Below are 57,671 nucleotides of genomic sequence, written 5' to 3' on the forward strand. Positions count from 1 at the left end.
CTCATGAAAATTGGCATTGAGTATATAAGCCTCTTCTTAAATAAATGCATCAAAATAACCAAACCACGACGAGAACCGGTTTACCGCTTAGTGAAAGACCCAGCTTTGAAACAAGCGAGCGCACCTTGCTCGATTGGTTCAAAGTGGCGTCCATGGCGTTCCGCGGTCGCAATTCCCGGAACCCTCCCAGAACCGGCAATAAAACCACCACCAAAAAAATTTTTCTAAAACCCATAAAACCCAGTAAAATTACAGAAAAACCACGTAATTTTACATAAAATCCCCAAGCAAATAGTTGCCAAATTTCTCTAAAACAATTAAAATTTCTTTAATAGTCAAAATTAAGTTTGGTTGAACTTGACCAAACGAAGGGAGAATAGCTATATGTCGATGATCGAATTTCGTGACGTCCAAAAGTATTATGGAAAGTTTCACGCATTAAAAGACATTAACCTGGAGATCGATAAAGGGGAAACCGTTGTTTTGATCGGACCCTCAGGTTCAGGTAAGAGTACCTTAGCTCGAAGCGTAAATGGATTGGAACAGATCCAAGAAGGTCAATTGATCGTCAATGGCCATGACATTGCTGACAAGAAAACAGATATCAACCGTATCAGAACTGATGTAGGGATGGTTTTCCAGCATTTTAATTTATATGCTAACAAAGATGTTCTTGAAAATATCATGATTGCACCACGGATCGTTTTAAAGATGAATGAAGATGAAAATAAGAAGCGTGCTATGGCGCTACTTGATCAAGTTGGCTTGGCTGATAAAGCTCACAATATGCCTTCGCAGATCTCTGGTGGACAGGCTCAACGTGTAGCTATTGCCAGATCGCTTGCAATGAAACCACGTTGTATGCTTTTTGACGAACCTACTAGTGCTCTTGATCCGGAAATGATCGACGATGTTTTGGGAGTTATTAAATACGTTACTAGTCAAAGCGATATGACTTCATTGATCGTTACTCACGAAATGGGCTTCGCCCAAGAAGTTGCTAACCGGGTTATTTTTATGGCCGATGGTCAAATTTTAGAGGATGACAAAACTAGCGAGTTTTTCAAAAACCCTACGAATGAACGTGCTAGACAATTCTTGAGTAAAATCATTAAGCACTAATAAGGGGAGGGACTACCATGAAAAGACTCAAATACTTTTTAGTATTAGTAATGTCTGCACTCCTCGTTGTTGTGTCGGTAGGCTGTGGAGCAAAACCACTTTCTCAACAAGATGTTTTGCAAAACGCCAAAGAAGCTAACACGATCATGTGGGGAGTTAAAGCAGATACGAAATTAATGGGCTTGATCGACGTTAAAGACGGTCAAACAAAAGGATTCGAAGTTGATATTGCCAAAGCTTTGACAAAGAAGATCCTTGGTAAAAATGGTAAAGCTAAGTTTGTTACTGTAACTTCGCAATCACGTATCCCATTATTGAAAAACGGTAATATTGACGCCATCATTGCTACAATGACGATCAATGCCGAACGTGAAAAAGTTATTGATTTTTCTAATTCATATTTTGACGCGGGACAATCTTTACTAGTTAAAGACGGGTCCCCCGTTAAAAAAGTATCGGACCTCAACAATAGAACGGTTATCGGTGTTGTTGGTTCAAACTCAGTAGAAAATGTTAAGAAGTACGCTCCAAAGGCTAAGGTCTTGCAGCTGCAAGACTACGCTCAAGCTTTAGTTGCGTTGAAATCTGGTCAAGGTGATGCTTTGACTACTGATAACGTAATTTTAGCCGGTATGGCCGTAGAAAATCCTGGCTATAAAGTCCAAGGTGGCGCCTTTACGACTGAACCTTATGGTATTGGTATCAATAAGAACCAACCAGCCTTCAAAAAAGCTTTGAATAAAGCTATCAAAGAAATTGAAGATGATGGTACTTATAACAAGTTGATCAAGAAGTGGTTCGGCGACGTTCCTGGATTCGACTATAAGGAGGTGCTTCGCTAATGGGTAGTTTACTAGCAAATAACTGGCACAGCTTCCTTACTGGATTTGGGTGGACGATCCTTTCAAGTATCGTCGCACTAGTCTTCAGTTTGATCATTGGATCACTGTTCGCCATTATGGAAGTTATGCCGAACAAAGTTTTACGTATCATCGGTAACGTCTACGTAGAGGTTTTTCGAAATATCCCGTTACTAGTTATTACAATGTTTTTCTACTTAGTAATTCCTTTGTACTTCGTCAAGATCAATGGATTTACTGCTGGGACGATCGGACTAACGATCTATACTTCAGCCTTCATCGCTGAAACGGTTCGTTCAGGTATCAATTCCGTTGATATCGGTCAAATGGAAGCTGCCCGTGCCATGGGGATGACTTATGGACAGGCTATGCGTTACATCGTCTTACCACAAGCTTTTAAGCTGGTTATCCCACCGCTAGGTAATCAATTTATTAACCTAGTTAAGAATTCATCAGTGTTAGCTTTCGTAGCTGGATTTGATTTGATGTATCAAGGAAATGCGATTGCTTCGCAGACTTTTGATACGGTTAATACATATATAATTGTCGGGCTATTTTACTTAGTTATCACCTTACCGATCAGTTATTATATGAGACATTTAGAAAAGACTTTGGCTTAGGAGGAATTAATTATGCAAAATTGGATCGATGCTTATTCAGTTGTTAACCTAAAATTCCTTCTCCAAGGTCTTTGGGTAACAGTTGAAATTTCAATTTTATCAGTTATTTTTAGTATGATCTTTGGCTCGATTTTAGGGATCATCCGTTACAGTAAGATCCCATATGTATCCAAAATTGTTGGCTTTATCATTGATATCATCAGAAACTTGCCATTACTGTTGATCATCTTTTTCGTATACTTTGGATTGCCTTCAATTGGTTTCAAACCGGACACGATCCCAGCTGCGATCTTAGCAATGTCAGTCTTTGAATCGATGATGGTCGCTGAGATCATTAGATCTGGTATCCAAGCGGTTGATATCGGTCAAATGGAAGCTGCTCGTGCCATGGGAATGCGCTATACACAAGCGATGGTCCACATCGTTTTACCACAAGCTTATAAGAAGATGATCCCGGCTTTAGTTAGTCAATTGATCTCGTTGATCAAGGATACATCACTGACAACCATTATCGTGGTACCGGAATTAATGCAGCACGCACAAGTAATTTATGGACAAAATGCCAATTACATTGTGCCAATGTACTTAGCGCTAGCAGTTTTGTACTTCATCGTCTGCTACGCACTATCGTTAGCTTCCAAAGTTATCGATCGTCGTTTGGCTTAATAAAAATTTGATGTTGACGATAATTAAAATTGTTGTTATCATTCAAAATATTAATAAGTGTTTGAATGAAGTAATCCTACATCTGGGTGTAAGAAAGCCGGTGGTTGATGCGAACCGGTCAGGGCGATAGGACAGAAATACCAGACATGACTTGGTCATCCAAGCGGAAAGTGCCGTTATCACTAATGAGTGGAGGTCTATTTGTGACCCCAAGTTGGGTGGTACCACGGTTACGTCAATCGTCCCTGTTGCAGGAATGCAGCGGAGACGATTTTTTATTTGGAGAAAAATTATGAGGGAAAAAGTAAGTTTCAAAGAATCGATCATTATTTTATTAGCCATGCTGATCGTGTTAGGGACGAGTGTTATCGGCTTTGGCTTATCACCACAAACACCGGTATTAGTAGTAATTGCCCTGTTGATATTGTGGGCTAAGATCCGTCACAGTAGTTGGGATAAGATCAACGGAGGAATCATGGAAGGGGTCCAAAACGGGATCGTACCGATCTTTATTTTTATTTTGATCGGTGCATTGATCGGGACTTGGATCGCAGCAGGAGTGATCCCATCGATGATGGTCGCTGGTTTTCATATGATCTCGGCCCGTTGGTTCGTGCCATCAGTTTTCCTAGTATGCGCCGTGATCGGAACATCCATTGGTTCAGCTTTTACCATCGTTTCAACTATCGGTATTGCACTATTTGGAATGGGAACGACTATGGGAGTTGATCCTGCATTAGTCGCCGGTGCCATCATTTCTGGAGCTATTTTCGGTGATAAATCCTCACCACTTTCAGATTCAACTAACTTGGCAGCGGCCATTGCTGGTTCAGACTTATTTGCCCACATTAAAAATTTAATGTGGACGACTATCCCAGCTTTCTTTATCTCACTAGTGTTGTACTGGATTTTAGGTATTGGCGAATCAGGTGCGAAGTTAACTAACATCCAACCAACATTGACGACTTTAACGAGTCATTTTACAGTTTCCTGGTGGGCGATCTTACCAATCATCTTATTGTTTGTCTGTGCCATCGCTAAAATTCCGGCCATTGCGACATTATTGCTCAACATTACCGTAGCTATCGCAATGATCTTTATCCAAACTCCGGGAATGACCGTCCAAAAAGTGGCTGGTTACATCGAAAGTGGCTTCGTTTCCAAAACTGGCAATGCCAACGTTGATGCTTTATTGACGCGTGGAGGTATCAGCTCCATGATGGGCACAGTTTCTTTGATCTTTTTAACATTATCATTAGGTGGACTGTTGATGAAGTTTAATATCATCCAGACTGCAATCACACCACTTGCTAAAAAACTAAAATCATCCGGATCCATTATTACAGCAACTATTTTGTCAGGTATCGGCGTTAATATTTTCGTCGGTGAACAATACTTGTCGGTTATTTTACCGGGTAAAGCGTTCAAAGAAACTTACAATAAACGTGGCTTAGATAACCTAGCTTTAAGTCGGGTACTGGAAGATGGGGGTACTGTTATTAACTACTTGATCCCTTGGGGTGTTGCTGGGGCTTTTGCCGCTAATACGCTAGGAGTTTCAACTTTGGAATTTCTACCATTTTGTTTCTTTAGTTTGTTGTCACCAGTTTTATCTATTATTAGTGGATTTACTGGTATTGGATTGAAGAAAATGCGTGGGTAGAAGCGAGTTTCTTGGGATTCGTTAATAAATGTAATTGGTTATAAATTGACGCTGGGATTGGCGTCTTTTTTTTTTGGAAAAATTTTGGGATTGGGATGATACTTTTTTTGGTATTGTTGGTGTTGAGATAGGAAGTTTTGGCTTTTTTTGGTAAAACTTTTGGTATTTGGATAGTACTTTTTTTGGTTTGTTGGTAAAACTTGCGGAATTTAGATAGTTCTCTTTAGTTTTGTTAGATAAAATTGCTGCAAATTGGATAGAGCTGTTTATTTTTATCCTCAAGGATGTTGAAACGAGCTCCAGGCGACAGTGGCCTCCGGTTAACACATGTAGTCGCGGCACGGCTTTGCCGTACCTTGTGCGACTACACGCGTTAATCCTCAGCAGCTGACCGTCGCCTTGCGCTCTCTGTGTTTAAAATATTTTTTTGAAAAATAATTGTTTTTCTTTATCTAATTAGTTCAAAATATGGATGTAACTAGGATATGATATAGTTATATGCATTTGATTTATAATAAAATTTTTTAGAATGAAGGTGTGCAAGGTGCGTAGTCCTAGACAGCTTTCGTATGAGGATCAGCTTAATTTGTTTGCTGAACGCGGGATGACTTTGGATCCGGATATGCGTGATAAAAACCTCAACGCTATTGAAGCGATTGGATACTATACTTTGAAGCAATTTGCTTATCCATTTGCTTATCGGGATGGTTATAATACTCCCGATTATGATGGACTTTCTTTTGACTTTGTTGTTAAACGATACTATCAAGATAAGAATTTACGGATCAATTTGTTACATGCGATCGAAGATATTGAAGTTTCAATGAATAGTTTGATCTCGCATGTGTTAGGTGATAAATATGGTCCGTTTGGCTACTTAGAATTTTCCAAATGGGCAGATAAGAATATTTCTAAATATGCTCTAGAAGAAAAACAATTTTATTTCAAAAAGAATCTTTTACGGCAAGCATACAATTCCAATATTTTAGATTTGGATTACCGGGAAAATTTGAACGAAGATAAGTTCCCTACGGTTTGGTTAATGACTAATTTGCTGACTTTTGAAACTACTTCTACTTTGATCAGATTAATGTCAGATGATAACGTTGAATACTTTACTGATTATTTTAATTGCAATCGTGACGAGTTGGTTTCTTGGTTGGAATGCTTGAATTTTGTAAGGAATATTTGTTGCCATAATTCCAATTTACTAGATATAACATTATCTACTAGCGCATTACCTCCCCGTGATTTTAAAGATAATTTGTGGTTTAAAAATATTAACGGTCGGGTCAGCTATACGAATAAGATCGCTTTGATCATCGTGATCGTGGTTCATATGATGTATGCTATTAATCCAAAATATCGTTTTGATAATATTAAACGATCGTTTACTAGCATTACTCGTGATGTGGACGGTTCTATTGAGAAACTTGGTTTTAAAGATATGGATAGTTTCTACGAAATTTTCCGTCGTTAGTTTTTGAATTTAGTCGAGCTTGCTCGGCTATTTTTTTGTTTTATCGACAAAATTATTTCTGATTTATGCATTATATTTTGCATTTTGTTTACGCAATTTTTAGTTAATGACAAATTCTGTTTTACTAAAGCTATATTGAGAAAATCAAGTATAGAGCCGGTTGTCGGCTCTTTTTTTATGTTTTTAGTTCAGAAATAACGTAATTTATAGTTTATGAATGATTTATATTTTAATGAATACTCCCAAAATTTATATATTGTGATGTATAATTATTTTGATGTGTAAACGATGTCATTAATATATTGACCATTTATTGTGCTGACTCATCTTTTTGGGAGGAGAATGAGTTGGTATTTTTTGGTTGAGGCTTTTTGGGAGGAGCCGATGTTGGTTTTTTTGCATATCGTTTTATCAAAAGGGATCTTTTTTTTCTTACTATAAATTAAGGGGATTTTTAAGTTATGAAATTAAAGAAAATTTTGTTGTCTTCATCTTTAGCTTTAGGAGCTTTGTTGGCCGGAATTGGTTTGGCTGATGGCACAGCTCAAGCAGATGCTGTTGATGATAGCAATACTCATGCTCACATTGAAAATGTTTCTGCTGATACTAACGTTGAAGATTTGAATTCTGATACTACTGAGGTTTCTGGTGTTTCTGGGGATGCTTCTGCCTCTACTCAAAATCAGGCTGAGGTTGATGCAGTTTCTACTGCTGATACTAATGAGGCTGGAATTGTTGCAACTTCCACAAGCACTAATAATGAATCAAATAGTTCTACAAATACTACAATAAACAAACCTGTAGATACTTCTACAGAAGCTAATTCAGGTATTAAAGATAAAGTTGTTTCTTCTGTTAAATCTACTGCGAAAAACGCTGCTGCCGATTTTGTTGGTAACGATGTGGTCGCTCCACTGGCTGAAGGCGCTTTGGCTAAAGTTAAACCACTTTCAAACGTTTATGCCGGAGCTACTGGCTTTGTAAAACCTACTTCAAATGTTGTCGGTAAAGCTTCTCATGATTTGCAAGATGCTGCAATTGGTGTGGTCGGTGCTTTGCCAGGTGGCAAAATTCCATCTTTGTTGATGAAATTAGCTCAACCTTTAGACTTAGTTGATAATACTTTAGGCGGAGTTTATGGTCTGGCTACGGGTCAAAATGACTTGATCCCAAATGCTATCGGTAACAAGGTCTCTTCAGCTATCAAGGGCACAGAGACAACGACCAAGACTACGGCCAAAACAGATTTTTCAGATGGTTATAAAAATTCACGTATTAACGGAACAGTGACAGCTAACGTTCAAGCACCTTTGTTCAATGTGATGGAACAACCTGTTAGCCGTTCACTAGGTAAGGGTACTAGTTGGTTTACTGATATTTTAAAAGAAAACACTAAATCAGGTGCCCAATATTACCGTGTTTCGACAAACGAATACGTTCGTGCACAAGATGTTCAATTTAGTTAATCAAAAAATAATGAGGTGAGGAAATGAAACATTCTCAGGTGAAACTCATTTCAGTATTGACTAGTTTAATTGCAACATTCGTTTTTGGAACGATCGGTTATTCTAACGATACTGTAAAAGCTGCTGATACGGAACAAACTACTACTGAAGTTGTAACGCCATCAGTAAATGATGAGGTTTCCAAGACGACGGATCATAGTTTAGACGTTGTTTCTGATACAACACAAGCTGATACTTCTGTTGTTGATCAAACAGCGACTGACAATGATGCCGTCGCTAACACGCAAGCTGATACTGTTTCCGACGGGCAACCAAATGCTCAAGAAATCGCTAATTCACAATTATCGACTTCTGCTGCCGAAGACGGTATGGTTTTGCTACAAAATAAAGATAATTCATTGCCGATCTCGACTGATCGATCAATTGCCCTTTTTGGTGCTGGTGCTTACGGTACTGTTAAAGGGGGAACTGGTTCTGGTAACGTTAATCCACGCCAAACGATCAATATTTGGGATGGATTAAAAGACGCTGGTTATACGATCACGTCAAACGATTGGTTGAATAACATTGCTGCTGATTACAATCAAAAAGAAGCAGCTTTCAACAAGACAGCCGTTTTGTTGAGCACTTTCAATTATGAAGACCCAGCAATCTCGCAAGCAGAATTTGCTCAGGCTCCTGCTGATGTTGGTATCTACGTAGTTTCACGTAATGCCGGTGAAGGTTCAGACCGGAAAAATGCTCAAGGCGATTACTTGTTGTCAGATAATGAAATTGCTAATATCCAAAATATTTCTAACTTGTACGACAACAGTGTTTTGCTCTTAAATGTCGGTGCTCCGATCGATATGAATTTCTTAAATGAAATCCCTAATTTGAAGAGCATTTTATTAGTTTCTCAAGGTGGTCAAAATACAGGTCTTGCTGTTGCTGATCTGATCAGTGGGGCAGTCACACCATCAGGAAAACTGGCTGACACTTGGGCTCAAAATTATTCAGACTATCCTTCTTCAGCTACTTTTGCTGAAAATGATGGTAATTCAATGACAGAACCTTATTCAGAAGGTATTTACGTTGGTTATCGTTACTTTGATACGTACAATGTGACGCCTAAATATGAATTCGGTTTTGGCGAATCATACACTGACTTCCAAATTCAGCCACAACAAGTTTACCTTGATGGCAATAATTTAGTTAGTGAGGTTCAAGTTACTAATATTGGCGACACTTATTCTGGACGTGAGGTCGTTCAAGAATATTATTCTGCACCAGCTGGAACAGTTGATAAAGCTTTCCAAAACTTAGCAGCCTATGCTAAGACAGACAATTTAGCACCAGGCCAAAGCCAAATTTTGACCTTGTCATTCCCGCTATACAACATGGCTAGTTATGACACAAATAGTGCTAGTTATATTATGGATCCAGGTAATTACCTTATCCGGATCGGTAATAGCTCAAGAAATACTCATGTAGCCGCTGTTTTGAACTTGCCTAATAAAGTAACAACAGAGCAGCTAGCTAACGAAATGATGCCGGATGCTGATCCAACTCAATTGCATGGTAACGGAAATACCTTTACTCCCGCATGCCAAGCAGAAGAAGTGGCTAAAGCTCCAGTTATAATTCTTGATCCTAATAGTTTGAACGGGGTCTTAGGGGATAATGCTTCACCATACGATAAAAATACGGTCACAACGATCGTCAATGAAAACAGTAGCCAAATGTTACCATACAACGGCTATAAGCAAAATCTACAAACGGTAGCACCAGCTGCTGAAAATTCAACTTTATTCGATGTTTACGCAGGCAATATTACGATGGATCAATTCATCGCTAGCCTTTCAACTAAACAATTGAGTAAAATTGTTAACGGAAATCTCGACTTGAACGCCGAAGGATTCGAAGCTTTAAAAAATCAAGCCGGTTTAGGTGGTGGAGCTAACGATTCTGTAATCGTCGGTGGTGCTTCAACTATCGTTCCCGGAGCCGCTGGGCAAACTACATCAGCCTTGTTAGATCGTGGAGTTCCGGTTTCCGTTAACTCTGATGGTCCTGCTGGATTAAGATTGACGCCAGTTGGTTCAGTCAATGGCAAAACAGTTTATCAATATGCCACAGCTTGGCCAATCGGAACTTTGATGGCTCAAACTTGGGATCCAATGATGGTCTACAGTGTTGGTAATGCTGTTGGTAAAGAAATGCTAGAATTAGGGATCGATACTTGGTTAGCACCAGGAATGAACATCCATCGTAATCCATTAAATGGTCGTAACTTTGAATACTATTCCGAAGACCCATTATTGACCGGTACGATGGCTGCCGCCGAGACTAAAGGTGTTCAATCTAATCCTGGAGTTGGTACAACGATCAAACATTTCGCTGCCAACAACGAAGAAACCAATCGATTCGTCACAAATTCGGTCATCGGCGAACAAGCTCTGAGAGAAATCTATCTCAAAGGCTTTGAAATTGCCGTAAAAGACGCTCAACCACAATACGTAATGTCCTCATACAATCGTGTCAACGGCACATATGCCGCCGCTAACTACGATTTATTGACCAATATCCTACGTGGTGAATGGGGCTTCAAAGGCGGAGTCATGACTGATTGGTTCAGTCTCAAGAGTTTAACTGATACTGATGCCGTACTTCACGCTGGTAACGATTTGATCATGCCAGGTGGAACGCAGATCCCAATTCAAGTTGGAGCATCAACCTTACCGATCGGTGGGAACAAGCTCGAATTAGGAGACTTACAAAGATCAGCTAAACGTGTTTTGACTTCAATTATGAATTCAAACACATTTGCCAAAACATACAACGTACCAGTTGATTCATACACACCAAACGACGTAGCAACAAACATGTCGATCAATGGTCAAAATTGGTAAACGGAGGTTTTAGTGATGAGCAATATTGATTTAAAAAGCATATTTCACACAATTGGCGAGTATGTTTCAAATATGCCAGAAATTTTAAACGCATTATTCGCTGATAATTAATTATTCTTGGAGATCAGATATTATATCTGGTCTCTTTTTATTTTGCAGTTAGGAGATCATGGCCGATTATACTGCGGATCCAGGAAACTTCTTGTTTTTGAAAACAAAAAAGCCTATTCATCAAGAGTAGGCTTGTAGATTTACGATTTCGAAAAAATTGAGATAGAGATGCAAGAGACTACTATCTGGGTTCAATCACAACAGCCACACCAGCAATCTCACATCAACGTATCATAGCTAAATTAGATTGTATAATTTGCCGGTTAATAATCCTTAGTGCCTGGTAATTGAAGTTTTGGGGATGCTCGAACCAGTAAATATAAGAATTGATCAAGCCGCTAGATAAATACTGAAGCACCAGCTGATCATTTGCTGAGGTCTGGTTGACTAACAAAGAGCCTTCCAATTCAGCAAACAGTTTACGCTGCAGTTTATCTTCCAGATCATAGTGTTTTTTATAAAGACATAGTTGGCAAAACCCTTTGAAATTGTTAGCCATCGTGCGGTCAAAAGCATCTAAAATGTTTTCCAGATCACTGTTAGTCAACGCCAAAGCTTTAGATACTTCAGTGTATATTTCGTTCTTGTACTCGTTGAAAACGTCATCGAGGTCAGAATAATATACGTAAAAAGTATGGTATTCCAAATTGGCGGCTTCACAAAGTCCTTCAACCGAGATCGACTCTAATTCTTCATCTTCCAGCAGGTCAAACAATGTATCTGCTAAGCGTTTTTTATCAAATTTTGTTCTTGTTTGATCCATTAATCCACCTGCTTTCTAACAGTTTCGATTGTATACAGCATACATTTGACGTAACGATAAAATTTACGAATAAGTATATGATAGCATTTTAAGTAAGCGCTAACAATACCGCTGGAATGCATATAAAAAGAGGGTGAAAGGAGATGGACAGTTACTAAACCGGAGGCCGCTATCTCCTGCAACTCGTTTCCATATAAAAAAGAGATCCTGCTTTTTACCAGGGTCTCTTTAAGCGCATGAGATTCGTTAATTTTTAGAATTGAGGAGGATTGGAAAAATTAATTTACTTGGACATCGTTTGCGTTAACGTATTCGTTCGTTGATACACGGTAGTAAGTTTGACCAGTATTATTGTTGATTCTGACAATATCTGTGAACCAGTCTGTATTTGGAGCTAGTGAACGAGTTTGCAATTGTTGCACTTGATCGTAAAGAGGTGCCGTATCCAAAGTCGTTACTGTCTTATTGATTTGGTAGTTAGTGTAGTTTGCGTTGCTTACTACTGGTGTGATCGTTTCTTCATCCGAGTTGTCTGGATCAGGGATCAAGTCGCTCTTTCCAGTAACTAAACCGTAAACTCCACCAAGTGCATTATCAACAAGATCTAGTGGTTGAGCAATTTTCATAACGGTTGAAGCAATTCCACCGATTAGTGGGATTTGGCCAACGCCATCGATCACTTTATTTTGAAGTGAGTGTGCGGCATTACCTAAAGTATTAGTAGTTGGTTTGATCAAGCCAGTTGCTCCGGCGACAACATTTGAAACTACTGGAATATCTTCAGCATTCTTGATGGCAGTAGTGACTGCATCGTTATCATAAGTTGGATTTGATGTTCCAGCAGGGGCAGTAGTAGTGTCACCAGCATTAGTTGAAGCAGCTTGTGTTGCAGGATCTACTGTGGCGGTTGCTTGTGTGCTAGCAGTTTGTTCTTCAACTTCCGTCGAAGCAGCAGTACCAGTAGTACCGGCAGTACCTGCAGTTGCGGCAGTTCCAGCAGTTGCGGCAGTTCCAGCAGTAGCAGCAGTACCATTGTCGTCTTGAGCATCAGTCGTTTGTGCTGGTGTCAAAGTTTCAGCAGGGACTGTCTCTTCACTTGTGCTTGCAGTAGCAGCAGTTTCACCTACCGGAGCAACCTCAGCAGTTGTTCCTACTTCGGCTGTTTTACCTACTTCAGCAGTTGGTGCAGTAGTAGCAACAGTAGAAGCTGAGTCAGTATCAACAGTTGCAGCGTCGGCTGAACCTTGAACAGCAGCAACTCCTGTCAAAGCCATAGCAATGGCAAAAGTTGATGATAATAAAGCTTTTTTATATGTCATAAAAAATCCCCTTTTCCCTTTAAACTTGATGCGTTTCTCGGATAAAACTGAGAGCGCTGTCAATTTAAATTAATTATACAATAATTTAAGAAAAAATAAATGATATTTTTAAAATATAGAAATTAATAGGTTTACTAATTGAAAATCTAAAATGTGAAAAATAAGAAAAAACCGTAATTCGAGGTATGATATTGTGAAATATGATAAATTGCCTCAAATTTCGTGAAAAAATGTTACGAAACAATAAAAAAACAGTTTGTCGATTTTGATGCGATCGATAAACTGTCTTCTGTTTTTAAAATAATTGCTATTCTTCAGCTTGCTTGTTACCCAGTTGCAAGCAAGCTGAATTCGATTTTTTACAGCGCATCTAATTTGTTGAACAATATTGAACCGTCCCATCCGGTAGTGTTTACAAATAGAGTTTCAAAGATGCCCGTTTAGATTCCACAATGAGATGAACTACGGTTGATCCCATCGTGTGTAAAAATAACATTTATTTTATTACTAAAAATTTCTGTTATTATTAATTATTTTATTGAAATTTGATAATGATGGCTACAAATCGAGATGAGTCGATAAGATCTGTGCCAGTTGTTCGCTAGAAGCTTGGTTAGGATGAACGCCGTCGTTACCAGTCAAATATAAGTTGCTGAATGAAGTTACGTTTCCATAAAAAATATGACTTCCTGCTAAAGCACTATCTCTGGATACTACGGTGTCAGTACTGCTGTCACCAATTGCGGAACCGATGACATTGATGACGTTCATATTGTGATTCAAACGATCAGCTCCAGCTACTAAAGATAAGAGCATATCAGTTGCTGGTTGGCCATTAGTTGCCCGCATATTGTATGGTGTGCCGACGGAAATAAAATTGTGGAAATTAACGGAATTGTCAGTTTCCATATATCTCGTTACGACATTACCACCATTAGAGTGAGCTACGATATCAGCGCTTTGGAAAGGATCCTTAGCACGATAAGCTTCGATGGCATTTTCCAAGCCAGCAGCGTTTGAGTAAACCGCCTGATCATTCCAAAGAATGTCTTGGAACGATACGGTCACAAAAGGACGCTCGTTGTTGTTAGGAGTTCTGACATTAGTTCTTGAGACCGAGCCATTCTCGCTCACTTATAGTTTCACGATAGGGTGAGAATTAGTTGGATCAAGACGCTGATACATTTTATCCCAAGTTGTTGAATCAGAATAAGAGCCAACGAGGAAGAAAACAGGATCAGCGGTCGTTGCCGCTTTTGCAGTTTGTGTAGTTATTTTTTGTGAAACCGTGATCAGTGATACTAATGAAATAATTGTGATTAGGATTTTTGTTAAGCTTTTTTTCATATTAGACACCCGATTGGCGGATATCCTCATCACGTTTAAAAAATATCACTTATTTAATTGGATGTATTATCAAAAATTGTTAATTGATTTTGTTAGTTTTGATTTTGTTAGCATGTGGGAGAAAGTTAGGTACTTATCTTGAATAAATCATATCGTTTTTAATTAATCCACCAAAAAAGGAAGATGTCTGAGAAATTATTCTCGGCATCTTCCTTTTATGATTTGGAATTGTATGTGTATTTCTAGTTATTCATTAATTGTTCGAGTAATTCTTTAGCTGATTCTTTCAAGCTATCTTTTGACTTGTCGTTTCCAAGGTGGGTGTAGATTTCACCTACGTAGATGTTGTCTTCGTATAGTTTGTTGAATACTTTATCGATGATCGGACGTGTCTTTTGTTCTTCTTGAACTGGTCCGAATGGGTTGGCGAAGAATGTTGTGCTCATTCCTACTTCGTCAGTTGTTCCTAAAGCTTTTCTCTTTCCGGCGATGAAGGTTGCTTTAGCAGCTTCTTCATCTGGGAATTGGTGCAAGCCGATATCTGAATCGTAGTTGTTGGCGTAGACCCACATGTCGATTCTGTGATGTTGTACTACTCGCTTGTAAGTGTTGGCAGGCAAAATGACACGGGCATTCTTTAGTTCTGGGTTTAAGTAGATACCACGGTCCATGTTGTTGAAGGCTACAGCACTGCTTAGGTCGTCTAGTCTTACGAAGGCACCTGTTTCAGTTCCTTGAGCGAAGATCGAGCCATCTTTGTCGAAAGCAAAACTTCCCATATCGTCAAAAATCGTTTCGATGTCGACGATCTTATCATCAGCGATCTCTTGCAAGGCTTCGATCGATTCAGATTTTCCGGCACCGGAGTCACCGAAGAAGACAACAGTCTTAACTTTGCCGTTTGAGAAGGTGATCTTAACCATTGATCCGTGAATTGGCAATCTGTTTTCGTAGATCATGTGGAGGTTGTGCAATGTTAGACACATTTTCTTCATGTAACCGAAGTAAGTGGTCTTGTCGTTGTAAGGTACTTCGCCGACCCAGATATCATTTTCTTCGTCGTGGAAGTAGTGACATACGTCGCCTTCTGTTTCTGGTAGTCCGAAGAGTAAGATCTCATCAGGCTTGTGACCTTTGACTTCTTCTTCGCTGGCTACTTCAAACAAGTTTCCTAGAGCAATACCACTTACGAAGTAATCACGTTGGAAGTAAATGTAAGCTAAACTTTCACCGATCTTAGCAGGGAAGCAGTACCATTCATTTCTATTGCCGTCGAATTTCTTGATAGGGTTGTTAGGTACGGCATCGAAGACACCCTCACGTTTATTACTCTTTGTATGCATCATCATTGGAGGACGAAGCATCAATGTATCTAAGAAACGGATCTTTTCCAGCTTTTCGTAACCTTTTGGTGCAGGCCAGTCGATCGATTGAACGATGGCTGTAGCATTTGTACCGGCATTGATTTGACGGTAGGTATGGTTAGCAAAGCCTTGTAATTTCTCTTCGATGGCACGATATAAATCGATCACTACGTCGTTGAAGTGATTATCGATGTCCATGAAGCTGCCTTTGATAACGGCATTGTTGTGTTTATTTAGTAAAGATACTCGGAAATAGTTACGGTAGTATGAATATAGATCTTCAACACTTTGTAATACTTTTTCTTTGTCGAAGATCGCATAACCTTTTTCATTGTCTGTTAAGATTGCTTTTAATACGTCTACATATTGTTTTGGAGTTAATTGAACAACATCATTATTTTTATTTCGTTGATCTTCTAAATATAGTTTTACTAAATTTAGTAGACCCTCGCTGTTGATTAATTGGAAAACGTCTTGAATATAGCCTTCACTATAGTTGATCACTGAGACGTTTGTATCTGGGTTGATATAAAACGAGGGAGTGTCAACTGGTTGTAACGATTGAGACATTTATATTTCTCCTTTCAAATTACGTGTATCACTATTTTAAAACATTTTTGATAAAACATACAGTAATAAATTAAACTTTAATTAGAAAAATTAGAATATTGTAATTTTTGTAAGCGGTTGTTTGTTTGGGGGGCGGTTCATTGCCGGTTCTGCGGGGGTTCCGGAAATTTCGCCGTGGAACGCCATGGACGCCATTTTGAACCAATCGAGCAAAGGGCGCTCGCTTGTTTCAAAACTGGGTCTTTCACTAGGTGGTAAAACCACCAAGTGAAATTTCATGGCTGACGGCGAATTTCCTCCACCCCCGCAGAACCTAGGGTGGTGGAACACTCATATTCTGGTGGGGTTAGACGGTACTTATCTTTTTTTGTGTTGGATTGATTTGGTTTAGATTGCTCGATCTAGGTTTTTTTCCTCTTATGAGCTTTTCTTTCTTTTTCTATCTTGTTGATTTTTGTTTCACTTTTCATCGGTTGCTATTTGGTTTGGTCCTTTTCTTGGCTCTTTCACTGCTCCTTCGTCGCGTGAAAGCTTTTCGCCTTGGCCTAAGTATTTTATTTTTTACTTTGTTATTTTTTAAAAACCATCCTTTAACTTTTTTTGTTTAAGGATGGTTTTTTTGTGGTTACGCTAATTTAGTTTTTTTTATTACTTACTTTAACAACTTGTTGTATGTTGTTACTTTTCTTTCGCCATTGTCTACTTCTAGGATGGTTAAACTAGAATTTCTTGGTCCTTCTGTTATGTCGAAGTTGCCGGCGTTGTACTTGTCCATGATCGAGCGGATGGTTGTTCCGTGGGATACTAATAGGATCTTGTCGCCGTCTTTGGCTATTTGGTCTAGTTTGTCGAAGCCTTTGTCTAGTCTTTCCCAGTATTCTTCGGCATTTTCGGCGTCATGGAAGGGATCAGCTGCTTTTAAGAAGTCTTTGCTGTCGTCCATGCTGTATTTGGAGATTACTTCGCCGTATGTTTCTACTCCATGTGGTTTTCCTACTATGAACCAAGTTTCTGATGCGTTGTGACCTTCGAAGTAGCCGTAGAATTCTTCTCTGAATTCTGGTAATTTTACTGGTTTGATTTTGTCGTGATTTTTGTTGGCATCAACGATGATTTTGCAAGTATCTATGGCTCGACGGGCGTCTGAAGAGAAGGCTGCCGCAAAGTCGGTGTCTTTTAGGGCTTGAGCTGCTTGCTTAGCTACTGTTACTCCGTCTGGTGCTAATGGGGTATCGGACCAACCTTGCATTTTGTTGTAACGATTGAACCAGGTTTTTCCGTGGCGCACTAGATATAATTGATATTTTGTCATATTGCCCTCCTAATGATCTGTAAATATTTTCTTAACGATTTTATTATAGCAAATTGTACTTATTCGAGAACTTTATTGTATGTTGTGACGGTATTTTTGCCGTCTTCGCGGTTTAAGATAGTCAAACTGGAATTAAGTGGGGTTTCATTTATTTCTAGTTCGGGGACGTGGTAAGTTTTTGCTAAGGAATAGATGGTGGTGCTGTGGGAGACTAATAAGATCTTGTCGCCGTCTTTGGCAACTTTGTCGAGTTTCTTGAAGCCGCGATTGATCCGACTCCAATATTCTTCGTAGTTTTCAGCATAATCCATGGGGTCAGCCTCTTTTAAAAAGTCGAAACTCGCTTCTAGTCCGTATTTGTCGATGATGCCTAAATACGTTGGCGTGCCGTGCTGTTGGCCAGCAATGAACCAAGTTTCCGCGGCATACATGCTTTCAAAATAGCCGTAGAATTGTTCGCGGAATTCTTTGATATGATGGCGTTTAAGATCGTTTTTGTTTTCATCCATGATAATCCTTGCCGTATCGACGGCTCTTCTAGTATCCGTAGAGTAGGCTAGATTGAAATTGACGTCTTTTAAAGCGTGAGCAGCTTTCTTAGCAACTTCGATCCCTTCGGGAAGCAGTGGGGAATCGGACCAACCTTGCATTTTATGCAAACTGTTGAAAAAAGTACGACCGTGTCGAACGAAATAAATTTGATATTTTGTCATTTTGATCTCCTTATTACTTGCATTAATTTTACTACAGGATGAGGGTAAGATGTACTGTCCTAGACAGGTTGAAAAATTAAATCTCCTAAAATTTCTTTTTTAATAAGCCCGTGGTAAAATTTAATCACCTTGAAAAATGAACGAAAATGGAACAATATCTTAAAAATATTCGGATTTGGAATATTTTTTTATTAATAATTAGTTGAAGAGAGGAGCTTGATTTGTGTTAAAAATTAAATTGAACCAAATGCAATTTCATGCACGCATTGGGGTCTATGACGAAGAACGGGTCGTCGGACAAGATGTGAGCATCAATATTGAATTGATCGTTGATCAAGTCGATTTTAATAAATTAGCTGAAGATAAATTGGAAAACACGATTAATTACGGTCCCATTTATCAAACCGTTGCTAAAATTGTCGCTCGAGACGATATTAAGCTGATCGAAACCTTAGCTACTTTGATCATGCAGGCGATTTATGAACAAAATTCCCAGCAATTGGACAACGTCATCGTTAGCGTTAAGAAGCAAAATTTACCGATCAACGGGATCCTCGACAGCGCTGAAGTGGAAGTGTCATATAAATAATGGAAATAACAACAGCATACGTGGGTGTTGGTAGCAATCTGGGCAGATCGGAAGATATCGTTGCCCATGCTATCAGTGATTTAAGAGCTGTTCCGCAAATAACCGAAGTTCAAAGTTCGGCATACTACCTGACTGACCCGGTTGGAAACGTTGATCAGGATCGATTTATCAATGCCGTCATCAAACTCAAGACAACTTTTTCGGCGGAAGAATTGTTGGCAGTTTTGCACTCACTTGAAAAGAAATACAAACGCGTGCGAACGATCAAATGGGGACCGCGGACCTTGGATCTGGATATTGAATTATTTGGTGACCACTCGTTGGAGTCAGAGGATTTAACGATCCCGCACCCAGAAATGTTCAATCGGTTGTTTGTCCTCACTCCTTTACTAGAAGTTTTGGATGACGATAATGTTTTTAAAGACGAAGTAATCAAGGCGGAAAGATCCTTAGCTGGAAGCCAATATATCAAAAAATTAATTTAAGGAAGCATTTAAATGAACTCTGAAAACCAGCAGATAATTGAAGATAGTGTTAGAAATATTTTAAAAGCGGTTGGGGATGATCCTGATCGTGCCGGATTGATCGAAACTCCCAAACGGGTCGCTAAAATGTATGGTGAGATATTTAGCTCGTTGGAAGATCCAAAATTCACTGATTATAAGATTTTTCAGACAGACTCGCTCGTTGATGGTGAGAACGTCATCGTTAAAGATATTCCTTTTTATTCAATGTGCGAGCATCATTTACTGCCTTTCTTTGGGACAGTAACTGTCGGGTATGAGCCTAAAGATGGGAAGATCATTGGATTGAGCAAGATCCCTCGATTAGTGGATTTTGTGGCTAAGAAACCGAACGTCCAAGAAAATATCACTAGCCAGATCGGCAGTAAACTGACGAAAATACTTGATCCCCAAGGTGTAGCAGTGATCGTTACTGCCCGTCACATGTGCATTGAGATGCGGGGAGTGCAGAAGACTAATAGTAAGACTACCACGACTTTTTATAATGGTGTTTTCAAAGATCAGACTAAGAAAATGGAATTCTTGCAGGAACTTAAATATAACTAGGAGTGGTTTAGATGGCTGAAAGTGAATTTAGCAAGATCGTTTCTTCAATGCCGCAAGTTATTAAATACAACGATACAGGCTCGCGGATACCTTTATTGCAACAAGTTTTAGATGAGCTAGGTCAACCGGACCAAAAGTTTAAGACGATCCATATTGCTGGTACCAATGGCAAAGGATCAACCTCGGAAATGATTTATCAGTTGTTGTGGAAGACGGGCTTTAAAGTCGGTATTTTTTCTAGTCCTGCGTTTTGCGATGACCGTGAACAAATCAGAGCGGATGGCGAGTTAATTTCTGAACATGATTTTGTTGAGTGTTACAGCCGATTGGTCAAAGCTTTTGACAATTTAGGCTATACGCAGCAGGATTTTTCGGTGTTTGAGACTTGGTATTTAGTATCTACTATTTATTTTGCTGAAAGATCATCTGACTACGTCGTCTATGAGTGCGGGATGGGTGGCGAACTTGACGCTACCAATGCAACGAGAAATGTCGAATATGCCATTTTTACTAAGATCGATATGGATCACATGAGATTTCTCGGTTCGACCATCGAAGAAATTGCCACTGCAAAATCCAAGATCATCAAACCTGGCATCAAAGTAGTCAGTTATCCGACCCAATCCAGCCGTGCAGAGCATATATTGCAAAAAGAGGCTGACTTTCAAAAAGCTAGTTTAACTCAATCTAGTAGTTATAACGTGGCTTTAGACGATGAGCAATTGACGCATTCGATCGTCAGTCTATACTACAAAAAGCATCACTACGATGACGTTTACTTTAACTTGGGCGGACTTTATCAGATCAAGAATTTGCAAAACGTTTTGAATTGGCTTGAATTGTTCAATCAAAACAGCCAGACGCAGATCTCAGCCGCTACTTTACTGCAAGTCTTAAAGACCGTCAGTTTACCTGGACGGATGCAGCAACTACAAAAGGATCCGCTGGTCGTCTTAGATGCGGCGCATAATGTCAATGCGATCAAAGGCTTAGTCGATTCACTCACAAAATTACATTCAAACAAGAAATTGATCCTGGTAGTCGGCTTTTTAAAAGATAAACAATACCAAAAGTGCGTCGATCTTTTGTTGGAACTGTCAGCTACTTTTATTGTCACGAGCCCGAACAATTTGCAGCGAGCTTTACCAGCTTCCCAGCTGTATCAAGTATTCAAGGATGATCCAGAAAGCGATGGTAAAGACGTTATCTTGGCAAGTTCGATCGCTGATGCCGTCAACAAAGCTAAGCAAGTTGATCCTTGTGATTTGGTGATTTTTACCGGCTCATTTTATTTGATCAATCAGATCCAACCACTTTGGAATGAATAATGAGGTGATACGATGACAGAATGGCTCATTGCTTCAAACAACAATTTGAAAACTTTGGATCTTCAAAAAGATCTGAGATTTTTTGGCTTGAAGGCAGCTCAATACACTGATTTCTTTGATCCAGTTGAATTTCCAGCTGAGACGACAGACAGTTACCAAACTAATGCCACTAATAAAGCTACTTTTTTGTCAAATAAGATTTTGCGCCCCGTCATTAGCGACGACAGCGGGATCGAGATCCCTGCCTTGCCAGATGTTTTAGGCGTGACAACGAAAAGAGAGCTCCATCAAGATGAAACTAAGAGCGATAATCAAACCCTGCTTGATTTGATGACAGATCTACCTGAAAAAAAGAGAATGGCAAAGATGATCACATATTTGGCGGCAGTTGACCAACAAGGTCGGGTGATCACTGCTAAAGGTGAAGTGACCGGCAGAATCAGTCATCAAGACCACGGGACGTATTCTAGTGGTTTCGACAAAATCTTTTTCATACTAGAACTAGGTAAAACTTTGGCGCAACTGCCAGATGATCAACGGATCCCGCTGACTCATCGCGGTCGTGCGGCAAAGAATCTCATTCAACTAATCAAAGACGAGGATCGATAAAAATGCATATTCAAGAAATTACTGACCAATTACGAATGGACCGTTCAATTTCTAGCTTAGCTTTACTTAAACTAGCTGATGAACAAAATTTGTTGCTGCTCGAATTTTCTGATCTCAGTGGTTCTGATCAAACTAAGTTAGTCGATGTGATTCAACAACTCGACAGTTTTGTAACCGTGAAGGATGAAAAAGTGCAGTCCTTGCTTGATCTAAGAGCACTACAACAATTGATCCAGATCTGGGATAAGTTTTTTACAAGTGCCAAAGAACAACTCTCAGATATTTTGTTAGCTCATCGAATGGTCTGGAAGACTGGCTCATTTAGTTATGATCTAACTAATACCGCGATGATCTATGGGATCATGAATAACACGCCAGATTCATTTTATGACGGTGGATATTTCCAAGGCGAAACTGCCTTATTGAAGCATGTCGAGGACATGGTGGCCAGTGGTGCTGACGTGATCGAAGTCAATGGACAAACCACTCGCCCAGGATTTACTGAAGTGACACCGGAGGTTGAAATGGAACGGACGATTCCTTTGATCCGTTCGATCAAAAAAGAATTCCCAGCGGTCAATATTGCAATCGATACTTATAAATTACCGGTCATGAAAGCGGCCTTAGATGAAGGCGTTTCGATCGTCAATGATGTCAATGCCTTCACTGATGACCCAGATAAGTTACGATTGATGGCTGATTCTGATTGTGGCTTGTTGACGATGCATAGTAGTCGTGGTCACGAGTATCACAATTCAACTAAAGGGATGTACGACTTCTTTGAAGAAAACTTGAGCCAGTTAACTAGTGCTGGGATCGATATCGATCGCATAGCCATCGACCAAGGAATCGGTTATTCTAAAGTCGTCCACGGTGCTCAGGATTATTCCATGATCAGGAACCTAGCTCAGTTCAATAATTTAAAACGTCCGATGATGGTAGCAATTTCCCGCAAAGGATTTTTTGGAGATCTGCTGGGCATTGCTAAAGATGATCGCTTACCAATGACATTAGTGACTGAAGCAGCAATGTATTTAGCCGGCGGTCGGATCTTACGAGTTCACGACGTCGAAGAAACTAAGCAATTAGTCACATTGCTCGATCAGATCCAAGATAGTTTTTGGATCGAAGGACTGGGAAATTCCAGCGATTATTAAATCTTATTTCAGTCATTTAGCTTGATTTTGTGTACACTGGAAGTATAAGTGGAGGTGTACACATGAAAATTGCAGTAATTGGTGCCAATGGTAAAGAGGGTTCTATGATCGTTAAAGAAGCCTTGAATCGAGGAATTGAGGTAACTTCGATCGTTCGTAGCGCTAAGAAATCACCTACAGATGTGTTTATTAAAAAAGATATTTATGGACTAACGACTGATGACGTGAAAGATTTTGACGTACTAGTCAACGCTGTCGGCTTTTTCGGTGACAAAGTTGTCGAATACGTTCCTTCAACGAAACATTTGATCGAGATCTTGTCTGGGACAAAGACTCGCTTATTGACAGTTGGTGGAGCCGGTTCATTGTATTTGGATAAGGACCATAGTCAACAACTTTATCAGCAAGCTGACTTTCCTGATGCTGTTAAACCTTTGAGTGAGCAAATGGGAAAAGCACTCGATTTGTTGAGAACTAGCGATATCAATTGGACTTATATCAGTCCAGCAGCCAACTTTGTTTTTGACGGTAAAAAGACCGGTAAGTATGTTTTAGCTGGTGAAGAGTTGACTTTTGATGATCAAGGTAACAGCGAGATCAGTTACGCCGATTATGCAATCGCCATGGTCGATGAGATCCAAAATAATAAATTCAAAAATAAACGTATTAGCGTTAGATGGTAGGGAAGAATATGAGTAAAATTTTAGTATCTTATACGAGCATGACAGGACACAATGAGACGATAGCTCAACATCTACAAGAATATTTGAAGGGCAAAGATCAAGACGTTACTTTAGAGCAACTAGTTGATAGCGACGCTTACGATCTGCCAGAATACGATGCTATTATCATCGTTTCTTATACTTATCATGATGGCGACCTTCCTGACGAAGCTTTGGACTTTTATGAAGATTTGAAAGATGTCGACTTGGATCGGACTAAGTTTGCGGTCGCTGGTTCGAGTTCTAAGGGCCACATTCACTTTGGCCGGGCTGTAGATTACTTTACAATGCAACTCAATTCCAGCAATGGTGAGCAAGTAGCCGACTCCGTCAAGATCAATCAAGAACCTGATGAAGACGACTTTAAGCGGGTCGATCAATTGGCTGATTATGTTATTGATAGCTTGAAATAGTATCGATCTATGAGCAATATTCTCAAACAGGATATTGCTTTTTTTCTGCAAAAGGTTGGTATGTTTCATAGATTTGGATAAAATTAATTTGAATTTAAGGGGGATGAATATGTATTTAATAGCGATAATGGTGGTCATCATTGCGGCAGTCGTCGCGATCGATCGTCATTTCAAAATTGTCAGATTAAAGCCATTACTAGTCAGTAGTGCGCTGATTTTACTGACAACATTAACACTAGCTGGCTGTAGTGATGAAGAAACTGATTCCAATAATTCTGCTACGGATAAGACAGAACAGATTTCAAAGAAGGACTATAACCAAGCTAAAAAGGAGCATCAACAATTAGTTGCTACTAATGAACAGTTGGATAAGGAGCTGGCAGAAACCGAGCAGCAGAGAAAAGAGCTTGAGCAAAAAGAAGATGCTCAGGAATCGACAGTTGCTGACGAAGCAAATTCCGATCAAACTCAGTCAACGAATAATGATACGAATAGCTCTAATGATGACACGATCCAAGGTGGAGATTCGCAATACATCATTGGCAATGTCAACTCGCACGTTTATCATATGCCGGGTCAACGTGGTTACAGCATGAAGTCGAAAAATGCTGTGTATTTTTCGTCGGAACAAGAAGCGATCAATGCTGGATATAGGAAGGCTAAACAATAATGAAAAAACAATTTAAAGCGATAATTGTCCTAATATTTGGTGTTTTACTTTTTGCTGGGACAGCGGTCGATACAAATGTTGATGCAGGACAAAATAACGATCAAGTGGAGTTTCAAAGTAAGGCTCATAAGTTAATTAAGAGCAATAAGAAGCTGAAGAAACAAATTGCGTCCAAACAAAAGAGGTTGGAAGAGAACCGGGAATATATTAGTAAGCACTCTGATCAGTCGACGAGTGGTTCGACTAGTTCGAATAGTACTGTTTCTGACCTGGCACAATTAGATTACGCAGGAAAACAGCAAATTACTGTGAATAATAATGATCCACAGTTTAGTCAGAGTGATCTTAGTACGGCTAATGGGGCTTGGCAATCTTATGGTGACTTGGATGGGTTGAATCGGGTCACTGCGGCTAATGCTTTGTTGAATAAGTCGTTGATGCCTTCTGCTAAGCGGGAACGGTTGTTTATTAGTCCTACTGGTTGGCATAATAAGCGGATTAAGGGTGGCTGGCTTTATAATCGTAGTCATTTGATCGGGTATCAGTTTACTGGGCAGAATAATAATATGAAGAATTTGATGACGGGGACAGCTTCTTTGAATAGTCCTGAGATGCAGGCGCATGAGATGGACGTGGCTTATTATTTGAAGGGTGGTTCTGATCGATTTGTTCGTTATCGGGTTACTCCTGTGTTCCGTGGGAATGAGCTGTTGGCACGTGGTGTGCAGATGGAGGCTCAGTCTGTTGGGGACGATGCTGTGCATTTTAATGTTTATATTTTTAATGTTCAGAGTGGGGTTACGCTGAATTATGCTGATGGTACTAGTCAGGTTGGCTAAAGATGTAAGAGAGCTATGGCAGACAGAGGCGTTTTACTTTGTTGTGTTCTGTTAGTTTGTTTGGTTAGCTGGGGTGTTGAGGTAGTAGTTTGGTTGGTACGTTCAATGCCGACTCCGGGGCCCGGGGATACAGACGCTGGAACGTGGTGGGCACATTTTGAACCAATCGAGCAAAGTGCGCTCGCTTGTTTCAAAACTGCACCTTCCTCTAAGCTCCTTCGTCGCCAAGAGAAATTTCACCACTGAGGGCTGTATCCCCGGGCCCCTCCGTCTAGATAGGGACTATATCCCCCCCTTGGTTTGAGTTTTACCGATTTATTTTCTGCAAATTGGCACTGTTTGCGCGTCCTATTTCTCACATGTCTATCTCAGGCTTTATCTATTCTGGTGGGGAGTAGGAGCTTCCTTTTCTTGTTTGGATATATTCTCTTTCTAGAGTACTGACTCTTTTCTCGGTTCGCGGGACTTTGCTCCGCTCATTTTTGATTACTAGTACATTGTCGTTTTTGATTTTCTTTGTTTTGTTGGTTAGATAAGAGTGGATATCATTTTTGTTCTCTTGCTTTCACTTCTGGCTCGCGTGCTCGATTCTCGCACTCTTGCCTTGATCTGATTTTTGAATTTTTCTGTTTTTATTTATTTCTGGCTTGCGTGCTTGTTCCTCGCACTCTCGCCTGGCTTTTTGTGAATTTGGATGGTTGTATTTCTTATTTTTTTGTATGAAAAAACCGGAAGATACTTTTGGACTTTTGTCCTTGGTATTTTCCGGTTTTCTTTGTTTTATACACTATTTTTATTAGTCATTGAAGTTGTTGTTTTCTACGTCTTTGATGAATTTTTCTAGATGTGCGAAGTAGACATCTGGGTTGTCGATCATGTGGTGGTGCCCACCATTTGGCGTTGTTTCTAATCTTGCGTGTGGGATTTCTTTTTGCATGATTTTGGCTGTTGAGATCGGCATGCTTTCGTGTTCACCGAATGTTAGTAAGGTTGGTACTGTGATTTCTTTTAGGTGTTTTCTGAAGTGCCAGTCTTTTAGTTTTCCGGTGATGACGAATTCGTTGTTTCCTTGGAAGGCTCCGTAGACGTCTGTGTTTGATGTGTTTACTAGATGTCTGATGGCTGTTGGTTGTCTTCTGTCGATGTATTCGGCATTTAGTACGTCGACGTAGCTTTGGTATGTGGCGTCTTCTAAGTCGTTTTCGGCTTCTTTTTGTTCCATGTATTTAACTTTGTCTGGGCCTAAGGCGTCCATTCGGCATTGGTTGATGCTTTTTACGTAGTCGTCGATTTCGTCGACCATGCTGGAGATGATGGCTCCCTTTAGGTGTTGTCCGTATTTTGCAGCGTACATTTGGACTAATGCGCCACCCCATGATTGTCCGATTAAGTAGAAGTTGTCTAGGCCTAATTTTTGGCGGACTTCTTCGACTTCTTCTAGGAAGTAGTCATATGTTAAGTATTTTTTAGCAATTTCTGGGTCGCTATAGTCCGGTGTGTCTGAGTACCATGATCCTAATTGGTCGTACATGGTTACTTCGACTCCTAAGTCGGCTAACTTGTCACCAAAGTTTTCCCAGTATTCGTGGTTACCACCGGGTCCGCCGTGTAGACATAGTAGCTTGATGTCGCCTTGGCCTGCTGTGTGAGTCCAAAGGTGATAGCCGTTGTCTAAAGTAAGGATATGTGTTCCTTGTTTCATAAAAATTGCCTCCAAAAAAGTGATAAGTATAGTATATAACTTCAGGTATACCTGTCAAAAATAAGTTGCTTGATATCGGTCAAATAATACGTTTATCGTAAATGATAAAATGATAAGTATAAGCCATGAATATATGATATTATAAACATATACATTTTATAGGGGGCATTGCAATGAAGAAAAGCATTGTTAGATTGTTAGCCATAGGTATGTTGCTCGGGGGAGCGGTTGTACCTGCTACTGTAGCTAACGACGGACTTTTATCGCCAGTTACGACAACACAAACAGCCAAGGCTGCCACCGCAGATAAGGAACAAACGATTGATTTTGATGTTCTGAAGACTGGTACTGATAATGCATCTATTTCAAGTCAGTACTTCAACAAAACTGCTAAGATCACACCTAACAGTGATGGTACTTATAAGGTTACTATCCAAGTAAGTATCCCAACTATCGCTTCAGTAAATATTTTGACTATGGGTGGTCAAAAGGTTTCTGATTCTGATAAATACAAGACTGATTCAGGTACTTATCAAGATATCAGCTTTAACATTAATGACGTTTCTGATTTAAAGAATCCATTAAATAGTAGTATGAAAATTCAAGTTATGGGATTAGGCTTGATGAATCAAACCGCTGATTTTAAGTTTGATATGAATACTTTAAAGGAAGTCAAATCTGATGATAGCGACAGCTCAAAGGATGAGACTCCAACTGATACTGAAAAAGATCCAGAACCTGAACCTGATACGAACAAAGATGATCAAGATGTTGATATCGACGATTATGATGATGAATTGAATCCAACACAGATCGGTGAAGATACTGATGAATTGGTCCCTCAACAAATCGGTGAAGACAGCAACTCTTCCGAAGATGGAACTAAAGTCGTTGTCGGTGATCCAGTTAAAATTGCTACAACGCATTATGATGATTTGAAGGATGCCCAAACGATTGATTTCTCAGTATTGAAAACTGGAACAACTGATCCATCAATTCAACACAATATTTTGTACAAACTGCTAAAGTTACAAAGAACGATGACGGTACTTACAGAGTAACTATTAAAGTGAATATTCCTGATATTGCCACAGTTAAGATCAACACGATGGGGGACCATTCAGTTAATGATTCAGATACCTATAAGACTGATTCAGGTACATACCAAGATGTTAGTTTCAACATTAGTGACCCTTCAGAGTTGGCTAATGGTTACAACAGTAGTATGGATATTACCATTACCGGAATGGATCCAATGCATCAAACGGCCGATTTCAAGTTTGATATGAGCACATTGTCAGATCCAAAGACGGAAGAAACAACAAACAACAACGAACAAACAGATACTGATTCAGAAGCATCAACAGGAAACAACAATTCAACTGCAGTCAACGATGCTACCGGCAAAGACGAAGGTGATGCTAAAGAACCTGCAAAGACTTCTGACAAAGAAACTCAAACTAACAAGGCTTCAGACAAGACACCAAAACTTCAAACAATCACATTTGACGTTCTCAAGACGGGTACTAGTACACCGTCTATTTCAAGTAAATACTTCACTAAGATTGCTAAGATCACTCCAAACAGTGATGGTACTTACAAAGTAACAATCCAAGTGGAAATCCCTGCAATTGCTTCAGTCGATATTTTGACAATGGATGGTAAAAAAGTTACTGATTCTGATGAATACAAAGAAAATTCAAAGAATTATCAAGACATTAGCTTCAACATTGATGATGTTAATGATTTGAAGAACCCTCTCGAAAGTACGATGAAAATTAAAGTTGCTGGGTTAGGTTTGATGAACCAAACAGCCGACTTTAAGTTTGATATGAATACATTGAAGACAGTTGAATCTGGTGATGATAAAGATTCAGATACTAAACCATCAACTGAAGATAAAGATACTGCAAAAAAAGATGATGAATTGATCCCTACTCAAATAGGTGAAGATTCAGACTCAAACGCTAAGGACAGCACTTCTTCTTCAAGTTCTAAAGAAGGTTCAAGCGTTGTGGTCGGTGATCAAGTTAAGACTGATTCATCGACTTCTGCTGATGAAGAAGAGATTCCTTATCAAGTATTGAAAGCTGATCCATCTCAAGGTGAATCGGTATCAACGCAATTCTTTACAGGTACAGCTAAGGTTTCTAAAAATGATGATGGTACTTACAAAGTTATGATGACTTTGACTTATCCAAAAACATTTGGTGAGCAACCTGTAACGATCGATTCGATCAATGGTGGTTCGATCAACGCTGCCGATACTAAGACTTATTCTGATGGCAATAAGAATTTCATGGACTTTAGTTTTAACGTTCAAAGCAAGAGTGCTTTGGATGAATTGATCCCATGTACAATGACGATCGATGTTTCAAACTTAGGATTCAACTCGACTGAAAGTGTTAACTTCAAATTTAATGCAACATCATCTGGTGTTGCCGGTGCCTCAGCAACTAGTGGTACTAACGGCAGTGGTGTTTATGGTTCTACTTCAGATTGGCCTTCATCCGTAACTTCAGCTAATCCAAGTATGACTAACAGTACTTTGCCACAAACGAGTGACTCAAAAACAACAGCCATTCTTACAGCAATCGGTGTTTCAGTTGCCACAATCAGTGCAGTGTTATTTAGAAACTTTTATAAAGCTGAGTTCAACAAATAAGATTAAAAAAAACAAACCTTACAGCAGGTTTGTTTTTTTTTCCTAAAATATTGTTTCGATAATTGTCTTTGTTCGTTAAGATATAGTCAATGAGATAAGGGGTAAATTATGATAAAAACAATTGATAGCAGCAAAATTTTTTCCCAGTTCAAAGATGATCCTATTTACGATCCACTCAAAAAATATCCGGCAAAAATGATCGAAAAGATCGTTGATTTTACGTTGGATGTGTTACCAGATGATTCAAAATTTTGGGATGAGACACAACTAGATTGTTTTTACTTGACGATTTTGCAAACGGATGATTTTTTGGAATGGCACAATCCAATGGAGATGGATTATGCTGGAAAGAATTTCTCCGATCAGTTCGTCGCTGATACAGCCATTTTTTTCATGGCTTTCTTGGCGAAAAATCGCCAAATGAAGTTGAACACCAAAGAATTCCAATCATATGTGGAGAAATTGGATAAGCAGTGTACTTTCCTAGATTTTAAAAAAACTAAATTCAAACAAAAAGACGTTTTTAAAAATAATTATTTACCAAGTTGGCAACGTTCAGACTCGATTCAGGTAGTTCTGGATACGAGTAAGTGGATGATAAAATTTCAGCAAGATGAAAAATATTGGTCAAAACGTCCAAAAGATGTTGACCGCGATTTCTTAAAAATATGTGTTCAGGCCTTGTCAACTGCAGCCTACGACCGTTTTCGACAAATGCCAGATGAGTGGATGCCAGCAGTGATCAAGAAAATTTTGACTACCACTTTCATCTGTGAAACAGAACTGATGCATGAAAAATATGAACTAGTAGTCCCAGTTTTATCTGGTTTTTTAGATTTCGTAGCTGAAAATGGTTGGCTGAATAAAAAAACGGTCAAAGTATACCAAAAGGCATTAGGAGAAAGTGAAGATGAGATGGTCGACCTTTCAGAAGAACCAGAAAATTTTCCATTTGAAAAGCGCGTTTGGTTTTACTTATACGATGATTTAGACCCAAACGACGAAAATGCATGGGACAATTATGTGTATTCTTTACAAGAAGAGCACAAACTAGAGCTGACAGATGCAGATGGTATGAATTATTTCGGACAAAAGCTACAGGATGAAGACTTTGTCATGAAAGGCTATAGCGACGAAGAAAAGGTCAAGAAAAATAGCACCAAAGCGCCTGGCGACTACATTGGCGTGGTAGATTTTGACAAGTCGGAAATGCCGATCGAGAAGCATTTAGACATATTAGGCAATCGAGAAACACTAAGAACAGTCGCCGAGTTGGTCGATCCAGACCGTCAGAAAAACTACTTCGACTATCCACACCGTAGCACTCATGGAAGATTTCGCTGGTCAATGGAAAAAGCTGAATCCGTCCACATTCAAGGAGTAGAAATTGGCTTAACATGGTGGTTGTTGCGAGACAAGATCAGAGTTCCCAAAGATGTAGATTTCCCTGAATTGGTAGCCAACGTAACCTTCTTTTTCGACGACCTTTACAATGACAGTCTCTTGTTTGTCCGCCGTTGGAGCGTTCGTGATTTGAAATCTTATGTTCGTAAAAACGAGAATCGTGAAGATTACGATTATTTCGTTCAAATTTTCCGCGGCATCTTAAGCGTCTTAAGAGTAAACGGGGAACTTTCGTATGATGAGGTCCATGATTACAAATCAGTCTTCAAGAGAAAAAGAAAGAAACGAAGTTAAAAACAATCTTCGTTTTATACAAAAATAATTTGCTTAATCTAATATTCACACTTCATAAATATGATGTATAAATAATGTAATTCAAAAATCTTTATTATTTATGTGGAGTGATAACTATGATGGAAAAAGTAACTTACCCAGCAGTACTAAATAAAAATGAGTATCAAGAAAAAACCGTATATAACGTTGTATTCCCAGATCTTTCCCTCGCAAATACCTACGGCGAATCGATCAAAGATGCCCGTGAAAATGCTGAGATCCTCTTAAAATTATTATTGGATGATTCCGAAAACTTACCTAGATCATCAACAATGGTGGATATCCAAAATCATTATCCAGACAGCATCGTTTCTTTGATCACGGTCACTAAAGAATTAGATGGCGACAAGGAGCAAGTTACGCAATTCGGACAGCTCCAATAAAATGAAAATGTTATATCAAAAAAGTCCTAGAGCAGATTTTTCACGGCTCTAGGACTTTTTTTGATCTTAAATGAATTTGAGAAGATAAGTATTATAGTTTACTAAATATTAGTGATGATTTTTTGAAAAATCACTAAACACTTTCTGCAACTAATGGATATGAATTGTCCAAGATATACCCAAATCCACGAACAGTCTTGATCCATGTGGGATCTTGCGGATTGGTTTCTAATTTATCCCGTAAATGGCTGATGTGGATATCGATGATACGTGAAGAGCCTATCGTATCGTAACCCCAGACACCTTCGAGTAGTTGCTCACGACTGAGGACTTGACCACGATGTTTCATCAAATACCACAATAAACTGAATTCTTTTGGTGTAAGACCAAGATCAACACCACCATTTGTGACTCGATATTGTTTGAAGTCGATTTCTAATTTGTCACATTTGACAGAAGAATGTTCTTTGCGACTGCGTGGTGATTGGGTATCGCTCATTTCTTCGGCAATACTATTGGAGCGATTGTAAACCCAAATCAGCTGTTTCAATCGGGCAACTAATTCTTTGAAATCGAGAGGCTCGATCATGTAAGCGTCGATGTTTAATTTATAACAATTGATCCGCTCATCTTGATTGCCTTTTTGAGCGAAGACCATGATCGGTCCGTCCATATGCTTTCGGATGAGTTTGATGGCATTTTCATTTGGTTTCAGTGGTGCAGCTGATAAATCCCAGATCAAACCAGAGACACTTTCTTCTTGGACTAAATCTAATGTTTTGTTCGGATCCGTCATATTGCTGATGAACCAGCCTTGATCATTACAATGGCGATTGATCTCAATGAATAATGATAGGTTGTTGCTTAATAAAACTAAGGGTTTCATTTATTCATTTGACCTCCACATAGATTTTAAGTGAACATAAATATCTACCAGAAGTATACCAAGTGAATTGTCACAATGTCCTCTGTAAACACATGGATTTTACATTGTTTTTCAATATATGAAAATACAAAAAAATACATACAATTATTTATAAAAACGCGCGAAACTGTAACATAAAATTTACAACTAATTTACATTCAATATACAAAAAATTTACGTTTACCAAGTACAGTATAGACAGACTTAAAGATTAGCTATGCTAATTAAATTTATTAAGGGGTCCTATTTTATGAAAAAGAGAAACTTCTTCTCAACATTAGTTATGTTAGGTGCTGTTGGTGCTGTTTTAACAGGTTGTGGTTCAAACAATGCTTCATCTACAAATGGTAAATCAGATGCTAGTGAACATGCTGCTAAGATCACGGCAGTTGGTTCAACTGCTCTTCAACCATTAGTTGAAAAGGCAGCTGGTCAATTCCAAAATGAAAATAAGAAGATCAGCGTTACTGTTCAAGGTGGTGGATCTGGTACAGGTCTTAGCCAAGTTCAAGATGGTGCCGTTGCCATTGGTAACTCTGATGTTTTCGCTGAATCTAAATCAGGTATCGACGCAAGTAAATTAGAAGACCACCAAGTTGCCGTTGTTGGTATGGCTCCAGTTGTAAATAAAGATGCTGGTGTGGATAACGTATCAATGGAACAACTTAAAGGGATCTTTACAGGAAAGATCACTAACTGGAAGGAAGTTGGTGGTAAGGACGAGAAGATCACAGTTGTTAACCGTGCTGAAGGTTCAGGTACACGTGCAACATTCGAAGATGCTGTTCTTAAAGGTGCCAAGGCTGTGAAGTCTCAAGAACAAGATTCCAACGGTACCGTTCAAAAGATCGTTTCATCAACTCCAGGTGCTATTAGTTATTTAGCATTCTCATATTTAAATGATTCTGTAAAACCATTATCTATCGACAAAGTAAAACCTAATGATGAAAATGTTGCTTCAAACAAATGGAAGATTTGGTCATATGAACACATGTACACAAAGGGTAAGGCAAAGACTGCTACGGCAGACTTCTTGAAGTACATGAATTCTAAAGACGTTCAAGATGGTTTAGTTAAGAAAATGGGTTACATCAGTATTCATGATATGAAAGTTCAAAAGGACGCTAAGGGTAACGTTACACAAAAGTAGTCGTTATCAATAGTCGAAAAACTTTGACCAAATTAGGGGGAGATTTTGTCAAACTAATTGGTTGAGGTTTTTTTTTATTTAATTTGGAGGATTCAAATGAAAGAGATTCAAAATAAGTTGCTACAAAACTCAAAAGCAACTCGTGAAGATCGATTTGGTAAAGTCATTTGTTACATTTGCATTGGTTTTATCATTGCATTAGTGGCCTGTATTTTGTACTTTATCACTTCACGAGGTCTAGCAACCTTTACGAAAGATCATGTTAATTTATGGGGATTTTTAACAGGAGTAAATTGGAATCCCGGGGCAGTTGATGCTCATGGGAACCCAGAGATCGGTGCTTTGCCAATGATCGTTACTTCATTCAGCGTTACGATCCTGGCAGCACTAGTCGCAACACCGTTTGCTCTAGGCATGGCTATCTTTATGTCAGAAATTGCTGGTAAAAAGGGGACCAAATTCTTACAACCAGTGATTGAATTGTTAGTTGGTATTCCTTCAGTTGTCTATGGATTTATCGGATTATCTGTTGTAGTTCCGTTGATCAGAAAGACTTTTGGGGGGACTGGGTTTGGTATTTTAGCTGGTACGATCGTGTTATTCGTTATGATCTTACCAACCATAACTTCACTATCAGTTGATAGTTTGAAAGCTGTACCGATCAGTTATCGCCAAGCTTCGTTAGCTCTGGGTGCTAACCGTTGGCAAACGATTTACAAGGTGATTTTAAGAACGGCGGCACCAGGAATATTGACGGCGATAATTTTTGGTATGGCTCGTGCATTTGGGGAAGCTCTGGCTGTACAAATGGTTATCGGAAATGCCCTTTTGATGCCAAAAGGACTCGTATCACCAGCTTCTACTTTGACTAGTAAATTGACTACAGATGTGGGGAATACTGTTATGGGAACATTACCAAATAACGCCCTTTGGTCGTTAGCTTTGATTTTGTTATTCATGTCACTATTTTTCAACTTGATTGTTAGATTTATTGGTAAGAAAGGCAGTATTAAAAAATGAATCCAAAACGTACAAATAATATCGCAACGGGAGTCATTTATGGCTTAGTAGGCATCGTTGTTTTAATCCTGTTATTTCTTATTGGTTATATCTTATTCAATGGTGTACCAAATATTTCTTGGCAATTTTTAACATCGCCAGCACAAGCTTTTAGTGCCGGTGGTGGTATTAGAGATCAGTTGTTCAACTCACTTTATCTATTGGTCTTAACTTTGATCATTTCGTTCCCAATTGCTTTAGGTGCTGGTATTTATTTAGCTGAATATGCGGCAGATAATTGGGTCACACATTTGATCAGAACTACGATCGAGGTATTGAGCTCATTGCCATCAGTAGTTGTTGGTCTGTTTGGATATTTATTCTTAGTCATCCAACTGAACCTAAGTTTCTCGATTTTATCTGGTGCCATTGCTTTAACATTTTTCAATTTACCGTTGTTGACCAGAAGTATTGAAGAGTCACTGAACAGTGTTTCTGATTTGCAAAAGCAAGCAGGTATGTCATTAGGATTGTCCGATTGGCGGACGATCACGCGGATCATCTTGCCAGTTGCTTTACCAGGAATTTTGACTGGTGTTATTTTGAGTGCTGGTCGTGTCTTTGGTGAGGCTGCTGCCTTGATTTACACTGCCGGACAAAGTGCACCATCAGTCGATTATGGTAACTGGAACATTTTTGATCCAGCAAGTTTTTTAAATCCAATGCGTCCTGCTGAAACGTTAGCCGTTCATATTTGGAAAGTTAATACTGAAAGTGTCACTCCTGATGCACATTTGATTTCTAGTGCATCTTCAGCGGTCTTGATCATTGTGATCTTAGTATTCAATTTGGGAGCACGTTTCATCGGAAATTGGCTCTACAAGAAGATGACGGCAACGAGGTAGAATTATGAAAACATATAATCTTGAGGACAAATCGATCGTTACGATCGAAGATGAGATCGAGATCTCATCAGATAATTTACAAGTTTACTATGGCGACAATCATGCCATATTTGATGCCACACTTAAATTTCCTAAGAATCAGATCACTTCTTTGATCGGAGCCTCTGGTTCTGGGAAATCGACTTATTTACGCTCACTCAATCGGATGAATGACAAAATTGCTCGAGTTGAAGGTAAGATCATGTATCAAGGAACTGACATCAATGCGAAAAAGGTCAATGTTTACGAAGTGAGAAAGCAGATCGGGATGGTATTTCAACGACCAAATCCATTTGCTAAATCGATCCGTGAAAACATTTTATTCGGATTGAAGAGTAATGGTTTCAAGGACAAAGAATTTTTGGAAGAACGTCTTGAAACTAGTTTAAAAGAAGCTGCATTGTGGGATGAGGTCAAAGATGAGCTCGACAAGAGCGCACTTTCCTTATCAGGTGGGCAACAACAACGTCTTTGCATCGCTCGCTCAATTGCCATGCAGCCGAATATTTTATTATTAGACGAACCAGCCAGTGCTTTAGATCCGATTTCAACATCGAAGATCGAAGACACTTTGACTGAATTAAAGCAGAAATACACTATCATTATCGTTACTCATAATATGTCTCAGGCAACACGTATTAGTAACTACACTGCCTTTTTCCATCTAGGACACGTAGTGGAATATGATAAGACAAGCAAAATTTTTATGAATCCAACAATGCCAGCCACGGCAGATTACATTGCTGGTGCCTTTGGTTAATCCGAAATTTTTCGGAGAGTTGGTTTTATTCCGGAGGAAAACTAATGCGAAAGTTATTTTCAAATGAATTGAATCGATTACACGGTCAATTCATGCAGATGGGGATCAATACAAGTGAGCAAATTTATCAGGCAACCAAAGCATTTAACATGCATGATAATAATTTAGCTAAGGAAGTAATCGAAGATGATCGAAACACAAATGGTGAAGAAATTAACCTTGAAAAAGAAGCTTTTGATTTCATTGCATTACAACAACCTGTGGCAACAGATCTACGAATTATCATGGTTATTCTGAAAGCAAGCTCTGACTTGGAACGAATTGGTGATCACGCTGTAAGTATTGCGCAAGAAACCATTCGAGGGGAAGCTGATCATCGGCTACCGATCGTTGAGCAGAGAATCGCTGATATGACATCTCAAATCAGAACAATGCTGGAGCAAGCAATGGACTCTTACGTCAGAAATGACGTTGATTTAGCAAAATCAATTGCTAAAGAAGATTTAAATGTCGATAAGAAGTACATTATGACGAGGACCGTGGTGACCGATGCCATTCAGAATGGTGAAATCACCGCTAAAATGGGTTCGAGTTATTTGATGGTCGATCGATTCCTAGAAAGGATCGGTGACCATATCGTCAACTTAGCCGAATGGACTGTATACGTCGCAACCGGGGAAATGGTTGAACTCAATCAGGGACGTCGAAACGGGGAAATGTTAGCCCAATTAATGGAACACAATCGACACGATGTTTAGTTTTATTAAAAGCAAAGTAAAAGCAGTCTATCGTTTTTTGATAGACTGCTTTTTACTGTGGAGACGAGCTCCAGTCGATAGCGACCTCCGGTTTAGAAACTGTCAGCAGGCACGGCTTCGCCACACCTTTATGCTGCCAGTCCCTAAATCCTCAGCAGCAGACCATCGACTTCCGCTCTCTGATTTTTAGTCCTTTTTGGTATTTTCAACCATTTGATTGAGTACTTTGATACAAGTTTCGAGGTCTTGTTCACTGATCCCTTGCACGGTATGATTTTTGAAATCTTCTGCAACAGGTAACAGGTCCAAACATTTTTCGTCACCTTTTTCGGTCAATTGCAGTTGTTTGTTACGCTTGTCATTTTCATCTTGAATTCGGTTCAAGAGACCTTCAGATTCCAAACGTTGAATCAGCCGAACGATACTTGGCTCTTTAATGGACATTTTATCGGCCAATTCTTTTTGCGTAATTTTAGGCGTTTCGTGAATGAAATAAAGCGCGATCCACTGGCTACGGGTAACTCCATAAGGTCGCAGATCCTTTTCCAGCTTCTTTGAAAAAATTTTACCGCTTTGATTAGTTATAAAAGCTAAAAAGTTATCAATTTTAAACACCAGTGGACCCTCCTGATTATTTTTATCAAGTATAACAAAATATATTTGTTAATAGTATATATTATAAATAATTACTTAGCTAAGTATTGTTTTTATATTTTTTGCATGATAAAATTTATTTGTAAGTTAAAAGTATCACAAACTAAAAGGGGGATTTTATTATGCTACAAACAGTAACCGCAACAGCCAAAAAATTACCAGAAGGCTTACAGGTTGAAACATCATCAAGGGACTTCAAAATATTGATCGATGAGCCTAAACATATGGGTGGAACAAATGCAGGAATGAACCCAATTGAAGTTTTACTTTGTGCCTTAGGAGCTTGCCAATCAATTTGTGCAGCCTCATTCGCCAAGAAATTCGGCTTTGAATTCGAAGAATTTCACATAGAACTAGCAGGCGATTTCGATCCAGCCGGTTTCATGGGAGACCCTAACATCCGCAATGGTTTCCAAGAAATTCGTTTTGAAACGCACTTCAAGACTAATGAATCACAAGAAAAAGCCGAAAAATTTGCGGACTTTATCGAAGACACATGTCCAATTGCGGACAACTTAACGAATGGGGTTAAGTTAGTTAGAACTGGCGTTGTCAGAGACTAGCAAAAAAGTCATCCAGGGGTGGATGGCTTTTTTAACATTGTTTTATTATGGAAATAAATCCTAACGTGACCATTTTCATAACATTTCTCATCATTAAACACGGCTTTTGGTTAGGAACTTTTCAAATTTCGAAGAACATCAATCATCTTTTTTTACGCTTATTAGTGGTCTGCTCTTGCTTAATATCAAAATGAATAATTTGCTCAGCAGTCTCTTTATTAACAAAATTGCCCAGCATTTTTGCAATTTGACTATATTGACGAAGTAAATAGTCCTTATCTTCTAATCCAGCCATCATGAAAACCTCATTTCATCAAATTAGGTTTAAAACAAAGTGGAAAATGAGCCAAACTAAAATCAAACCGATCCCTAAACCAATAATGCCCCCTAAAATAGTCAGCCAAATGGTTTTAGCTTTGGAGTACTTAACAGGAGGAGTTAATTTATTTTGCGAGAAAGACACAATTTGAGAAAAAGTCTTTAAATTAGCAGAATCTGCAGTTTTCCAAAGAAAATATAACAGCACCGATCCCAAGACACAAAAAGCACAACGAGCCAAGAACCTAAAGAAACAGACCACTTCAAAGTAATCAAACTAAGATAAGACAAAATCAAAACACTAACAAAACCAAACCCGTATAAACGAATCTTCTGACGAGCAATCTTATTTTTCATCAGCGGAATATCCTCCTTGATCAATTCATCTAGGGAGATCTCAAACAAATTAGACAAAGCCACCAAACGATCAATATCAGGATACGTCTTATCATTCTCCCAGTTAGAAATAGTTTGTCGACTAACCAAAAGCAACTCAGCCAACCTCTCCTGACTAAAACCACAATCGTTACGCAAACGTAAAATCTTCGATCCAATAAACATAAGCATCTCCCCATCTCTAATTAAGAACTATAAGTGACCAAAAGTTTGTCAAAAGCCTTTTACAACATAAAAACGTAACGCTACAGTTACCAATATAGTATCAGATAAATAGAAAGAAATATAAAAGAAGAAGAAATAAGGAGAAGTATCAAAGAGGCAAGACTGCGAGAATGCGATAGAAACAATCAAGCAAGCAAGAAAATAAGAAATAGAGAAAAAAGGAAAGCACCAGAACCAGGCAAGAGCACGAGAAACGAGTGCGCGAGCCAGAAGCGAAAGAAAGAGATAAAAATATATATTTATTCTTATCCAACCAACAAATAAAGAAAAGCAACAACAGCAATGTAAGTCAGGAAACAAATTGAGCGGAGCAAAGTCCCGCGAACCGAGAAAAGAGTAAGTGATCCAGAAAGAGAATATATCACAACAAGAAAAGGAAGCACCTATTCCCACCAGAATAGATAAAGCCTGGGATAGACATGTGAGAAATAGGACGAGCAAGAAGTGCCAATTTGCAGAAAATAAATCGGTAAAACTCAAACCAAGGGGGGATATTGTCTCTACCTAGACGGAGGGGCCCGGGGATACAGCCCTCAGCCGCCAAATTCCTCTTGGCGACGAAGGAGCTTAGAGGAAGACTCGTATTTGAGATTGTTCGGGCGAACTTCCCGAATAAGCTCAAATCGACGTCGGCAGCGTTCCAGTGGCTGTATCCCCGGGCCCCGGAGTCGGCATTGAACGTAGCAACCAAACAACTACCTCCACACCAAAACAATCAAACAAACTAATACTACTCCAGCAAAGTAAAACGCTTCTGTCTGCCATAGCTCACTTACATCTATAAAAAAAGACGCTCATCAAAAAATGAACGTCCATCTAACCAATCATCTTATTCTCTTTATCAATAGCAGAAGCAGTCAACAAACTAACCAATTCATCAATAAAATCATCCGAAATATTCCCGTCACCAAGAAACTCAGACTTCAACTCCATCCGAATCTGGTCCATCCGATTATGCTGAACAACTGAAATATTATTGTGCTTCTTAATATCAGCCACTTCCTTAACAACATCGATCCGCTGTGAGATCAACCGCAAAATCTGTCGATCCAAACTATCGATCTGACTACGCAATTCAGTCAAAGAATCATCAGGAAACTCCAACAAATTAACCAACTCATTAACAATCTTACTAGGAGCCTTACCATTAGTCATCACCACAGCATTAGCCACCTGACCATACAACGGCTGCCGCAACTCCCAACGATCCAAAAGTTCCTTCATCGAAAGCTTACGCAACAAAGGCCGATCAGTATCAGCCGATAGCCGCTGCAAAACAGTCGCAAAATCAGCTTGCAAAAAAATCACCGTAGCGTCGCTATTCTGGATAATCTCACGATTGATCTCCGATTCAATGATTCCACCGCCAGTACTAATAACACCGGGACTTTGCAATCTATTCTTCAGGATACTCGTTTCCATCTTCCGGAAACCATCTTCACCGTGGTCAGCCATAAAATCGTTGATCGTAGTCTTTGTTTCCTTAACGAATTCGTCGTCTAAATCTAAAAATTTTTGTGAAGTGGCCTGGGCTAACTGTTGTCCGACAGTCGTTTTACCTGCGCCCATGAAGCCAATTAACATTACAGTGTCAGCCATTTTTCGGCTCACCTACCTTTTTTCTAATTTCTTGAGCCTTAGATATTTCTTTATTTAATTTTTCATCGTTATTGTTTTCAAGGTCATTACGGTAGTCTGATAGCGTATTGATCATGTTATCGAGACCTTCAATAATTTGTTGTCTGTTGGACATAATGATGTCAGTCCACAGACTAGGATTTGATTTGGCAATTCTTGTTGTGTCGCTAAAACCACCAGCAACGCGATTTTGCCAGTTTAATTTGTTGTCAGGTAACATTTTGACGACAGAGTCAGTTAGGGCATAGGCCACCAAATGTGGCAAAGCACTAATGGCTGCGGTTAAGTGATCATGTTCAGTTGCTGACAATTGTTGGAAATCTGAACCTAGTGGGCTCAACAATTCGGTAACTTTGTTAGCAAGCTCGTCATCGCCAATTAAGAAAAATGGTGTGTTTTTGAACATATCTTTATCACGACCAACGATGCCTTTTCTTTCAGTACCGATCATTGGATGACCACCGATAAAGTTCTTGAGTCCAGAGGCAGCTTGCAGGATCTCTCCCTTAGTTGAACCGATATCCATAATAATAGTGTTATCTTTTAGATCCATTTCTTTGAGAGCATTTAATTGCTTAATAATTACTGAAACGGGAGTACATAAAATAATTAAATCAGCTTGTTTTGCTGTTTCTTCGTCCCAATGTCCAATTTCATTGACGACATTTGCTGACAAAGCAATCTGCGTTGTAGATGGATTGTCATCTATACCAATTACGTAATAGCCGCTACTTTCTAATTTTTCTGCTAGGGAACTTCCCATTGATCCAAGTCCGTCTACGATTACTTTTGTCATGATTACACGATTCCTTCCAGGTTATTGAAAAATGTTGGATACGAGATTTGTACACTCTCGTCATCATCTAACACAATAGTACCATTGGTTACTAAAGCTGCAACACTTAACATCATCGCAATTCGATGATCTGCATGTCCAGAAACGTGAGTATCGTTGGCCAATAGCTGTACCGGTCCGTTAATAATGAAACCGTCATCCGTCGCAATTACTTGAGCATTTAATTTATTCAATTCTTCAGTCACAGTTTGTATCCGATCAGTTTCTTTGACTCTTAATTCGCCAGCATCCTTGATGATCGTTTGACCTTCTGCTTGAGTGGCTGCTAGAACGATCATCGGTATCTCATCGATCAATGAAGGAATGATGTCGCCGTCAACCACGGTGCCGTGAAGCTGGCTCGTTTTAACGGTGATATCGGCAATGGGTTCGCCGACGGTTTCTTTTTGATCGATGGTAATATCAGCACCCATCTTTTTTAAAACAGTCAATAAACCAGTTCGGGTCGGATTAACGCCAACATTTTTGATGGTCAATTGACTGTTCGGCGTGATCAATCCGGCAACGATCCAGTAAGCAGCTGAGGAAATATCGTCTGGCACTTCGATCGTTGTCGGCTGTAGTTTTTGTCCAGCCGGGATATGGATCATCTCACCCGTGATCTCAACTTTGACACCGAATTTGGGCAACATCTGCTCGGTGTGATTTCGCGTTTTAAATGGATCAGTCACAAAAGTATCTGAACCCGCCGCTAAACCGGCTAAGAGTAGGGCACTTTTGACTTGAGCAGAGCCGACTTTGAGCGTTTGCTTTATAGTTGGCGCAAGCTTTGAAGCAGCAATTTCGATCGGCAAATGACCATTAGTAGTCGATAATTGTCCTCCGATTTCTGCCAGCGGGTCGGTGACACGTTTCATCGGCCGAGTCGATAAGCTATCGTCACCTATAATAGAAGCTTTGATCCCTGCGCCGGTGATCAATCCCGTTAATAATCGCGTTGATGTTCCAGAATTTCCCATATCTAAAGTCGTTGAGGGATCTTTTAAACCAGTGATCCCCGAACCGATGACTTCAGTCGTTTCATCATCTATTTCAGTGATCCTCGCTCCTAGAGCTTTCAATACACTGATCGTGCTCGAAACATCAGCAGAATCTAGACGTTTTAATACTTTAGTCGTGCCGTTGGCCATGGCTCCGAACATTAATGCTCGGTGGGAAATGCTTTTATCGCCTGGAACGACGATCTCTCCATGTAGTCCATTTTCTGTTGTTGGTAGTTGTTTCATATTGTTCTCCTTGCTATTTCACAGTGACGGCAGAGACAAAATCAGGCATTTCTGTCAATTTAGTAGGGACGATCACTGGTTGTCCAATTTCTTTTAAGGCGACGAGATTCAAAGTCCCGTGGTCATTTTTTTTGTCATTTTTTAGATGATCAAAAAATTCGGGTGTACCGATCAAATTTGATTCAGTTGGTAAGCCGACGGCAACGAGCCTTTTTTTGATAGCCTGAGTGATATCGCTATTAGTGACCTTTGTTTTTTCAAAGCATTGGCAGATCGAAACCATGCCGATGGCAACGGCTTCTCCGTGCATCAATTTCCCGTCAGCTAATAATTCGATGGCGTGACCTAAAGTATGACCAAAATTTAAGATCCGGCGAAGATTACTCTCTTTTTCATCTTCCATGACGACATTAGCTTTGAAGTTGACTGATTTTTCGATCAGTTCGCTAGCATTGGCTAAAATATCGTCGACGGAATCGATCTTCCCTGTTAGTTGGAAGAAGTCGCCACCTTCTAGGGCACTGCATTTAACGACTTCACCATAACCTTCGACTAAGTTTCTTTCCGAAAGGCTATTTAAAAAAATTGGGTCGATGATGACTAAGTCGGGCTGATAAAATGAACCGATAATATTTTTGACCTTGCCAAGATTAACGGCAGTTTTACCACCAACGGAAGAGTCGACCATTGCCGTCATCGATGTAGCGATCTGGATAAAGGCGACGCCTCGCATGTAAAGACTAGCGACAGTTCCTGAAAGATCACCGACAACTCCACCACCAAGGGCAATGACGCCGTCTCCACGGGTAAAACCATTGTCTGCCATAGTTTGGATGATCTCGCCAACAAATTTTAAGCTTTTGGATTTTTCACCGACAGGAACTGTAGCAGTAATGACGTCGAAGTCAGCTTTTTTTAATTCACTGACAGTCGTGTGCAAGTATAAGTCGCCAACTTGTTCGTCTGTTACGACGATGACTTTTCTTTTGGACCAAACTTCTTGAACGGCTGCACCGATCTTGCGACCCAGTCCCATTTTGATTTTTACGTCGTACGTTTTATTAGGTAGAGTTACGGTTATCATTATTGTTCTTCTTTCACTAAGTTATGAATATCAGTTGCGACTTTTGCTAAATGGTCGAATTGTGCAGGAGTTAAAGCTTGCTTGCCATCAACGAAAGCTTCTTTAGGGTGGTTGTGGATCTCGACCATTAATCCGTCAGCTCCGGCAGCTGCAGCAGCTAGTCCGATCGGTTCAACGAATTTAGTAACACCTGCGGCATGTGAAGGATCACCGATCACAGGGTAGTGAGTTAAATCTTTCAAAACAGGAATAGCTGAAACATCGAAAGTATTACGTGTGTACTTGTTGTCGAAAGTTCTGATACCACGTTCCATCAAGATGATTTGATGATTGCCTCCGGCAGCGATGTATTCTGAAGCATTTAACAAATCGTCGATGGTTGCGGACATTCCACGTTTTAAGACGACTGGTTTGTTAGTTTTACCAACAGCTTTGAGTAGGGCAAAGTTTTGCATGTTACGTGTACCGATTTGGAACATGTCAGTGTATTTGTCGATCATTTCGAGATCTCTGGTATCCATGATCTCGGTGACCATGTCCATGCCTAGTTTGTCGGCAGCTTCACGATGCCATTTGAGTCCTTCTTCACCTAAACCTTGGAAACTGTATGGGTTTGTCCGTGGCTTGAATGAACCGCCACGTAAGAGTGTTGCTCCAGACTCTTGAACATCTTTACCCATCAACTGAATGTGTTCTTCCGATTCGATCGAATCAGGACCGGCAATGAGTGAGAAACTACCGTCACCGATAGTACTATGTTCAGTTTTGATCACAGTATTCTCAGGATGGAACAAACGACTAGCTTGGATAGCTGCAGGATGATCAGTGATAACTTCTTTGACGTCCTTGATCTCGAAAGGTACGTCGCCTAAAGCTTTTTGATCGACGAAACCGATACGGTCGTTGTGTTGGAAAACGTGTTGCAATTTCTTTTCGTTAGCTTGTTCCATTACTTTGTTAGCTGCTTCAGTATTAGTTAATTCGATAATCATATTATTATTCCTCTTTTGTATTAGTTTTCTTATTGGTGAACTTTTTGTGACATTAGTTGTTCTGGAGCCTCTTGGCCGAACCAGAACTGGAAGCTGAGAACTCCTTGAGCGATCAGCATATTTAGACCATTTTCAGCGGTAAGACCAGCTTTTCTAGCATTATTCATAAATTTAGTTGGCACGTCGCGGTAGATGATATCGACAACGTGAGCAGATCTCTTTGCCTGTAAGAAATCTGCTTCACTCAAGACACTTTCGTTGTCGCGCATACCAGCATTGGTGGCATTGATGATTAGATCAGCGTCTTTAAGATCTTTAGTTATTTCCGATTGTTTGATCAAGTCGAGGTTAAAAAGTTCTTTCATCTGTCTTTGATGAAGTGGGAAACGTTTGGACTGTCGATTGAAGACCTTTAGTTCCACACTGTCGGGCTTGCTGGCGATAATGGCTCTAGCAGCTCCGCCTGTACCAATGATGAGGACTTTTTTAGGATCATTTTTGATCGTGTGCCAAAAACCAGGTCCATCAGTTGAAGTACCGATCCATTTGTCAGCGACTTTTTTCACGGTATTAACAGACTGTAGTTTCTTAGCTAGAGGGTCGACTTCGTCTAGATAATTGATGATCGCCTGCTTGTAAGGCATGGTGACATTGAAACCTTGAATGTTTTTTAATTTTAACTTTTGGATCTCGTCATTCATTTTAGTTGGTGCAAATTCAAAAGCTTGATATTTGGCATTGAGCTGTAATTTTTCCATCGCCGCGTTTTGCATGATAGGCGATTTCGAATGCATGGCTGGGTAGCCGATTAAACCGTATAAAGCTTTAGGCATGTTATCCCACCTTTTCCATTTTGAATAGAAGGTTTTTGACTGAAGCAACGACGTTATCAATAGTGAAGTCAAAGTCACTGATGACTTCGTCAGGGGTTGCTGACTCGCCGAAGGTTTCTGTACCGATGATCTTGCCGTCGAGGCCAACAACGTTAGCCCAACCGAGGGGACTGGCCATTTCAATGGCGATCCGGTGACGTTGATTGTTAGGTAGGACACTTTCGCGGTATAGGATGTCTTGTTGCAAGAATTTAGCTTGATCTGGCATGGAAACTACCCGAGTAAAGATGTTTTCTTTTTCGAGTTGTGCTTGAGCTTTTTTGGCTAATTCTAGTTCGGTACCTGTTGCTAATAAGATAGCTGACAACTTGCCTTTTTCAAAGTTGGCAACGTAACCACCACGTTTTTCGAGTAGATCGGCTGAGTTGTCAGCTGGCAATTCTTGGATGTCTTGTCGGCTCAAGAACATGACTGTGGGACGGTTAGTTGATTCGATAGCCATTTTCCATGCGGAAACGATCTCGTTAGGACTTCCGGGACGAACGACGTTTAAATTAGGAATACTTTGTAATCCAGCTAATTGTTCGATCGGTTGATGAGTCGGGCCATCTTGACCGACAGCAATTGAGTCGTGAGTGAAGACGTAAATGACTGGTAACTTTTGCAAAGCACTCAATCTAATGCCGGCTTTTAAGTAGTCGGAGAAGACGGCGAAAGTTGAACCGAAGACTTTGAGACCACCGTGTAAGGCGATACCATTCATGATCGTACTCATGCCAAATTCGTGAACGCCGAAGGGGATGTTTTTGCCTGTTGGATTATCAGCTGAGAAAGTACCGCCGTTTTCTATCTCGGTTTTAGTCGATGAAGCTAGATCAGCAGCACCACCGATAAAGTTTGGAACTTGTTTAGCGATGTCATTCATTGCTGTGTGCCCAACTTTTCGACCGGCATTTTTCTCGCCAGGTTTGAAACTAGTTAATTTGGAAGCATCAATGGAAACTGGAACTTCGAAATCGTGAAGAAGTTCAGCTTTTTGAGGTGAAGCTTGCAGAGCTTGTTCCCAAGTGGCATGAACTTTTTGACCACGGTCGCGAACTTTTTCATGGAAAGATCTTTCGATGTCAGCTGGGACGGTGAAAGGAGCTTCGTGCCAGTTGAGGTTGTTTCTCAATACTCCTAGGGAATTGTCATCGAGTGGGGCACCGTGAACTTTGTTAGTACCTTGATCAGGAGCGCCTTCGCCGATGATAGTTCTGATCTCGATAAAAGCAGGTTTGTTAGAAGCTTTGGCTTGTTCGATCGCCTTATCGATGGCTTCAACGTCGTCGCCATTTTCCACTAGGAAAGTATCAAAACCATAAGCTTTGAAGCGATCTCTTTGATTAGTTTTGAAGGAGCGACTAGTTGGTCCGTCTAAGGAAACGTCATTTGAATCGTATAAGATGATCAACTTGTCTAAATTGTTGATGCCAGCAAATTCAGCGGCTTCGTGTGAAATTCCTTCCATTAAGTCGCCATCACCGACAATGGCAAAAGTATTGTGATCCATTAATTTACCAAACTTAGCTTCCAGACGTTTTTGAGCAACGGCCATGCCGACTGCCATGCCCACACCTTGTCCAAGTGGGCCAGTCGTAGCGTCAACACCTGGCGTGGCACCGAATTCTGGATGACCGGGTGTTTTGGAACCACGTTGTCTGAATCTCTTTAAGTCGTCGATCGAGACATCAAACCCTGATAGATGAAGATGACTGTACAAAAGAGCTGAGCCATGTCCTGCTGATAATACTAAGCGGTCACGATTGATCCAAGTGGGATCTGCTGGATCAATTCGAAGATGTCTGGTTGCTAAAGTGTAAAGCATCGGTGCCACGCTGAGTACGATTCCGGGATGACCCGAATTTGCATTGGAAATTGCTTCGACTGCTAATATTTTAAGTGCATGTATATTTCTCATATCTTCATCCATAATAATTATCTCCTTTAGAATTGTTTGATTTCTTCGCGGTATGCTTTCAATTGTTCTTTTAATCGTTCTATGTTGTCGCTGTCGAACTTGTCGAGAACGGCTTTGGCTAATTCGATCGCTACCATGCTTTCAGCTATGACAGCAGCTGCGGTAACGGCGGTAGTGTCAGAACGCTCAATACTTGCTTTGTGTTCCTGGTGAGTATCGATGTCGACTGAGTGCATTGGGCGATACAAGGTAGGTATCGGTTTGACGACACCACGCACGGCTATCATTTCACCAGTTGTCATGCCACCTTCAAATCCGCCTAAGTTGTCAGATCCACGATAAAAGCCTTTGTCTTTTGACCAAAAGATCTCATCCATTACTTGACTGCCGAACTTCTCGGCGTTGTCAAAACCTCCTCCGAAGTCAACGCCTTTAAAAGCATTGATCCCGACGATTGCTCGAGCGATCTTGGCATCGAGCTTAGTATCAGCTGAGACGTAAGAGCCAAGTCCGGCGGGAACTCCTGTGGTAAATACTTGAACGGTCCCGCCAACGGTATTGCCTTCTTTTTTAGCTTGGTCGATGACGTCCTGCATCTTTTTGTCGGTGACTTCGTCTAAAGTTCTCGTTGGAAAACTTTCGCTAACCTGTCTTAGATCATCTAAAGTATTAAAACTTTCTAATTTTGATAAGTCGGTTTTTGCTGGTCCAATGTTTAAGACGAATCCGTGAACGTCGATGCCTAATTCACTTAATAGTTGTTTTGATACGGCACCCACGGCCACGCGCATCACGGTTTCTCTAGCTGATGATCTTTCGAGAACGTTTCTGAGATCTTTGAAGTGGCGATATTTCATGCCACCAATTAGGTCGGCATGTCCAGGTCTTGGTCGCATGACCTTTCGAACAGAATTTTCAGGAGTTTCCACATCATTAGGCGCCATGATGCTAGCCCAGTGATTGTGGTCGTCGTTGTGAACATTTAAAGTTAGTGGTGAACCTAAGGTGATTTGATGTCTGACACCGGATAAGAACTTAACAGTGTCAGTCTCAATGACTTGTCTTTGACCACGACCGTAGCCGTGTTGGCGGCGTGCCAGTTGTTTATTGACATCTTCTTCGGAAATGTGAAGTCCTGAAGGGATGCCTTCAATAATGGCGATTTCTTCTGGTCCGTGGCTTTCTCCTGCTGTCATATATTTCATGTAATAAATCCTCCCAATGCTGTTTGTTGCTGCCATTTCAGTTAATTTGGTATAAAAAAAGCGGTCGATCAAGTGAATTGAAACACTTGGTCGACCGCTAAATAAACAGTCCTGAAATTATTGTCCTACTCAACCAAGTGTAATTGTTAGATATAATCACTCGATCAAGTAAACACGTTAAAAATCTACTTTATCGAATGTGCCGTGACCGACACACCCGAAGGTCGCGATCACTCATTGATAAAGTAGTAATACCATGAAGATGAGATATTATTTAACGTATTATTGCTGTTAGACAATTTCATTTTTTAATCCTGCTTTCATTAATTTAATCAACTTCTAATTTTTATCTACAATAGCACAGGATTTTTGAGGTTGCAACTGTTAACGAACAATTTTCATGAAAATCTCGAGTGAAACGACAAGTATAAAAATAGTTTAGCCCTTTAATTATAAGGGATTTTCCCACATTGGCGACCCGTTAGATATTCATAAAAAAAATAAATTGATTTATTTTATCAAACTTGATTCGTATCAATTTTTTAATAGCCGTTACCCCCTACAATATGATTTGTAAGTTGATGAGGCGAACAAAGAAAACACTCATCAAAAAATAATAGGGGGTATCAATGCCTTATGATGAAATTAAATATGTGGATTCAGAAGCATCAAAATAAGATCACTGGTTTATTAGCAGTATTGATCGTTGCCAGTTTGTTCTTTTCTTATGTAGTAAAAGCGGAATTATTAGCAACTATCTTGATGATAATCGCCAGTATCATTGGTGCCATTCCAGTTGCCTTGCATGCCTGGGGTGCGTTAGTTAATAAAGTTATCAGTATTGAACTATTAGTTACCATCGCTGTCATCGGTGCGTTTGTTATCGGTGAATTTGAAGAATCAGCTATCGTTACATTCTTGTTCTTATTTGGTAGCTATTTGGAACAAAGAACTTTGCAAAAAACACGTTCTTCAGTTAAAAAGTTAACGCAATTAGCGCCAACGCAAGCAGAATTAGTCGATGACGACGGTAATGTTACGACCGTTGATGTCGATGACCTTGATGAAGGCGATCACGTAATGGTAAAACCTGGTGGCCAGATCCCAGTCGACGGGAAAATCGTTGATGGAACAGGCTACTTTAACGAAGCTTCCATTACTGGTGAATCTGCTCCAGTGCAAAAAGAAGACGGAGATTCCGTTTATGCGGGATCTTTGATCGACAATGGTACAGTTACTATCGAAACTTCATCAGTTGGTGAAGATACTACCTTCGGTAAGATCATTGAATTAGTTGAAGAGGCTCAAGATAGCCAATCTCCAGCAGCTAGATTTATTGATAAGTTCGCAACATATTACACACCTGCAGTTTTAGTTATTGCTGCTTTAGTCTGGATCTTTACCCAAAACTTTGAATTAGCCATCACGGTCCTAGTCCTAGGTTGCCCGGGTGCTTTAGTTATCGGTGCTCCGGTTTCAAACGTTGCTGGAATCGGTAATGGTGCCAAAAACGGTATTTTGATGAAAGGTGGAAATGCTGTTAACAGTTTTTCACGCATCGATACATTAGTATTAGATAAAACTGGTACATTGACTACCGGTAAAATGACTGTTTCAAAAATGGATACTTTTGGAACTGACGCTACAGCTGACATGGCAACTTTAGCAGCTGTTGAAAAAGGTTCTGACCACCCATTAGGTCACGCTATCGTTAAATATGTTGATGCTGAGGGCATCAAAGATTATCCCGAAATTCCTGAATTTGACACGGTTAAGGGCCAAGGAATGATCGGTCACGACACCGAAAAAGAAATTTTAGTAGGTAATGAAAAATTAATGCAAGCTAACGGTGTTGAGATCACTAAAGAAAATAGAAAATCGATCAACGATCGGTTAGACAATGGTGATTCAATCGTTATCATGGCTATTAACAAAGAAATCAGAGTGATCACTGGTATTAATGATGAATTACGTCCAGATGCTTTCGATGGCCTTACAGCACTTAAAAAAGCCGGGATTCAACGTGTCGTAATGCTCACTGGTGATAACAGATTGGCTGCTCAACGAGTTGCTGAGAAATTGCCGATCGATGAGATCCACGCTGAATTATTACCAGAACAAAAATTAGATTTCGTTAAAGACTTTCAAGCAAAAGGCCACAAGGTTGCTTTCGTGGGTGATGGTATCAACGATTCGCCTTCACTAGCAACGGCTGATATCGGTATTGGTATGGGAACAGGTACGGATGTTGCCATTGATACTGCAGATATTGTTTTAGTTAAATCAAGTTTTAATTCCTTAGCTCACGCATATATTTTGGCTAAGAAGACAGTTGCTAACACTAAGGAAAATATTTTTATCGCTGTCGCAACTGTTGCATTATTACTATTAGGTTTATTAGTAGGAATTATCCAAATGGCTTCCGGAATGTTCGTTCACGAAGCAAGTATCTTAGTCGTTATCTTTAATGCGATGAGATTACTGTGATAATTTTTTAAAAGAATTTGTATTTCTTGATATTGGTCAAGTTAATCTTGATCAATAGGTACTATGATAAGGATTGTAAGGTTGAGGAACAGAGATGTTTTTTCAACAAAGAAGTAATTAGGAGGTTTTATATCATGGCAAAAGCAATTTTACAATTAGGCGATTTGACTTGCCCTTCATGTATGACAAAGATCCAAAAGGCAGTCGCAAATCAAAAAGGCGTATCTGACGTGAAGGTTATGTTTAACGCTGGTAAAGTTAGAGCTGATTTTGATCAAGAACAAACTAGCGGTGAAGATCTTTCAAATGTAATTACTGAATTAGGTTATGAAGTTAAGAAATTAAAAGTTAAGGAGACTGCATAATGACAGAACAAGCTACACTTGAGGCAAAATTAGCAGCGGAACAAAAACAAGCCGACGTTGATCACCACAAACCAACAGCCGGAGCAATGGTAAACCATGTTTTATCAAATCATATGGTGTTGAACGTTAAATTGCACCAAATCAGCTGGTTCATTAAAGGACCAAACGCTGAAAGCTACAAGAATGTTTTAAAAGAAACAATTAAAGAAAACAACGAATGGTTCGATAAGATCGGTGAACAATTGTTGGACGAAGCAGAATTGCCTTCATCAACAATGGCTGAATATAGCGAATACACGATGCTTGAAGAACATGGCGAAAACAAATATATGGATGCTGAAGAGATGCTAAATACTGTGGTTGAGGATCTTACAACTGACAATATGTTTGTAACTCGTGCCATCAAGTTAGCCGAAAAGGAAGATCGTCCATTTTTCCAACAAGTATTAGTTGAAATGCTTGGCTGGAACAACCATCAAATTCGGATTTATCAAGCATTGCTTGGCAAAACAGCCGCTGAGGGTCTTGGTGACGACGAAGATGACGATGAAGATTTTGACTAAATCAATTATTTGATTGGATTAGTGTAAGTGTTAATCTGACATTAGAGAGTTTAATAGTACAGTACGATCATAAAAAAAGAGAGCGGAAGTTGATGTCCAGCTGGCAGTTTCTAAACCGGAGGCGGCTATCAACTGTAGCTTGTTTCAACTAAAAGGAGGGTGTCATTTATGACTGAACATGATCACGGACATACGGGTGATAGTTGTTTATCACTTGTGACGATTTTTCAATCGTTGCCAGAAAAGGATTTGTCATTTTTAGATGACATTGTTTCTGAACATCATTTTAAGAGTGGCGAGTATTTGTTCCATGCTGGCGATAATGCTGATTCGTTGAAGATTATTTCTCATGGACAGGCTAAGGTTTTTCAAATTGCTGCTAATGGTAAGGAACAGATGCTTCGGATTCTTCAGACTGGTGATTTTGATGGTGAAGCTGCTTTGTTCGAGAATTGGGAACGGAATAGTTTTGCTGAAGCTTTGATGGATACTGATGTTTGCGAGATTTCCCGTGATTATTTTCAGAATTTGATGGCTTCTTCTCCTAAGTTGGCTGTTAATATGGTTAATGCTTTTGGCCAACGGATTACGCAGTTGGAAGCACAGAATACTGAGGTTACTACTTCTAGTGTTGAGAGTCGCTTGGCTAATTATTTGCTGGAAACCTCGGCTGGGTTGAAGGAGGATTCTTTTAAGCTTCCTTTGAAGAAGAAGGATATTGCTACTTATTTGGGTACTACTCCTGAGACTATTAGTCGGAAGCTTACTAAGATGTCTGAGGCTCAGTTGCTTGAGAATAAGGGGTTGAAGGTTAAGATTATTGATCCAGATGGACTTTCTATGCTGGTTTGATGATGTTTGTTGCTGGTACACTTTTGTGTGCTGGCTTTTTTTTGTATAGATGTAAGTGAGCTATGGCAGACAGAAGCGTTTTATTTTGCTGGAGGTTGGTAGTTTGTTTGGTTAGCTGGGATGGAGGTGGTATTTTGGTTGTACGTTCAGTGCCGACTCCGGGGCCCGGGGATACGTTAAAGGAACGTAAGTGCTAACGCACTTGCGCAACCGGTTATGGTGGTGGCTACGCCACCGAACAACTAAGGTCGGGAACGTGGTGGGCACATTTTGAACCAATCGAGCAAAGTACGCTCGCTTGTTTCAAAACTGCACCTTTCACTAAGCTCCTTCGTCGACAAGTGAAATTTCACCACTGAGGTCTGTATCCCCGGGCCCCTCCGTCTAGGTAGAGACAATATCCCTCCCTTTGGTTGAGATTTACCGACTTATTTTGTGCAAATTGGCACTTTTTGCTCGTCCTATTTCTCACATGTCTATCTCAGGTTTTATCTATTCTGGTGGGAGTAGGTGCTTCCTTGTTTTGTTGCGGTACCTTTTCTGATTGAATCACTAATATTTTTCTCAGTTCGCGGGACTTTGCTCCGCTTATTTTGTTTCCTGACCTACATTGCTACCGTGTTTTTTCTTTTATTTGTTGGTTGGATAAGAATTATTATCTTTTTTCTTCTCTTGCTTTGTTCTTATGTTTTCTTTTTTTCTATCTATCTATTTATTTCTTGCTCGCGTGCTCGATTCTCTCTCACTCTCGCAGTTCCATCTTTTCTATTGTTCTGTTTTTCTTTTCTTTTTCATTTTCATTTTCGAACTTATATTTTGTGCTGTTTTCAATGACTTCTCTTTTACATTAATGATTTTTTGTTTATCATATAAGGAGTCTATTTTTACTTTTAGGAGGGTTTCTATGACTGCGGTTATTGATGGAGCTGCTGAGATTCGGAAGGTTTTGGATCTTTTTAAGATTGATTATTTGCAGGATCAGACTTTTGATGGGCTTCGTTATGGAGCTTTGGATGCTTTGCTGCCGGTGCAATTTTCGTTCTCGATTCAGGGACGTGAATTGTTTGTTTTGTTTTTGGCTGATGATTTTGATGATGATCAGTTGGAACGATTGCTCCGGTTTTCTGAAGGGCATGGGAATTCTTTGCTGATGATCGATCATCGGGATGCTTCTAAGATCCAGGAGATTGTTTCGCGATTTATTGATGATGCCCGTGCTGGTAAGGTTGAAGTTGCTGAGGATTATGCTGATTTTTCTCGGGGTTATTTTTTTGCTTCGGTTAATGGTGAGGTTCAAGATGACGATCATTCTGATTCTGAAAAAAGTGATTCTGATGATCGGCAGAAATTGTTGCTGGAGAATTTGGAATTGAAGCGGCAGGTTCGTGGTTATGCTGCTGCTTTGGCTGATTTTTCTAGTCAGGTTAACGAACTTTCCGAGTTGGTTTTGGCTAATAATCAGAAGATCGTGGCGTTACAGTCTGGCGATTTTTCGGCTAAGTTTGATGGTGAATTTCGGCTTCATGGTGCTAAAAATGGGCATTTGACTGATGCTGCTAAGCGGTTGGTTTTTGTGGTTACTAAGAATCTTGATTGTAATTGGACGGAGATCCAGCGTTATTTTAAAGATAACTACGATGAGTCTATTTCGATTAGTTCGATCAAACGGATCTACCGCCAAAATTCTCATTCTTAATAAAATAATTGATTGATTTTACAAATTAAGATGTTCAAACATTTACTGATGGTTTCTGTGCATTATTACGGTTAAAATTGAAGTAAATAGTGATCATGGAGGCACAGCATGTCATCTAATTCTAAGGGTGAAGAGGCTGTTAATGATTTTTTGAAGACGAAGAATGTTTTGTTTGAACGCGAACGGACTTTTTCTGACTTACGTTCTCCGACTGATAATTCGCCGTTGCCGGTTGATTTTGCTGTGAATGTTAATGATTTTGTCGGGATCATTGAATATAATGGGATCCAACATTATCAACCGATCGGCGGGACTTCTGAAGCTGCTGACGCCTGGAATCGATTGTCTAAGAATGGCTCTGCACGTTTGAATTTTTCAAAAAAACAGCATATTCCTCTGTTGATCATTCACTATAAAGATTTAAGTCGGGTTGATTAGGTAGTCGAGAAGTTTTTGATCGATATTCGCGGTAAGATGGCTAATCAGACGATTAAATATACTGCGCATACTAAGGGCTTTTTTACTGGTTATCCTTACCAAACTTTTGACGGGACTAAGGTCGAAGAGCGTCATATTCCTTTTGAACTGGTCAGTGATGAGCAGAGAGAAGTTTATCAGATCCCAAATGACGCCGTGATCACTTCACGTGCTTATCTGGAGCAATTACGGGCTATTCGGACTATTCGAGATCAATCGGTCAAGAAATTTCAGGTGGCTGTTGCTGATATGGTCACGCGGATCAACGACTTGGAGAATCTTAATCAAGATCTGGAGCAAAAGGTCAATGAATTAACTGCACGGCTGCAAGTTCAGGATCAAGTGATCGCAAGTAACAATTTGGTTACTTTTGAGGGTGAATTTCGAATCTCACCGTCAAATCGGAGTCAATTGACTGAAGATGCCCGTCATTTCATTCGCCGGTTGTCGCAACGATTCGACAATGATTGGAATAAGGTGCGCAACTTCATTGGCGATAATTATCAAGAGAAGATCTCGGTGACGACGATCAAGAAGGTTTGTGCCAATAAAGATAATTTCTAAAAAATATCAAATTTTTTTTAATCGGATAAACCCGCTTGATTTCAGGATTTGTTTTCTGAAAATTAAAATTTTATGAAAAAAGCGGCTTGACTTTAAAAAACAATAAAAGTACTATCCAAGTTAATCAAATACTTGTGTTGACGAGAAGAGTAGAAAAATGATTAAAGTTGGATAGCGACCACCGTTGGTGAAAGGGTGGACTGGAAAGTTTTTTGAAGATGAGCTCTGAGCAAATGCTGATAGTGCAAGCTTGAGGCACGTGGGGATCACGATATCATCCCGAGCATGTTTGTGCTTTTGAGGCATAGGTGGCGACATCTATGTAAATTAGGGTGGTACCGCGACTCATCATCGTCCCTGTACAGAATTATTCTGTGCAGGGACTTTTTTTATCTCAAAAATTGACTAATAAGTTCAATACAATAATTTTTATCAATTAAAATTAGGAATGAAAGCTCGAAGCTTCAAAGTACGTTCAATATAGGGGGAATTCAAATGTCTGAATTTGATACTAAGTTGATTCACGGGAAACCACAAAATGACAACCACACTGGTGCAGTTAATGTGCCAATTTACAATTCTTCGACTTACATTTATCCGTCAGTTGAAGCTAAGATCCCATATGATTACTCGAGATCGGGCAATCCAACTCGTAATTATTTGGAAGACCAAGTCGCTGAATTAGAAAATGGCTATCGTGGCTTTGCTTTTTCCTCTGGATCAGCTGCTATTCATGGAGTTTTATCGATTTTCTCTCCTGGCGATCATATTATTATCGGCAAAGAAATTTACGGTGGGACGTTTCGACTGATCAATGAATTTTTGAAACGCTGGCAGTTGGAATTTACTGCGGTCGATACCCAAGATCCTTCCGAGGTGGAAGCAGCTATCAAGCCTAATACTAAAGCAGTTTATTTTGAAAGTTTTACCAATCCGTTGTTGCACGTGACGAGTGTCAAAGCTATTTCTCAAATTGCTAAAAAGCATGATATTTTGACGATCGTTGATAATACCTTTTTGACACCTTACT

58 protein-coding genes (1 of these 58 running past the window's edge) are annotated in these 57,671 nt (G+C 39.7%); 38 read left to right on the forward strand and 20 right to left on the reverse strand.

Annotation, left to right across the window (positions count from 1 at the left end; genetic code table 11):
- From EKM78_RS12950 to EKM78_RS04400, 9 genes are all read left to right on the forward strand, one after another.
- Positions 1 to 228, forward strand: a 228-nt coding sequence (locus EKM78_RS12950) for a hypothetical protein (RefSeq protein ID WP_211334330.1), incomplete at its 5' end; no start/stop codon positions are given.
- A gap of 156 nt (positions 229 to 384) precedes the next feature.
- Positions 385 to 1,122, forward strand: a complete 738-nt coding sequence (locus tag EKM78_RS04365) for an amino acid ABC transporter ATP-binding protein (RefSeq protein ID WP_125709095.1) — start codon at positions 385 to 387, stop codon at positions 1,120 to 1,122.
- A gap of 17 nt (positions 1,123 to 1,139) precedes the next feature.
- Positions 1,140 to 1,964 carry a glutamate ABC transporter substrate-binding protein gene (locus EKM78_RS04370; protein WP_125769757.1) on the forward strand — a complete coding sequence of 275 codons (825 nt, stop codon included), beginning with the start codon at positions 1,140 to 1,142 and terminating at the stop codon, positions 1,962 to 1,964.
- Positions 1,964 to 2,602 carry an amino acid ABC transporter permease gene (locus tag EKM78_RS04375; protein ID WP_125769759.1) on the forward strand — a complete coding sequence of 213 codons (639 nt, stop codon included), beginning with the start codon at positions 1,964 to 1,966 and terminating at the stop codon, positions 2,600 to 2,602. Before EKM78_RS04370 ends, EKM78_RS04375 begins: the two co-directional genes overlap by 1 nt.
- A gap of 12 nt (positions 2,603 to 2,614) precedes the next feature.
- Positions 2,615 to 3,268, forward strand: coding sequence for an amino acid ABC transporter permease (locus tag EKM78_RS04380; RefSeq protein ID WP_125769761.1), 654 nt, complete (start codon positions 2,615 to 2,617; stop codon positions 3,266 to 3,268).
- 292 nt (positions 3,269 to 3,560) lie between these two features.
- Positions 3,561 to 4,931 (forward strand): Na+/H+ antiporter NhaC, encoded by a 1,371-nt coding sequence (nhaC, locus tag EKM78_RS04385; RefSeq protein WP_125769763.1) that lies wholly within the window; start codon positions 3,561 to 3,563, stop codon positions 4,929 to 4,931.
- 544 nt (positions 4,932 to 5,475) lie between these two features.
- Positions 5,476 to 6,411: an Abi family protein gene (locus EKM78_RS04390; protein ID WP_164507200.1), complete on the forward strand. Its 936-nt coding sequence runs from the start codon at positions 5,476 to 5,478 to the stop codon at positions 6,409 to 6,411.
- 461 nt (positions 6,412 to 6,872) lie between these two features.
- Positions 6,873 to 7,877 (forward strand): hypothetical protein, encoded by a 1,005-nt coding sequence (locus EKM78_RS04395; RefSeq protein WP_125769767.1) that lies wholly within the window; start codon positions 6,873 to 6,875, stop codon positions 7,875 to 7,877.
- 23 nt (positions 7,878 to 7,900) lie between these two features.
- Entirely contained in the window at positions 7,901 to 10,768 is a 2,868-nt protein-coding gene (locus EKM78_RS04400) for a glycoside hydrolase family 3 protein (protein WP_125769769.1), read from the forward strand.
- A gap of 334 nt (positions 10,769 to 11,102) precedes the next feature.
- Here the strand turns inward: EKM78_RS04400 and EKM78_RS04405 are convergent, their stop codons facing one another.
- From EKM78_RS04405 to EKM78_RS04435, 7 genes are all read right to left on the reverse strand, one after another.
- Complete coding sequence (locus EKM78_RS04405; protein WP_125769771.1) at positions 11,103 to 11,642, reverse strand: TetR/AcrR family transcriptional regulator; 540 nt, start codon at positions 11,640 to 11,642, stop codon at positions 11,103 to 11,105.
- 278 nt (positions 11,643 to 11,920) lie between these two features.
- Entirely contained in the window at positions 11,921 to 12,961 is a 1,041-nt protein-coding gene (locus EKM78_RS04410; protein ID WP_125769773.1) for a hypothetical protein, read from the reverse strand.
- Positions 12,962 to 13,519: 558 nt separating this feature from the next.
- Positions 13,520 to 14,095: an alpha/beta hydrolase gene (locus EKM78_RS04415; protein WP_125769775.1), complete on the reverse strand. Its 576-nt coding sequence runs from the start codon at positions 14,093 to 14,095 to the stop codon at positions 13,520 to 13,522.
- Positions 14,096 to 14,308 (reverse strand): hypothetical protein, encoded by a 213-nt coding sequence (locus EKM78_RS04420; protein ID WP_125769777.1) that lies wholly within the window; start codon positions 14,306 to 14,308, stop codon positions 14,096 to 14,098.
- A gap of 242 nt (positions 14,309 to 14,550) precedes the next feature.
- Complete coding sequence (locus EKM78_RS04425) at positions 14,551 to 16,242, reverse strand: phosphoenolpyruvate carboxykinase (protein WP_125769780.1); 1,692 nt, start codon at positions 16,240 to 16,242, stop codon at positions 14,551 to 14,553.
- Between the two features lie 652 nt (positions 16,243 to 16,894).
- The gene (locus EKM78_RS04430; RefSeq protein WP_125769782.1) at positions 16,895 to 17,554 is read right to left on the reverse strand and encodes a histidine phosphatase family protein; all 660 of its coding nucleotides are present in this window, start codon (positions 17,552 to 17,554) and stop codon (positions 16,895 to 16,897) included.
- 59 nt (positions 17,555 to 17,613) lie between these two features.
- Positions 17,614 to 18,267: a histidine phosphatase family protein gene (locus EKM78_RS04435; protein WP_125769784.1), complete on the reverse strand. Its 654-nt coding sequence runs from the start codon at positions 18,265 to 18,267 to the stop codon at positions 17,614 to 17,616.
- A gap of 223 nt (positions 18,268 to 18,490) precedes the next feature.
- Here EKM78_RS04435 and folB point away from each other — a divergent pair, with 223 nt between their 5' ends.
- From folB to EKM78_RS12545, 11 genes are all read left to right on the forward strand, one after another.
- Positions 18,491 to 18,856 carry a dihydroneopterin aldolase gene (folB, locus tag EKM78_RS04440; RefSeq protein ID WP_125769786.1) on the forward strand — a complete coding sequence of 122 codons (366 nt, stop codon included), beginning with the start codon at positions 18,491 to 18,493 and terminating at the stop codon, positions 18,854 to 18,856.
- A complete protein-coding gene (gene folK / locus EKM78_RS04445) occupies positions 18,856 to 19,341 on the forward strand; it encodes a 2-amino-4-hydroxy-6-hydroxymethyldihydropteridine diphosphokinase (protein WP_245994778.1) in 486 nt (161 codons plus the stop codon). The genes folB and folK overlap by 1 nt, the downstream gene beginning before the upstream one ends.
- 12 nt (positions 19,342 to 19,353) lie before the next feature.
- The gene (folE, locus tag EKM78_RS04450; RefSeq protein WP_125769788.1) at positions 19,354 to 19,926 is read left to right on the forward strand and encodes a GTP cyclohydrolase I FolE; all 573 of its coding nucleotides are present in this window, start codon (positions 19,354 to 19,356) and stop codon (positions 19,924 to 19,926) included.
- Positions 19,927 to 19,937: 11 nt separating this feature from the next.
- A complete protein-coding gene (locus EKM78_RS04455; protein ID WP_125769790.1) occupies positions 19,938 to 21,254 on the forward strand; it encodes a bifunctional folylpolyglutamate synthase/dihydrofolate synthase in 1,317 nt (438 codons plus the stop codon).
- Positions 21,255 to 21,266: 12 nt separating this feature from the next.
- The gene (locus tag EKM78_RS04460) at positions 21,267 to 21,863 is read left to right on the forward strand and encodes a non-canonical purine NTP pyrophosphatase (protein WP_125769792.1); all 597 of its coding nucleotides are present in this window, start codon (positions 21,267 to 21,269) and stop codon (positions 21,861 to 21,863) included.
- 2 nt (positions 21,864 to 21,865) lie between these two features.
- On the forward strand, positions 21,866 to 23,020 hold the full coding sequence (folP, locus tag EKM78_RS04465) for a dihydropteroate synthase (protein ID WP_125769794.1): 1,155 nt from the start codon (positions 21,866 to 21,868) through the stop codon (positions 23,018 to 23,020).
- Positions 23,021 to 23,082: 62 nt separating this feature from the next.
- Positions 23,083 to 23,703, forward strand: coding sequence for an NAD(P)-dependent oxidoreductase (locus EKM78_RS04470; protein WP_125769796.1), 621 nt, complete (start codon positions 23,083 to 23,085; stop codon positions 23,701 to 23,703).
- A gap of 8 nt (positions 23,704 to 23,711) precedes the next feature.
- Positions 23,712 to 24,155: a flavodoxin domain-containing protein gene (locus EKM78_RS04475; RefSeq protein ID WP_125769798.1), complete on the forward strand. Its 444-nt coding sequence runs from the start codon at positions 23,712 to 23,714 to the stop codon at positions 24,153 to 24,155.
- A 109-nt stretch (positions 24,156 to 24,264) separates the two neighbouring features.
- Entirely contained in the window at positions 24,265 to 24,825 is a 561-nt protein-coding gene (locus tag EKM78_RS04480) for a sunset domain-containing protein (RefSeq protein ID WP_125769800.1), read from the forward strand.
- Positions 24,825 to 25,664 (forward strand): DNA/RNA non-specific endonuclease, encoded by an 840-nt coding sequence (locus EKM78_RS04485; protein ID WP_125769802.1) that lies wholly within the window; start codon positions 24,825 to 24,827, stop codon positions 25,662 to 25,664. Before EKM78_RS04480 ends, EKM78_RS04485 begins: the two co-directional genes overlap by 1 nt.
- A 15-nt stretch (positions 25,665 to 25,679) precedes the next feature.
- Entirely contained in the window at positions 25,680 to 25,910 is a 231-nt protein-coding gene (locus EKM78_RS12545) for a hypothetical protein (RefSeq protein WP_211334331.1), read from the forward strand.
- A gap of 550 nt (positions 25,911 to 26,460) precedes the next feature.
- Here EKM78_RS12545 and EKM78_RS04490 read toward each other — a convergent pair.
- Positions 26,461 to 27,366 carry a proline-specific peptidase family protein gene (locus EKM78_RS04490; protein ID WP_125769804.1) on the reverse strand — a complete coding sequence of 302 codons (906 nt, stop codon included), beginning with the start codon at positions 27,364 to 27,366 and terminating at the stop codon, positions 26,461 to 26,463.
- A gap of 173 nt (positions 27,367 to 27,539) precedes the next feature.
- On the opposite strand from EKM78_RS04490, the gene EKM78_RS04495 reads away from it, so the two are divergent.
- The 4 genes from EKM78_RS04495 to EKM78_RS04510 all read left to right on the forward strand — a co-directional run bounded on the left by EKM78_RS04495 (position 27,540) and on the right by EKM78_RS04510 (position 32,151).
- Positions 27,540 to 28,427 (forward strand): NEAT domain-containing protein, encoded by an 888-nt coding sequence (locus EKM78_RS04495; RefSeq protein ID WP_125769806.1) that lies wholly within the window; start codon positions 27,540 to 27,542, stop codon positions 28,425 to 28,427.
- Positions 28,428 to 28,435: 8 nt separating this feature from the next.
- Positions 28,436 to 30,031 (forward strand): hypothetical protein, encoded by a 1,596-nt coding sequence (locus EKM78_RS04500; protein ID WP_125769808.1) that lies wholly within the window; start codon positions 28,436 to 28,438, stop codon positions 30,029 to 30,031.
- Positions 30,032 to 30,139: 108 nt separating this feature from the next.
- Positions 30,140 to 31,729 (forward strand): hypothetical protein, encoded by a 1,590-nt coding sequence (locus EKM78_RS04505; RefSeq protein ID WP_125769810.1) that lies wholly within the window; start codon positions 30,140 to 30,142, stop codon positions 31,727 to 31,729.
- Between the two features lie 116 nt (positions 31,730 to 31,845).
- On the forward strand, positions 31,846 to 32,151 hold the full coding sequence (locus tag EKM78_RS04510; RefSeq protein ID WP_125769811.1) for a type II toxin-antitoxin system HicB family antitoxin: 306 nt from the start codon (positions 31,846 to 31,848) through the stop codon (positions 32,149 to 32,151).
- A 133-nt stretch (positions 32,152 to 32,284) separates the two neighbouring features.
- On the opposite strand, the gene EKM78_RS04515 is transcribed toward EKM78_RS04510, so the two are convergent.
- Positions 32,285 to 33,037 (reverse strand): winged helix-turn-helix transcriptional regulator, encoded by a 753-nt coding sequence (locus tag EKM78_RS04515; RefSeq protein ID WP_125769813.1) that lies wholly within the window; start codon positions 33,035 to 33,037, stop codon positions 32,285 to 32,287.
- 289 nt (positions 33,038 to 33,326) lie between these two features.
- On the opposite strand from EKM78_RS04515, the gene EKM78_RS04520 reads away from it, so the two are divergent.
- The 5 genes from EKM78_RS04520 (at position 33,327) to phoU (ending at position 37,687) form a co-directional block, all read left to right on the forward strand.
- Entirely contained in the window at positions 33,327 to 34,226 is a 900-nt protein-coding gene (locus EKM78_RS04520; protein WP_125769816.1) for a phosphate ABC transporter substrate-binding protein PstS family protein, read from the forward strand.
- A 96-nt stretch (positions 34,227 to 34,322) separates the two neighbouring features.
- On the forward strand, positions 34,323 to 35,246 hold the full coding sequence (pstC, locus tag EKM78_RS04525) for a phosphate ABC transporter permease subunit PstC (RefSeq protein ID WP_125769818.1): 924 nt from the start codon (positions 34,323 to 34,325) through the stop codon (positions 35,244 to 35,246).
- Positions 35,243 to 36,130, forward strand: a complete 888-nt coding sequence (gene pstA, locus EKM78_RS04530) for a phosphate ABC transporter permease PstA (RefSeq protein ID WP_125769820.1) — start codon at positions 35,243 to 35,245, stop codon at positions 36,128 to 36,130. Before pstC ends, pstA begins: the two co-directional genes overlap by 4 nt.
- A gap of 4 nt (positions 36,131 to 36,134) precedes the next feature.
- Positions 36,135 to 36,929 carry a phosphate ABC transporter ATP-binding protein PstB gene (gene pstB / locus EKM78_RS04535; RefSeq protein ID WP_125769822.1) on the forward strand — a complete coding sequence of 265 codons (795 nt, stop codon included), beginning with the start codon at positions 36,135 to 36,137 and terminating at the stop codon, positions 36,927 to 36,929.
- A 44-nt stretch (positions 36,930 to 36,973) separates the two neighbouring features.
- Positions 36,974 to 37,687: a phosphate signaling complex protein PhoU gene (phoU, locus tag EKM78_RS04540; RefSeq protein WP_125769824.1), complete on the forward strand. Its 714-nt coding sequence runs from the start codon at positions 36,974 to 36,976 to the stop codon at positions 37,685 to 37,687.
- 186 nt (positions 37,688 to 37,873) lie between these two features.
- Here phoU and EKM78_RS04545 read toward each other — a convergent pair whose 3' ends face one another.
- On the reverse strand, positions 37,874 to 38,302 hold the full coding sequence (locus EKM78_RS04545) for a MarR family winged helix-turn-helix transcriptional regulator (protein WP_125769826.1): 429 nt from the start codon (positions 38,300 to 38,302) through the stop codon (positions 37,874 to 37,876).
- Between the two features lie 161 nt (positions 38,303 to 38,463).
- Between EKM78_RS04545 and EKM78_RS04550 the strand changes: the two genes are divergently transcribed.
- The gene (locus EKM78_RS04550; protein WP_125769828.1) at positions 38,464 to 38,904 is read left to right on the forward strand and encodes an OsmC family protein; all 441 of its coding nucleotides are present in this window, start codon (positions 38,464 to 38,466) and stop codon (positions 38,902 to 38,904) included.
- 142 nt (positions 38,905 to 39,046) lie between these two features.
- On the opposite strand, the gene EKM78_RS12550 is transcribed toward EKM78_RS04550, so the two are convergent.
- From EKM78_RS12550 to aroC, 10 genes are all read right to left on the reverse strand, one after another.
- Positions 39,047 to 39,199, reverse strand: coding sequence for a hypothetical protein (locus EKM78_RS12550; RefSeq protein ID WP_164507202.1), 153 nt, complete (start codon positions 39,197 to 39,199; stop codon positions 39,047 to 39,049).
- 185 nt (positions 39,200 to 39,384) lie between these two features.
- Positions 39,385 to 39,783, reverse strand: coding sequence for a helix-turn-helix domain-containing protein (locus EKM78_RS04555; protein WP_164507203.1), 399 nt, complete (start codon positions 39,781 to 39,783; stop codon positions 39,385 to 39,387).
- An 876-nt stretch (positions 39,784 to 40,659) separates the two neighbouring features.
- Entirely contained in the window at positions 40,660 to 41,442 is a 783-nt protein-coding gene (locus EKM78_RS04560) for a shikimate kinase (RefSeq protein WP_125769832.1), read from the reverse strand.
- Positions 41,435 to 42,277, reverse strand: a complete 843-nt coding sequence (locus EKM78_RS04565) for a prephenate dehydrogenase (protein WP_125769835.1) — start codon at positions 42,275 to 42,277, stop codon at positions 41,435 to 41,437. Before EKM78_RS04565 ends, EKM78_RS04560 begins: the two co-directional genes overlap by 8 nt.
- A gap of 2 nt (positions 42,278 to 42,279) precedes the next feature.
- On the reverse strand, positions 42,280 to 43,563 hold the full coding sequence (gene aroA, locus EKM78_RS04570; RefSeq protein WP_125769837.1) for a 3-phosphoshikimate 1-carboxyvinyltransferase: 1,284 nt from the start codon (positions 43,561 to 43,563) through the stop codon (positions 42,280 to 42,282).
- Between the two features lie 13 nt (positions 43,564 to 43,576).
- Positions 43,577 to 44,647, reverse strand: coding sequence for a 3-dehydroquinate synthase (gene aroB, locus EKM78_RS04575; RefSeq protein WP_125769839.1), 1,071 nt, complete (start codon positions 44,645 to 44,647; stop codon positions 43,577 to 43,579).
- Positions 44,647 to 45,660 carry a 3-deoxy-7-phosphoheptulonate synthase gene (gene aroF / locus EKM78_RS04580; RefSeq protein WP_281273591.1) on the reverse strand — a complete coding sequence of 338 codons (1,014 nt, stop codon included), beginning with the start codon at positions 45,658 to 45,660 and terminating at the stop codon, positions 44,647 to 44,649. The genes aroB and aroF overlap by 1 nt, the downstream gene beginning before the upstream one ends.
- Positions 45,661 to 45,668: 8 nt before the next feature.
- Positions 45,669 to 46,472, reverse strand: a complete 804-nt coding sequence (gene aroE / locus EKM78_RS04585) for a shikimate dehydrogenase (protein WP_125769842.1) — start codon at positions 46,470 to 46,472, stop codon at positions 45,669 to 45,671.
- 1 nt (position 46,473) lies between these two features.
- A complete protein-coding gene (tkt, locus tag EKM78_RS04590; RefSeq protein WP_125769844.1) occupies positions 46,474 to 48,444 on the reverse strand; it encodes a transketolase in 1,971 nt (656 codons plus the stop codon).
- A 14-nt stretch (positions 48,445 to 48,458) separates the two neighbouring features.
- Positions 48,459 to 49,637: a chorismate synthase gene (aroC, locus tag EKM78_RS04595; protein WP_125769846.1), complete on the reverse strand. Its 1,179-nt coding sequence runs from the start codon at positions 49,635 to 49,637 to the stop codon at positions 48,459 to 48,461.
- A gap of 639 nt (positions 49,638 to 50,276) precedes the next feature.
- On the opposite strand from aroC, the gene EKM78_RS04600 reads away from it, so the two are divergent.
- The 8 genes from EKM78_RS04600 to EKM78_RS04635 form a co-directional block, all read left to right on the forward strand.
- Positions 50,277 to 52,124 (forward strand): heavy metal translocating P-type ATPase, encoded by a 1,848-nt coding sequence (locus EKM78_RS04600; protein WP_125769877.1) that lies wholly within the window; start codon positions 50,277 to 50,279, stop codon positions 52,122 to 52,124.
- Positions 52,125 to 52,258: 134 nt separating this feature from the next.
- Entirely contained in the window at positions 52,259 to 52,489 is a 231-nt protein-coding gene (locus EKM78_RS04605; protein ID WP_125769848.1) for a heavy-metal-associated domain-containing protein, read from the forward strand.
- The gene (locus EKM78_RS04610; protein ID WP_125769850.1) at positions 52,489 to 53,052 is read left to right on the forward strand and encodes a ferritin-like domain-containing protein; all 564 of its coding nucleotides are present in this window, start codon (positions 52,489 to 52,491) and stop codon (positions 53,050 to 53,052) included. Before EKM78_RS04605 ends, EKM78_RS04610 begins: the two co-directional genes overlap by 1 nt.
- A 168-nt stretch (positions 53,053 to 53,220) precedes the next feature.
- Positions 53,221 to 53,904 carry a Crp/Fnr family transcriptional regulator gene (locus EKM78_RS04615; RefSeq protein ID WP_125769852.1) on the forward strand — a complete coding sequence of 228 codons (684 nt, stop codon included), beginning with the start codon at positions 53,221 to 53,223 and terminating at the stop codon, positions 53,902 to 53,904.
- A gap of 904 nt (positions 53,905 to 54,808) precedes the next feature.
- Positions 54,809 to 55,600: a hypothetical protein gene (locus tag EKM78_RS04620; protein ID WP_125769854.1), complete on the forward strand. Its 792-nt coding sequence runs from the start codon at positions 54,809 to 54,811 to the stop codon at positions 55,598 to 55,600.
- Between the two features lie 108 nt (positions 55,601 to 55,708).
- Positions 55,709 to 56,038, forward strand: a complete 330-nt coding sequence (locus EKM78_RS04625) for a hypothetical protein (protein WP_125769856.1) — start codon at positions 55,709 to 55,711, stop codon at positions 56,036 to 56,038.
- A 15-nt stretch (positions 56,039 to 56,053) separates the two neighbouring features.
- On the forward strand, positions 56,054 to 56,641 hold the full coding sequence (locus EKM78_RS04630; protein WP_125769858.1) for a hypothetical protein: 588 nt from the start codon (positions 56,054 to 56,056) through the stop codon (positions 56,639 to 56,641).
- A 495-nt stretch (positions 56,642 to 57,136) separates the two neighbouring features.
- A protein-coding gene (locus tag EKM78_RS04635) for a trans-sulfuration enzyme family protein (protein WP_125769860.1) crosses the window boundary here: on the forward strand, positions 57,137 to 57,671 show its 5' portion. It continues 614 nt past the right edge of the window; the window shows 535 of its 1,149 coding nt (coding positions 1–535); its start codon is at positions 57,137 to 57,139; the stop codon falls past the right edge of the window.

Origin of the sequence: Companilactobacillus furfuricola, from assembly GCF_003946325.1 — a bacterium.
GTDB lineage: Bacteria > Bacillota > Bacilli > Lactobacillales > Lactobacillaceae > Companilactobacillus > Companilactobacillus furfuricola.

Coding starts and splice junctions, on each gene's coding strand:
- EKM78_RS04470 (WP_125769796.1), top strand. CDS start 23,083: ATGAAAATTGCAGTAATTGGTGCCAATGGTAAAGAGGGTTCTATGATC.
- aroA (WP_125769837.1), bottom strand. CDS start 43,563: ATGAAACAACTACCAACAACAGAAAATGGACTACATGGAGAGATCGTC.
- EKM78_RS04460 (WP_125769792.1), top strand. CDS start 21,267: ATGACAGAATGGCTCATTGCTTCAAACAACAATTTGAAAACTTTGGAT.
- EKM78_RS04365 (WP_125709095.1), top strand. CDS start 385: ATGTCGATGATCGAATTTCGTGACGTCCAAAAGTATTATGGAAAGTTT.
- folP (WP_125769794.1), top strand. CDS start 21,866: ATGCATATTCAAGAAATTACTGACCAATTACGAATGGACCGTTCAATT.
- aroB (WP_125769839.1), bottom strand. CDS start 44,647: ATGATAACCGTAACTCTACCTAATAAAACGTACGACGTAAAAATCAAA.
- EKM78_RS04375 (WP_125769759.1), top strand. CDS start 1,964: ATGGGTAGTTTACTAGCAAATAACTGGCACAGCTTCCTTACTGGATTT.
- EKM78_RS04485 (WP_125769802.1), top strand. CDS start 24,825: ATGAAAAAACAATTTAAAGCGATAATTGTCCTAATATTTGGTGTTTTA.
- EKM78_RS04510 (WP_125769811.1), top strand. CDS start 31,846: ATGATGGAAAAAGTAACTTACCCAGCAGTACTAAATAAAAATGAGTAT.
- EKM78_RS04560 (WP_125769832.1), bottom strand. CDS start 41,442: ATGGCTGACACTGTAATGTTAATTGGCTTCATGGGCGCAGGTAAAACG.
- phoU (WP_125769824.1), top strand. CDS start 36,974: ATGCGAAAGTTATTTTCAAATGAATTGAATCGATTACACGGTCAATTC.
- EKM78_RS04480 (WP_125769800.1), top strand. CDS start 24,265: ATGTATTTAATAGCGATAATGGTGGTCATCATTGCGGCAGTCGTCGCG.
- EKM78_RS12550 (WP_164507202.1), bottom strand. CDS start 39,199: ATGGCTGGATTAGAAGATAAGGACTATTTACTTCGTCAATATAGTCAA.
- pstB (WP_125769822.1), top strand. CDS start 36,135: ATGAAAACATATAATCTTGAGGACAAATCGATCGTTACGATCGAAGAT.
- EKM78_RS12545 (WP_211334331.1), top strand. CDS start 25,680: ATGGCAGACAGAGGCGTTTTACTTTGTTGTGTTCTGTTAGTTTGTTTG.
- EKM78_RS04495 (WP_125769806.1), top strand. CDS start 27,540: ATGAAGAAAAGCATTGTTAGATTGTTAGCCATAGGTATGTTGCTCGGG.
- tkt (WP_125769844.1), bottom strand. CDS start 48,444: ATGGATGAAGATATGAGAAATATACATGCACTTAAAATATTAGCAGTC.
- EKM78_RS04505 (WP_125769810.1), top strand. CDS start 30,140: ATGATAAAAACAATTGATAGCAGCAAAATTTTTTCCCAGTTCAAAGAT.
- EKM78_RS04395 (WP_125769767.1), top strand. CDS start 6,873: ATGAAATTAAAGAAAATTTTGTTGTCTTCATCTTTAGCTTTAGGAGCT.
- EKM78_RS04600 (WP_125769877.1), top strand. CDS start 50,277: ATGAAATTAAATATGTGGATTCAGAAGCATCAAAATAAGATCACTGGT.
- EKM78_RS04435 (WP_125769784.1), bottom strand. CDS start 18,267: ATGACAAAATATCAAATTTATTTCGTTCGACACGGTCGTACTTTTTTC.
- EKM78_RS04550 (WP_125769828.1), top strand. CDS start 38,464: ATGCTACAAACAGTAACCGCAACAGCCAAAAAATTACCAGAAGGCTTA.
- EKM78_RS04615 (WP_125769852.1), top strand. CDS start 53,221: ATGACTGAACATGATCACGGACATACGGGTGATAGTTGTTTATCACTT.
- pstA (WP_125769820.1), top strand. CDS start 35,243: ATGAATCCAAAACGTACAAATAATATCGCAACGGGAGTCATTTATGGC.
- aroE (WP_125769842.1), bottom strand. CDS start 46,472: ATGCCTAAAGCTTTATACGGTTTAATCGGCTACCCAGCCATGCATTCG.
- EKM78_RS04405 (WP_125769771.1), bottom strand. CDS start 11,642: ATGGATCAAACAAGAACAAAATTTGATAAAAAACGCTTAGCAGATACA.
- EKM78_RS04410 (WP_125769773.1), bottom strand. CDS start 12,961: ATGACATATAAAAAAGCTTTATTATCATCAACTTTTGCCATTGCTATG.
- EKM78_RS04490 (WP_125769804.1), bottom strand. CDS start 27,366: ATGAAACAAGGAACACATATCCTTACTTTAGACAACGGCTATCACCTT.
- EKM78_RS04475 (WP_125769798.1), top strand. CDS start 23,712: ATGAGTAAAATTTTAGTATCTTATACGAGCATGACAGGACACAATGAG.
- EKM78_RS04555 (WP_164507203.1), bottom strand. CDS start 39,783: ATGTTTATTGGATCGAAGATTTTACGTTTGCGTAACGATTGTGGTTTT.
- EKM78_RS04565 (WP_125769835.1), bottom strand. CDS start 42,277: ATGACAAAAGTAATCGTAGACGGACTTGGATCAATGGGAAGTTCCCTA.
- EKM78_RS04400 (WP_125769769.1), top strand. CDS start 7,901: ATGAAACATTCTCAGGTGAAACTCATTTCAGTATTGACTAGTTTAATT.
- folK (WP_245994778.1), top strand. CDS start 18,856: ATGGAAATAACAACAGCATACGTGGGTGTTGGTAGCAATCTGGGCAGA.
- EKM78_RS04620 (WP_125769854.1), top strand. CDS start 54,809: ATGACTGCGGTTATTGATGGAGCTGCTGAGATTCGGAAGGTTTTGGAT.
- EKM78_RS04420 (WP_125769777.1), bottom strand. CDS start 14,308: ATGAAAAAAAGCTTAACAAAAATCCTAATCACAATTATTTCATTAGTA.
- EKM78_RS04610 (WP_125769850.1), top strand. CDS start 52,489: ATGACAGAACAAGCTACACTTGAGGCAAAATTAGCAGCGGAACAAAAA.
- EKM78_RS04370 (WP_125769757.1), top strand. CDS start 1,140: ATGAAAAGACTCAAATACTTTTTAGTATTAGTAATGTCTGCACTCCTC.
- EKM78_RS04520 (WP_125769816.1), top strand. CDS start 33,327: ATGAAAAAGAGAAACTTCTTCTCAACATTAGTTATGTTAGGTGCTGTT.
- EKM78_RS04425 (WP_125769780.1), bottom strand. CDS start 16,242: ATGTCTCAATCGTTACAACCAGTTGACACTCCCTCGTTTTATATCAAC.
- pstC (WP_125769818.1), top strand. CDS start 34,323: ATGAAAGAGATTCAAAATAAGTTGCTACAAAACTCAAAAGCAACTCGT.
- EKM78_RS04605 (WP_125769848.1), top strand. CDS start 52,259: ATGGCAAAAGCAATTTTACAATTAGGCGATTTGACTTGCCCTTCATGT.
- nhaC (WP_125769763.1), top strand. CDS start 3,561: ATGAGGGAAAAAGTAAGTTTCAAAGAATCGATCATTATTTTATTAGCC.
- EKM78_RS04625 (WP_125769856.1), top strand. CDS start 55,709: ATGTCATCTAATTCTAAGGGTGAAGAGGCTGTTAATGATTTTTTGAAG.
- aroC (WP_125769846.1), bottom strand. CDS start 49,637: ATGAAATATATGACAGCAGGAGAAAGCCACGGACCAGAAGAAATCGCC.
- folE (WP_125769788.1), top strand. CDS start 19,354: ATGAACTCTGAAAACCAGCAGATAATTGAAGATAGTGTTAGAAATATT.
- EKM78_RS04455 (WP_125769790.1), top strand. CDS start 19,938: ATGGCTGAAAGTGAATTTAGCAAGATCGTTTCTTCAATGCCGCAAGTT.
- EKM78_RS04380 (WP_125769761.1), top strand. CDS start 2,615: ATGCAAAATTGGATCGATGCTTATTCAGTTGTTAACCTAAAATTCCTT.
- EKM78_RS04515 (WP_125769813.1), bottom strand. CDS start 33,037: ATGAAACCCTTAGTTTTATTAAGCAACAACCTATCATTATTCATTGAG.
- EKM78_RS04430 (WP_125769782.1), bottom strand. CDS start 17,554: ATGACAAAATATCAATTATATCTAGTGCGCCACGGAAAAACCTGGTTC.